Genomic DNA, 56,108 nt, shown 5'->3' with positions numbered 1-56,108 from the left:
CAACGCGATCCAGGCCGGCGCCACCAGCGTCACCCTGCGCACCCGTGTCGAGCACGGCCTGCGCATCGCCGAGCAGCCCTATGCGCTTGCCCTGCGGCTGGAAGTGGCCGATGACGGCCGTGGCGTGCCGGAAGAACTGGCCGAGCACCTGTTCCTGCCGCTGGTCAGTGGCCGCGCCGAAGGCACCGGGCTCGGACTGGCACTGGCCCAGCAGGTCGCACGCGAACACCGCGGCACCTTGAGCTACCGCTCGCGCCCCGGCCACACCGTGTTCACCGTACTGCTGCCATTGCCAGCCGCCGAGGAAGCGCCGGAGGTGGCAGATGCCTAAGTCCACGCAGGCCGCGACCGTCTGGGTCGTCGATGACGATCGCTCGGTGCGTTTCGTCCTGACCACCGCCTTGCGCGACGCCGGTTACACGGTGGAAGGTTTCGATAGCGCTGCCGCGGCGCTGAGTGCGATGGCGCGGCAGCCGGTGCCGGATCTGCTGTTCACCGATGTGCGCATGCCCGGTGACGATGGACTGGTATTGCTGGACAAGCTCAAGACCGCGCATCCGCAGTTGCCGGTAATCGTGATGTCGGCCTATACCGACGTGGCGAGCACCGCTGGCGCGTTCCGTGGTGGTGCGCATGAATTCCTGTCCAAGCCCTTCGACCTGGACGATGCGGTGGAGCTGGCGCGGCGCGCGCTGCCCGAAGCCGAAGAGCTGCCGCAGCCGGTGGCACTCCCGCCCGCGGCAGCGCAGAAGGAAGAAGGCCCACCGCAGCTGATCGGTGACACCCCCGCCATGCGCGCGCTGTTCCGCGCCATCGGACGACTCGCGCAGGCACCGCTGTCGGTGCTGATCAACGGCGAGACCGGGACCGGCAAGGAGTTGGTGGCCAACGCCCTGCATCGCGAGTCACCGCGCGCAAAAGGCCCGTTCGTAGCGTTGAACACCGCTGCGATCCCGGCCGAGCTGCTGGAAAGCGAGTTGTTCGGTCACGAAGCAGGCGCCTTCACCGGCGCGACCAAGCGCCACATCGGCCGCTTCGAGCAGGCCGACGGCGGCACCCTGTTCCTCGATGAAATCGGCGACATGCCGCTGGCGCTGCAGACGCGATTGCTGCGCGTGCTGGCCGAAGGCGAGTTCTTCCGCGTTGGTGGCCGCGAGCTGATCCGCGTCGACGTACGCGTGGTTGCAGCCACCCACCAGGACCTGGAAACACTGGTCGAACAAGGGCGCTTCCGTGCCGACCTGCTGCACCGGCTGGACATGGTGCGGTTGCTGCTGCCGCCACTCCGTGAGCGTCTGGGCGATGTGCCGCAGCTGGCCGAGAACTTCCTGGCCAATGCCGCGCGGCGACTCGACATGCCGCCCAAGCGTCTGTCGGTTGCTGCGGTGAAAGCGCTGCGCGAGCACCACTGGCCGGGCAACGTCCGCGAGCTGGAGAACGTCTGCTGGCGCCTGGCGGCATTGGCTGTCGCCGATACGGTATCGGCCGATGATGTACAGGCCGCCTTGAATCGCGGCGGGCGTGCCAACGGCAGCACTGCCGCGGTGGCGCCGCAGCACTGGGACAAGGCCTTGGCGGCATGGGCCAGGCAGCGTTTGGCCGAAGGCGCCAGTGGCCTGCATGCCGAGGCGCGTGAGCGCCTGGACAACGTGCTGCTGGAAGTGGCACTGGATTTCACCGATGGCCACCGTGCCGATGCCGCGACCCGGCTCGGACTTGGCCGTAACACCGTTACCCGCAAACTTGGGCCTGGCCGCCGTCGCGGCAGTTGAACATGGCACCGGCCCGCCTGATCTGTTGCAAGGAGATATCGATGCGCATCCTGCTACCCATTACCGCCGCCGTCGCTGCAGCGCTGCTGCTCAGCGCCTGCGGATCGACGCCCGCACCCAAGCCGGAGGCGCCGCCGCCGGTGGCAACGGTCAGCACGGCCAGGATGGCCGAAGCGAATCTCGCACCGGCCTCGGCCAGTCTGGTCAGTGGCCGTCTCGCACTGGTGCCGGAAGCGGGCGGCGTGCATATCACAGGTGTGATCGGTGGCTTGCCGCGCGGCCAGCAGGCCGCCTTCCATGTGCATGAGAAAGGCGATTGCAGCGCGGTGGATGCCAGCAGCGCCGGCGGCCACTTCAACCCGGGCATGCAGCAGCACGGCCGCGCCGCTGGCGGCGCGCATCATGCCGGCGACATGGACAACCTGCAGGCCGATGCCAAAGGCGTGGCGAACGTGGACGTTCATCTTCGCGGCGTTACCCTCGGCGGTGGTGCTGCAAACGATGTCGCTGGGCGCGCACTGGTGGTACATGCGTCAGCCGATGATTACCGCAGCCAACCGGCCGGCAATGCAGGTGCGCGTGTCGCCTGTGCGGTGATTCGTGTGGTGCGCTGAGCGCGCCACCTGCAAGTCCAATCCGGATTCGATCCAGACCAGCAAGGGAGTCAACCAATGCGACTGATCCACACCAGCCTGTTCCTCGCCAGCGCCCTGGCCCTCACCGCCTGCAACAAGGGCGCAGAGCCCGATGCCGCACCGGCTGAGACCGTCGCCGCTGAAGCGGCCACGACGCCAGTTGCCGACCCGGCCGCACCGCCGGAAATGGCCAAGCCGATCGCCACCGCACAGTTGCAGCCGACCAAGGACAGCACGGTCGCCGGCACCATCAACTTCAGCCTGGTCGACGGCCAGCTGCGCGCCAGCGGCGACATCACCGGCTTGAAGCCGGACAGCGAGCACGGCTTCCACATCCACGAGAAGGGTGATTGCAGCGCACCGGATGGCACCAGCGCAGGCGGCCACTTCAACCCGGGCAGCAGCGAGCACGGCAGCATCAGCACCGCCATGCATCACGGTGGCGACATGCCCAACATCAAGGCCGACGCGCAGGGCAACGCGCATATCGATGGCCCGGTGGCGAGCAACGTCAACGTCGGTGTTGGCGATGGCTTCGACATCGTCGGCCGCGGCCTGATCGTCCACGCCGACCCGGATGACTACAAGACCCAGCCGACCGGCAATGCAGGTGCACGCCTGGCGTGCGCGGTGATCGCCAAGGTGCAGTGACGGTCTTCCTGACCTAGCCGACGCCAAGGCTTGTCTCCCTCCCTTTCGCGCAGCGAAGGGGAGGGCTGGGGAGGGGCGCTTTGGCTTTGGCTTTGGCTCTAGCTTCGGCTGTGGCTGTGGCTTTGGCCTTCGCCTTCCCACCTGCTCTCCACTCAGAGCTATCAAATTGACCAGCCGCTGAGCTTTCCGGTCGGAAGACCGAGGCAAGACAAAAGGCGACAGCAACTGCACCCCTCCCCAACCCTCCCCTTGCCTTCGGCAAAGGGAGGGGGCAGTGCATGCAGTACTGCGGGAACAGAAAAGGCCGCTTACGCGGCCTTTCTGCATTCACCAGCGCGCACTCAATGCGCCAGCAGGGCCTTCGCATCCTGCCCGGCATTCACGTGCACATACAGCACGTCGATGCCATGCGCTTCCAACACGGCGGCCATCTGCCGCTGGCGCATCATGTACTGCTCGTACACGCGCTGCAGGCGATCGCAGTCGTTCTTGTCCTGCGCGTAATGCGCGCACCAACCGGCCGGATCGAACAAGGCCATCCGCACTTCGCCGCCGACGTAACGCAGCAACGGTTCGGGTGAGGCCTCCAGCCACTGTTCTTCGTTCGGCGCGAACATCGCTGTCTCCAGTATTGGCCACAGATCGGCGAGGCCCTGGTTGTCATATTGCATGGCCATCATCGCGGCCAGGTCGTTGACGGTGAAATAGCGCGCGTGTTCGATCTGTGCGGCAAAGCTGTTCTGTGCCAGCAGCGCGGTGTCCGGCTGTGCCATGCCATTGGCCAGCAGCACGTCTTCCAGCGCATCGCGCACTTCATGGCGCACGGCTGCTTCACCGCCAGCCAGCACGAACGGCAGCAGCCGCAGCGCACCGCCGGTCAGCGCGGGATCGGCCTGCAGCGGCAGCGGGATCTCGCCATTGGCATCGGCACCAAACGCCAACAAGCGCGCGCCGTGGTTGCGGCCGGGGGCGCGCATCTGCAGCTCTTCCAGGCGCCGATGAATGGGCAGGCCGGGACGCAGGACTTCGGCCGGGTCGAAATGCGCGGCGGCGAAAACCAGGTCCAGTTCGCTGACCTGCGGTACCAGCTTGGTCAGGTCACGGCCGATCAGCGCAGCCAGCTCACCAGCCTGCTCGGAGCCCAGGGCTGCCTTGCCGGGCTGCTCGCCGCCAGCCAGTTCCAATGCCACTACGCCAAGGGCGTTCACGTCGGGGTTTGAATTGCTCATGATTCGCGGTTGGCCCATCACGGCCTCGAAGCTACACTCAACACCATTATGCCTGCTATCGCGTGCAGGCCACTTTGAACACTCTTTCCCATGTCAGGTACCCGCATGCCCAGCGCTCGACCCGTCGCCATCCTCGGTGGTGTCCGCATCCCGTTCTGCCGTCAGAACACCGCTTATTCGGACGTTGGCAACCTTGGCATGTCGGTCCGTACGCTTGGGGCGCTTGTTGAACGGTTCGGCCTGCACGGCCAGCAGTTGGGCGAAGTGGCGATGGGCGCGGTGATCAAGCATCCCAGCGACTGGAACCTCGGCCGCGAGGCCGCGCTGTCGTCCGGCCTGTCACCGCTGACCCCGGGCATCACCCTGCAACGTGCTTGTGGTACTTCGCTGGACAGCATCATCACCGTCGCCAACAAGATCGCCCTGGGGCAGATCGAATCCGGCATCGGCGGTGGTTCGGACACCACCTCCGACGTGCCGATCGTCTACGGCAAGAAGCTGCGCGCGCGCCTGCTGGCGGCCAACCGTGCCAAGAGCACCGGCGACAAGATCCGCACCCTGCTCAAGGGTTTCAAATTTTCCGAGCTCAAGCCCGAGTTCCCGGGTGTCGCCGAGCCGCGCACCGGCAAGAGCATGGGCGACCACTGCGAGGACATGGCCAAGGAATGGAACATCTCCCGTGAAGCGCAGGACGAATGGGCGGTGTCTTCGCACAAGAAGCTGGCTGCCGCTTACGAGCGCGGTTTCTTCAGCGACCTGATCGCACCGTTCCGCGGCGTCGAGCGCGACAACGTGCTGCGCCCGGATACCTCGCTGGACAAGCTGGCCACCTTGAAGCCGGCCTTCGACAAGGTCTCTGGCCGCGGCACCCTGACCGCCGCCAACTCCACTCCGCTGACCGACGGTGCCGCCGCGGTGCTGCTGGCCAGCGAGGAATGGGCGCGCGCGCACGGCCACGAGCCGCTGGCCTATCTGCGCGATTCGCAGGTCTCGGCAGTGGATTTCGTGCATGGCGAAGGCCTGCTGATGGCGCCGACCACCGCCGTGCCGGAAATGCTCAAGCGCAATGGCCTGACCCTGCAGGATTTCGATATCTATGAAATCCACGAAGCCTTCGCCGCGCAGGTGCTGTGCACGCTGAGCGCGTGGGAAAGCGAGGATTACTGCCGCAACCGCCTGGGCCTGGATGCAGCGCTCGGTCGTATCGACCCGGCCAAGATCAACCCGCTGGGTTCGTCGCTGGCCACCGGCCACCCGTTCGCCGCGACCGGTGCCCGCATCATCGGCACCGTGGCCAAGGAGCTGGCTGCCCGCGGCGGCGGTCGTGCACTGGTGTCGATCTGCACCGCCGGCGGCATGGGCGTGGTCGCCATCGTCGAGCGCTGATGCGCCGTTTGTAGTGCCGAGCCATGCTCGGCAGAGGCCTTACCGGTAATGCCCCCTGCCGACCATGGGTCGGCACTACAGCAGTGGCGTTGCCGGTAATGCTCCTTGCCGACCATGGGTCGGCACTACAATGTCTGCCTACCAAAGGATGGGGCAGGGCATGAAGCGTATTGCGATCGGTTTGGCTGTGCTGTTGGCAGGATGGGCGGCGCCTGCCGCCGCGATGACCTTCATGCAGGTGGAGCATGTCTGCCCGATCGGCGGCGAGCGCTTCAGTGCGCAGGAAATGGGGTCTGGCACGGCGTTTGGCCACTTCCTCGATGGACGCCTGCATGGCGCCATCCAATCGCCGTGGCCACTGGTGTCCTGTCCGGGCAACGGCTTCGTCATCTACAAGGACGATTACAGCGCCGACGAGATCAAGCGCCTGACGGCAGTGGTCGAAAGCGACGACTACCAGCGCATGCGTGGTACTGAAACCAGCTACTGGTTGCTGGCGCGCCTGTTCGAAGCCGTCGATGCGCCGTTGAAGGATCGTGCCGGGGTGTTGCAGAGCGCAACCTGGCAGGCATCGCCGGAACAATACCCGCGCTACGTGCAAGCCGCATCGGCGGCGGTCGCGCAACAATGTCCGGATGCGCGCGCCGCCGCTGATCAGGACGAACCCTGGCTGTACTGCCAGATGCTGCTGGGCGAATGGGAGCGCAGGTTGTCGCGCTTCGATGCCGCGCGCGCCCGCTTCGAGCGCCTGCAGCCACTGCCGGAGCGTCTGGTGCCTGGGCAGGAGCGCGAACGCGCGCGTCGCCAATACGTCGCCGAGATCGCACAGCAGCTGCAGCTGATCGCCGAAAACAGCGCGATGAACACCATGGCGGTGGACGCGAATGCGCCGCCGGCCAAAGAGGCGGCAGAGGGGGCAACTGCGCGCATTGCCGGCACCCCGGATATGTCGCCAGAGGCAGCGCAGGCGGCAGCAGATACCGCTGCGACGGCGGCCGATGCGTCAGTCGAAGCTGCAGCCTATGCGGCAGAAGCTGCTGCAGATGCCGCCTACACGGGTGGAACGACCATGGATGTCGCTGCTGCCGCAGCGGCCGCTGCGGAAGCAGATGCAGCCGCTGCCGCTGCCGCTGCCGCTGCAGCTGGGGCCGAGTCGACATCGACCAAACGCTGAGTGGCGTTGTTCCGCAGGCAGCTCAGCGGCGGGCCTTCCCCGTCGCGTGGAAAGTGCCAGCGACCGCATGTGATGCCAAGGACGCAGGTTCGGGTCGCCCAGGAGGCGGCCTGTTCGATTCTCACAGGGGACGTAAGGAATGGATGAGTTCAACCCGTATGCCGCGCCGGAGGCCTTGCCGCCACCGCTTGCCAACACCAGCCCGGACAACGGTACCTGCTGGCGTGATGGCGATCAGCTGCTGGCCTTGCCGCATGGCGATCTGCCGCGCTACTGCGTCAAGTGTGGAAAGCCGGCGCTGGAGTACCGCCAGCGCAAGTTCTATTGGCACTCGCCGTGGATGTACCTGCTGATCCTGCTGCACATCCTGGTCTACCTGATTGCCGCACTGGCGGTGCGCAAGACGGCAGTGCACAACGTCGGCCTGTGTTCGGCACATCGCAAGCGGCGGCTGAACTTCATCCTGATGGCGTGGGCATCGCTGGTGCCGCTGTTTGGCTGTTTCCTGTTCGACAGCGGGGTGGTGATCGGCCTGGGGATACTGACCTTCCTGGTGATGGTGCTGTGGGGCCTGATCGGCATGCAGATACTCAAGCCCAGGAAGATCGATGCGAGCTTGGCCGTGTATCGCGGGGTATCGTCGGCGTTTCTTGCGCGCCTGCCGCGCTACCCGTATCGCCGCGACTAGTTCGACAGTGGCCAACGAAGTCCGGGCGAGCGCAATGCGCCCGGACGATGCAGCGCCAGCTCAGCCCTCGTTGGCCGCCTGTGCGTGATCCAGCAGGAACTGGCTGATGGCCTGGTGCAGTGGCAGGTCGTCCGTGCGCTGTGCCAATGCATCTGCGCGCAGCGCGTGTTCGTGGGCCGCGGCAACATCGCCCAGGTTGGAATGACGTTCGGCCAGTGCCAGGCAGATCGAGGCTTCGTAGTTGATGGCCTGCGCTGCGTTGGCAAGCATCAATGCGTGGGTGTAGTGCTTGATGGCGAGGTGATCATCGCCGGTGAAGTCTGCCAGCGTTTCCCACAGGAATGGATGATCACGGCCGGCAGCCGCGATTGAGTCGCAGTAAGCATGCAGCTGTGCATACAGCGATGCACTGGCGTCTTCTTCGCCATCTTCGCAGGCGTTGAGGATGGCGTCGGTCAGTGCGACCACGCGCGCATGGATATCCGGAGGTATGTTCATTGCGGCTCGTTACGGAAAGCGTCGAGGGTGCACCTGCAGAGGCTCAGCCCGGCAAACGCGGAAAACCATGGGCATCGCGCTCTTCGGCCACGGCCTGGTCCTGGATCTGCTGGTGCAGGGTGCGGCGTTGGATCGGCTGCGGTGTTTCGCCGCGGCGCTGGCGCACTGCATTGAGCAGGCACTGGCTGGCCAGCGCCTGCTCGTCCTGTGCGGCAAACACCTCGCCCAAGGCTTCCCAGGCGTCGGCGCCGGCATCCCGGGCGATGGCCCGGTGCAGGAACTCCTCGGCCTGCGACCATTGGCCCTGGCCAACGGCAAGACGGGCCAGGCCCAGCAGCAGTGCGGGGCTGTTGGGATGCGATTGCAGCCAACGCTGGGCGCTGGCCCGGCGCGAATCGAATTTCTCCACCGGCAGCTGCGTGTACAGGCTGACCAGGGCTTCGTCCCAGTGGCTGTCCAGGGTCTGTTCGATGCTGCGCAGGGCGACATCGGTCCAGTTCAGTGCTACCGCGCGCTGTGCATAGCGCGCCACCGCCTGTGGGCTGACCCGCACGGACTTGGGCAGCACTTCCCAGCGAGCAGCCAGCGTATTGACGTCGCTGGCTTCGTCCAGCATCTGCAGGGCAAGCGTGGTTTCCAGGCCGGCAACCGCGCTGGGTGGCAGCACCTGCTGCTGGCGCAGCGCGCCAAGCTGGCCATAGGCCTCTTCGGCGCGGCCAGCGCGTTGCAAGGCCTCGGTGCGCAGCCACAGGCCGCGTGGCGGCAGTGGTTGCAGGGCCGGCAGGTCCAGCGCGTTGATCGCTTCCAGCGGCTTGTCCAGCTGCAGCCAGCGCTCGGCGCTGTGCAGGGCATGCAGGTGCGGGTCGGCTTCGGCCAATTGCTGCAGATGCTGGCCGGCGCTGCTGTTGTCCTCGCGTGCTTCGGCCGCGCGCATGGCGGCCACCAGGGCGATAGGGCGTACGGCTTTCTCGGTTGCCGCGCTCTGCAGCAGTTTTTCGGCGCGTTGCCATTGGCCGTTGTCCAATGCCTGCAGGCCGTCGATCAGGCGCGCGCGGCCCTGCTTGCGGCGATGCCGTGCCCAGGCCCGGAACGGGGTGCTGATCAGCGACCACAGCAGCCATACCAGTAAAGCGGCGATCAGTACCGCCAACGCGGCCTGCGGCAAGGTGGCGATGTAGTCGTGGTCGCCGGCACGGACGATCACTTCGCCCAAGGCACGTACGGAGTCCTGGCCCAGCCATTGCGCACCAAAGATGCCGGCAGCGGCGACCAGCAACACCAGCAACAGGGAACGGAAGGCCTTCATGGTGCGTCCTTGGCGGCGCGCGTGCTGCGCAGTTGCTGCAGGGTGCTGCCCAGTTCCGGCAGGTTGGGGCGCAGTTCCACGCCGCGCATCTCGCGCAGTTCACTGCGGCGCAGCTGGCGCTGCGGTGAATCCGGCCACAGCCGCTGCAGCCAGCCGTCCACGCGGTCCAGTGCCTGCTGCCAGGCCTTGCCGTCGCCGCGCTCAAGGGCGGCGCGGGCAAGGCTCAGCTCGATCTGCAGCGAGTCATTGGCGGCGATGCGTTCGGAGCGGGCAACCAGGACCTTGCCGTCGGCCGGACGGATCTGCACCAGCGGCGACAGCATCTGCTGCCACCACGGTTGCTGGGTGTCGGCGGCTAGCTGCAGGTGTTCGGGCAGGCGTTCCAGTTCAGTGGACCATTGCTCGAGCTGGGCAGCGGTGCGGGCGCGCACGCCCGGGCCCAGTGCGTCCAGCGCATTGCGCTCCTGGATCAACGCCTGGCGCAGGTTGAGGTAGTCGGGGCTGTCGATGCCTTCCAGCGCGCTGGCGGCCAGCGCATACAGGCGACGCGCACCGTCCAGGTCGCCGGCAAAAGTCAGTCGCTGCTGGGCCTGGTTGAGCAGCAGCTCGGCCTCTTCGCGGCGCACGGCCTGCGCACCCTGGCGCGAGCTGTCGGCCAACTGGGCAAGGTTTTCTTCCAGCAGCGCGTTGCGCTGGCTCAGCCCCAGCACTTCATCGCGCAGCACGCGATTGGTGGCGGCGGCGTCCTGGATGCTGCGGGCATTGGCGCGCTGGTCGCGGCGCAGGGCGTCCAGCCCCTGCTGCATGGCGTTCAATTGCTGGGTCGCGCTGTCGCGGGCCAGATCGGCCTGCTGTTGGCGGCTCTGCCAGCTGTGCCAGCCAAACCAGCCTGCAGCGACCAGCACGGCGATGGCGATCAGCGGCAGGAGCCAGCGCAGGGGCCGGCGCGGTTGAACGGGTGCGACGTCTTCATTCATCGGGGGGCAACATCCTTGGCGGGCATGGCCACGACACAAGGGTGACCACGCTGTTGGTGCAGGCAAAGCATCGCCCGCGCGCTGCATGCCTGCAAGTCGCCCTTGCGGGTGCGCTCAGCCTGCGGCCGGGAAAAGCGCGGCGTGGGCGGCGCTGGCCAGCTGTGCAGGCAGTGGGCCTGTGGCGATGCTGACGTTGCGGAAGCCAAGCTCGGTGGCAAGTTCGGCCAGCCGTGCGCTGGCGGTGACCGCTGCGGCCTGCTGCCAGCGCTGCAGCAGGTCTGGCGGCAGATACGGCAGCACCGTCTGCAAGGCTTCGCCGCTGCTGATCGCCACCACATAAGGCGTTGGCAGTGCCTGCAGGCGCGCAATGGTGGCCTTGCTGACCGGCAATGGCACGCGCTCGTAGACATCGATGCGTTGCAGCTTGGCGCCACGTTCCCGCACCTGCGCGGCAATCACGCCGCGACCGCCGGGAGCGGTGACCAGGGCCACGCGCAGGCCGTGCAGGTGTTGCATGGCAGGCAAGGCCAGCAGGCCTTCGCTGTCCATCCGGGCCGGCGCCTGCACGCTGGTCGCACCGCGGCGACGCAAGGCGCGCGCGGTGCCTTCGCCAACGGCAATCAGGCTGCCTGCGCGAAGCTCGGCCAATGGCAGCAAGCGCGCGGCGGCTTCGGCGGCGGCGGGGCTGGTGAACACCAGTCGATCGTAGTCACGTGCTGCGTTCAGCTGCTCGCGTGTTTCCTCGTCGGCACGCATCTGCAGTCGCCAGGGCGACAACGCCAGCGTACGTGCACCCAAACGCGCCGCTGCGCTGCGCACGGTGTCGTGTTGCCCTTGCGGACGCATCGAGATGAGATGCCAGACCGTGTCGGCTGGCACATAGGCGGGGCGATTCATTCCATGCATTATGCGGGCGCTTTCCGTTTTGCGTGCGCGTACATGTCCGAACATTTTGCTGACCCCGTGCTGCTGGAGAACCTCCAGCGCACTCTTACCGCAATGCCGCCGGTTGCGGCGATGGGCATTCGTATTGCGGGCTATGACAACGGCGTGCTGCGCATGCAGGCGCCGTTGGACGTCAACATCAACGACAAGGGCAATGCCTTCGGCGGTAGCCTGGCGTCGGTGATGACCCTGTCGGGCTGGGCGCTGGTCAGCATGCGCCTGGGCTTGGCCGGCCAGCAGGCCGAGGTGTACGTGGCCGACAGCAACATCCGCTACCGTGCGCCAGTGTATGGCGACCTGCTGGCAACCGCGCGGCTGGCGCCGGACCAGGACTGGGATGAATTCCTGACCACGTTCAGTAAGCGCGGCCGTGCGCGGGTGACGGTACGGGCGGCAATCGAAGGTGGGGCGGCCGAGTTCGAGGGTCGCTTCGTTGCCCTCGGCAAAGGCTAAGATCGGCCATTACCGAGGGGGCCTGCATGTTCCGAAACCTGTTCCAGTCCGTTGCCGTCGCCTTGTTGCTGGTCGCTGGTTCAGCCCAGGCAGAGGGCCCGAGCCGCTCACAGCGCAACAAGCTGGTGCCTACCCAGGAGGCCTATGTTGCGGCCGTGCGCTGGGGCGATTTCGACAAGGCGGAAGAATTCATCGACCCGCTCTACCTGCAGCAGCACCCGATCACCGACCTGCAGCGCGAGCGCTACCGGCAGGTGCAGGTGTCCAGCTACCGCGAGCGTTCGGCAGCTGCCGGCGCCGACGGCAGCATCGAGCGACGCATCGAAATGGGCGTCATCAACCGGAATACCCAGGCAGAGCGGACGGTCATCGTGAACGAGCGCTGGCGCTGGGATCCGGAAGCCAAGCGTTGGTGGCAGGCAGCCGGTTTGCCGGACTTCTGGCAGGGCCAATGAGGCATTGGCTGCATTTTCACCGGCTGTGCGACAATCCATGCCCTCTTATCGACCCGTGACCTGAGTGAATTACGAAGAGTTGCTGGCCTTCGCCGGCCGAAATCCGATGCTGTCGCTGGCCCTGGTCGGCCTGACGGTGGCCATCATTGCCACCGAGATCGCCCGCCTGTTCCGTGGCTACAAGTCGCTCAAGCCGTCTGAATTGACCCATATGATCAATGCTGGCGGCGCGACCGTGATCGATCTGTCGGCTGCCGCCGACTTCGAGAAGGGCCATATTGCCGGTAGCCGCAATGTGCAGCCGGCCCAGTTGACCCCCGCGCACAAGCTGCTGGCCAATGCCAAGCAGAGCCCGGTGGTGTTGCTGTGCCGTACCGGCAATGCCTCGGCAACAGCAGCCAAAGCACTGAAAAAAGCCGGTTACGAGCAGGTTTATGTGCTCGACGGTGGTTTGCCGGCCTGGCAGGCAGCAGATCTGCTGCTGGTCAAGGGCCGTAACTGAGTCAGCAAATTTTCAGTCAGGGCTTGTGTAGGTGGGCAACCGCCCCCATCGCTGGTCTTGTACTAATCCCATTCAATGAACAATCTGTTCTGGAGTCTTGAGCAATGTCCGAAGAGAACACCAACGGCGTAGTCCCGGCCGACGAATCCGCCAACGGCCCGGCTTTCACCATCGAGAAGATCTACGTCAAGGACGTTTCGTTCGAGTCGCCGAATTCCCCGGTCATCTTCAACGAGAACGTGCAGCCGGACCTGCAGCTGAACCTGAACCAGAAGGTACAGCGCCTGTCCGAGACCGCTTTCGAAGTGGTGCTGGGCGTGACCCTGACCTGCAAGGCCGGTGACAAGACCGCCTATGTGGCCGAAGTCGAGCAGGCTGGCGTGTTCGGCCTGATCGGTCTGGAGCCGCAGGCGATCGACGTGCTGCTGGGCACCCAGTGCCCGAACATCCTGTTCCCGTACGTGCGTTCGATTGTCTCGGACCTGATCCAGGCTGGCGGCTTCCCGCCGTTCTACCTGCAGCCGATCAACTTCGAAGGCCTGTACGCTGAAACCCTGCGTCAGCGCCAGCAGCAGGGTGAGCCGTCGCTGGCCGACTCCGAGCCGGCTGGCAACGCCTGATCGGCGTCTGCGTTTCTGTATGAGTACGAACGACGCAGAAAAGATCGCCGTTGTCGGCGCGGGCTCCTGGGGCACCGCGCTGGCCACACTGTTGGCCCGGCACGGTCATACGACCGTGCTGTGGGGACGTGATGCAGCGGTAATCGAGGCGATTGATCAGCGTCATGAGAATCCCCGGTACCTGCCGGGGATTCCCTTGCCAGAATCCTTGCGCGCCAGCACCGACCTGGCTGCCACCGTTACCGGGGCAGACTGGATCCTGGTGGTGGTGCCTTCGCATGCCTTTGCCGAAACCGTGCGCGCGCTGGCGCCGCTGCGGCCGGCGGGGGCAGGCGTGGCCTGGGCGACCAAGGGCTTCGAGCCCGGCTCGGGCCGTTTCCTGCATGAAGTAGCGCGTGAAGTGCTGGGCCCGGACGTGCCGTTGGCCGTCGTCACTGGCCCGTCCTTCGCCAAGGAAGTCACCCTCGGCCTGCCCACCGCCATCACCGTCCACGGTGATGACGATGCGTTCTCCCAGCAGGTGGCAGACGCCATGCATGGCCCGGCGTTCCGCGCCTATACCGGCGACGACATGGTCGGTGCCGAGCTGGGTGGGGCGATGAAGAACGTGCTGGCAGTGGCAACCGGCGTGGCCGATGGCATGCAGCTGGGCCTGAACGCCCGTGCCGGCCTGATCACCCGTGGACTCAACGAAATGCTGCGACTGGCCGCTGCCATCGGTGGCAAGCCGGAAACCCTGATGGGTCTGGCCGGCCTCGGCGATCTGGTGCTGACCAGCACCGGCGACCTGTCGCGCAACCGCCGCCTGGGTTTGGCGCTTGGTCGCGGCCAGAGCCTGCCCGATGCGGTGAAGGAAATCGGCCAGGTGGTGGAATCGGTGCAGACCGCCGATGAAGTCATGCGTCAGGCCGATCGCCACGGCATCGACCTGCCGATCTCCAAGGCAGTGCAGTCGGTACTGCACGGCGAACTCAGCCCATCCGAAGGCCTGCAGCAGCTGCTGGCCCGTGAGCAGAAGCCGGAGTACCCGGATACGCTGTTCAAGTAAGGATGAGCGACGATTAAAAAAAAGCCCGGCATTGCTGGGCTTTTTTGTTTTTTGTAGTGCCGAGCCACGCTCGGCAGTGGCTCTACCGGTGAAGCTTCAGCCGAGCATGGCTCGGCACTACAGAAAGCCAGGCTTGCCGAGCATGGCTCGGCACTACCGCCGGATGCCGCGCAAAAAAGAAGCCCGGTCGGGGGAGGACCGGGCTTCCAGCGGCGCGTGGGAGAGAGGTCACGCGCCATACAACACCACTACTTGTCGCTTGTTGCTGTGTCGCTTACCAGGTGAAGCGCGGGCCGACGAACCATTCCTTGTCGCCAGCCTTGGCCAGCTTCACTTCGCCGGTCAGGCCCCAGTTCGCGTTGAACTTGCCGGTGGCGCCGACGCGGCCGTAGAACTCGCCGTCCGGGTTGTAGCCGTTCTTCTTGCTGTAGTCCTCGTAGCCAGCCAGGGCATAGCCTTCGAGGTTCGGGGTGAAGGCGGTACGCACGCCGACTTCAGCGCTGTAACCGTTGAACTTCGGGCCGTACTCCAGATCCAGCTTCTGGTAGGCCGCACGGGCCAGCAGGTCGGTATTCGGGGCAACGGTGTAGTTGTAACCAACACCCAGGCGCCACTGGTCGACATCAGCCTTGAACTTGTCGGTTTCCTGCGCGTTGTACTCACCGAACACATGGAAGTTCGGATGTACCGCAACCGAGCCCTTCACCGCCCAACCATCGGCGTCGCCGCCCTTGGCGTCAGTATTCACATAGCCGCCTTCCACATAGTTGTAGGACAGGCCATCGGCAGCCGAAGCGGCGAACGGCAGGGCGGCCAGCAGGCCCAGAGCGATCAAAGAAGTCTTCATTTCGGCATTACCTCGTTATTGGTCTTGATCGTTACGGCCTGAATCTGTGGCCGTTCGATAGTTGTGAATTATCCGTTAGCCGACGGAATCCACCCTGAATATCAAACTGACCAGTACATAAATTAATGTGAAGAACCGGGAACTTCTCCCGCACATGGGCAACAGGCACGGCCGGGCCTGCTGCAAGCCATTGCTGTGGCAGCGCCATTCAATTGCGAGACTTTGATCGACGGGCGGCTCGATCAGCGGGTGCATCGGGCAGGGGAAGCTGCGGCGGTATCGAAGCGGAGGACAGCCCTCGACGTACGGTTTCCCGAAACAGACAGAGACGTTCGGGGGACAGGTGCTTCCCACAGCCGGCTGCTGCTCAAACGGATGATTGCGTGGCCGCCGCCAGCGGCTTCTGTCCCTGCGCCAACTGGCACTGGGACCTTGCTTGGAGCCGGCATTACCCGGTTGTGGCAGTGCGATGGGTCAGATCGATGAGATCTCTTTGTCCGCGCTTGGACTGCTCATGCATGGCTTGCAGCAGCTGCTCGAGCTGCGCGGCGAATTTGTGTGACTGGTAGAGGACCGAGGTGTTCAGCTGCTCGCCAAGCTTGCGGCGGATTGCTTCCCGCTTCGATGGGTTCCTGGCCAAGTCGATGGCGAGCGACATGTAGTCAGATCGACACGTGGTGGAGAGTTCCCGCATGCCCAGCGTGTGCAGCAGGCTGCCCGCCATGCGGCTGACGAAGGTTTCGCCCATGCAGGTAACCAGTGGAACACCTGCACGCAATGCATCGCTTGCCGTTGCGCCTGAGTTGTAGGGATAGGTGTCCAGGGCAATATCGGCAAGGGCAATACGGGCGCGGTGATCTGCCAGCGATTGGCGGTTGGCGAAAACAATACTTGTGGGCGCCACGCCACGCTTCTCGGCTTCCTTCAACAAGTTGCTCCGAATGACTTCAGAGGATCCAGGAGCGATCCACAGTACGCTTCGGGGCACGTTGCGCAGGATTTCACACCAGTCATCCCAGAGCTGTGGGGTGAACTTGAAGACCTGGTTGAAGCTGCAGAACACCACGGCATCGGTCGGCAGGTTCTCCGCCTCGCGCGCAGGCGGTTCCGCCAGCGGCGCCAAAGGACAGTTTGGCTGGAAGCATTCCGGCATCAGCGCCAACGCTTCACTGAACTGGCCAGCGTGCGCAGGCGGCGTGGCTACCGCATCGCTGATGATGTAGTCGGCGAGCCGCGCTTCGCCCAAGGTGCCGACATAGCCAATCCACGACGCGATGACAGGTGCTGGGCGCAGCGCGCAGATTCCAAGGCGTGCATGGGTGGTGTAACCGGTGAGGTCAATCAGGATATCGATCTGGTCATCGCGGATCAGCTGCGCAGCCTCCAGATCATCCATTCGGCTGATGACGGTGAAGTGATCGGCAGCTTCAACCAGCCTGCGTCGTTCTTCATCGTCGGCTTCCGGACCATAGGCATACAAGTGTGCCTGGAAGTGCTTGCGGTCGTGCGCGGCGATGACCTCGGTGATCAGGTGGGCGACCGGATGGTTACGAAAATCGGCGGACAGATAACCGATACGCAGGCGTCCGTCGTGCGCCTTGGCAATTGAGGGCACCAGCGGATCTGCCGCCAAGGCGGCTGTCCAACGTTTGCGGCCAAACTGGCCAGCGAGTCTGTATTGCATCGTGGCATCGAACTCTGGCCAGGCGAGCAGGTCGAGTGGTGAGAAGTCGTTGGCGTCGCCTTGCATCAGCAAGGAGAGAAAGTCGTCCATCGATGGCTGCCGGGCTTCCCAGTCAGCCAGTTTGCGGCGCAGGCTCAGAATGCGCCCGACTATTCCGATATTGCCCGGATGGAGCTCCAGCGCCTGTTGCAGGCAGGCAAGGGCTTCAACGTCCTTTCCGGTTTTTTCCAGGATGCCTGCGAGGTTCAAGCGTGGCTGGAGGTAGCCCGGCTTGCAGGCAATGGCCGAACGAAAGCTTGCCTCCGCGGCGGCTTTGTCGCCATCGATTGTGTCCTGTGCGTGGCCGAGGTTGTTGTGGGCGTTGGCATACGTCGGATCAGCCTTGATCGCCCGCCGATAGCACTCCATGGCTTCTGCTTGCCGGTCGGGCGTGAAGCTGTTCTTGAGGATGTTGCCCAGGTTGTTCCAGGCGTTGGCCTGGTTTGGATTCAACGCCAGGGAGCGACGGTAGGCCTCTTCTGCTTCAGGCACGCGGTGCATGGCGTTGAGCGTCAGTGCCAGATTGATATATGCGTCGGCATTGTCTTCTGTGGCCGCTGCCACGTTGAGATACCGCTCGGCGGCCTGGAAGTCCTTGTTGAGATAACAGATCACGCCTGCGCAGACCAATCCACCGGGATGCGCTGGCGATAGCTTCAACAGCTTCCTGCGGCAAAGCTCCAGCGCCTGGTTCAATTGGCCCTGGTGGTACAAGCCCAGTACATTTGCGTAAATTGCGTCAACGCTGTTCGCCGGGCGGTTGTTCGATCGTTGAGGACGTTTTCTGTCTGGCCGACTCATTCAGCTCTCCGCGGTGATGGGCTTTGGTCTTGCCCCAGCCACAGACATGCGAGCCCTGGAAAGCTGAACCCTCCGGACCCCCGGATCTGCCCAGCGCACGGGCTAGGTCAGGTAGCTATCCAGTCCACTATGGCGAGGAATTGGCGGAAGAGTGCTTCAATTTGTGGAATGTATCTGTAGGACAATGCCTATTCTGAAATCCTGGCTTGGCCTGTTTTTGCTCCAACAACGGGCTGATCCAGACTGCGCCCGCCAAATCAATACAGGATGCTGCCCAATACAGCACGAACTTCTATCAAACCGCCTGCGGCTTGGAGGAATCTCCTGAACTGCCGGTGGGACAAGCACGGATACCCAGCACGGATGTCACAACCGGGGAACGGCCCGCACTGGCGCCGCTCGATTACCACCGGCAATTGGTGGCACGCTTGAAGCAGCACGAACCCGATGTGTGGCGCTGGGCGGTATCGCAGAGAATGCAGCGCTGCGCGGCATAGAACCAGAACCGGTCGATGCATTTGATCTGATGGTCGCACAGCCACAGCCACAGCCACAGCCACAGCCGCGTAGAGCGTGCAGGTCAGCGTGGACGACGTGCCTCCTCTGTTGGTAGAGGCTTGTGTTACCCGCAGCCTGGTGTTCGATCAGGGCTGTTCGAACAAGTTCTGGCGCGTGTCAGTCAGTGGCAGCGAGTTGGCGGTGAACTATGGCTGCAACGGCAGCATTGGCCAGCGCTACGTGAAAGTCTTCGATAGTACCGAGCGTGCACGCTTTGAGCTGGAAAAGCTGGTGGCCGAGAAGCTGGGCAACGGTTGTCGCGATGCTTGAATCCCTGATGTGCGAGCGATGGCAGGATCACGCATTGGCGTGATGGTGGGGTTCGTGATGCAGTGGCCACGCTAGCGACGTTCACGTGATCATGGATGCCGTCGCTATGAGCCGTTCGCTCTCTGTAGCTGCGGTATCGCCGATGACATGCGGGCGATGCCATCGTCCCATTACCTGATGGAGCACGATGATCTCGCTTGGCAGGTGCCGTCGCTGCGACGGCCAAACCTGCGCTTTCGATGCGGACTGGAGAGTTTCACCAGGGAAACCGTCGGGGGACATGTTTCCGCTTTTTCATGCGGCAAAGTACCTTTGGCGCTGAACGCGCCAGCCCTGGGTTCAGGGTTCGGAGTTTGAGTGGTTTCCCATGTATCTATTTCGGCGGCACGCGGATAATCCCCTCGCTGGCACTGCCCCGGTCGCTTGCAACAGCGTTACCCGGTATGACTGCCGAAAGCCCTGACACAACACACGCATAGCCGAAGGACTGCCCGTTCCCGCGAGCAGTTTCTTTTGCATGGACTGGTGTTGCTTGGATGGGACTTTCACAGTGAAGAAGCAGCTCCAGCAGGAAGCAGGCGATGCGCGAGCCCGCTGTGTCCAATTCGATGATTGGAAGAGACGATGAGCCGCTGGAAGCAGGTCCGGCACGGGCATCTGTGCCCAGCTGTTTCGTGGTCTGGCACATGTTGGTTCGCTACGGCGTTCATCGATTGTAGGCAAGGGCGCGAAGTCGTGCGTATCGATGCAGGCCCGGGTGCAGGGAAGGTTCTGGAAGTCAGGTGTGCAGTCGCTGCGAGGCGACTGTGCGATCAATTCAATGGAGGCAACAGGTGAGCGTAGTGGGCAACGATCGGATCGCGCAGATGATTGCGATCAAGGACAATCATTCTTATGCGGCGGACAGTGCGCCGGCCATCGATACCATCGTCGATGACCACGGCGACAGGACCGGCACTATCAGCAACGGCGGCTATACCGATGATGGCCGTCCTGAGATCAAGGGCCAGGGCCGACCAGGTGACCTGGTGCACGTGTATGACGGCAACGATCTGCTTGGCCACGCCCAGGTTGGACTCGATGGAACGTGGACATTCACTCCGATCTATCCGTTGGCCGATGGCAAACACAGTCTCAGCATCATCCTAGAATCGGCAAGCGGCGAGATCAGCGACGAATCCGCCCCTTATGTCATCTTCGTGGACAAAGTGGCGCCCGAAAAGCCCTCGATCATCGAGGTGGTTGACGACGTTGGCCCGCAGACCGGCCCGGTAGGCAATGGCAGCGGTACCGATGACACCACCCCTACGCTGTCGGGCAAGGGCGAGGCAGGCAACATCGTCACCATCATCGACAATGGCCAGGTGATTGGTGAGGTGCAGGTTGCCGATGACGGCAACTGGACCTTCACGCCGGATACCGAGCTTGTGGACGGCCAGCACGAATTCGAAGTGGTGATGACTGATCAGGCCGGCAACGTCTCCGAGCATTCGGAAAAGCACCTCATCGTGGTCCAGGCCAAGCTGCCTGCACAGATTGCCACTGTCACCTCGATGAGTAAGGACTGGGGTGTCAGCAGCAGTGACTGGCTTACCAATGACGGTGGCGCCGGTCGTCTGATGCAGGGTGTGCTCAGTGCACAGCTTGGTGCCGACGAACGTCTGCTGGTTTCCACCGATGGCGGCCTGAGCTGGAGCCAGGCGATGGTGGATGGTCTGAGCTGGGCGGCGCAGGATCGCAACAGCCACAGCGGCGACTGGTCAATCCAGACCAAGGTAGTGAACGATGCTGGTCGCAGTGGTGCAGTGGAATCGCGCGACGTGTTTCTCGATACCCTGGCACCAGACGCGCCTACCAAGTTGACGGCTGACGGCTCCTATCTGACAGTGGCATTCAACAAGGCTGGTGTCTCTGCCGGCGATACCGTCAGTGTTGTGCTGAACGGCCAGCGCTTTGACTACTCGTTGACCGCCAAGGATGTGGATGCGGGCAGCGTGCGAATTGCTCCTGGCTTCTCGGTTGCCAGCGGTGACGTCATGGCCGCGATCATCGACAAGGCCGGTAACAGCTCAAAGTACCGCGATATGGGTGAGCAGAAGTACATCGATTTCACCGGCGCAGGCTACGTCGATCTCAATACCGGGCAGAGCACCAGTCACAAGGGGCTGCGTATCACCTCCGAGTATGATTACAACCTGTCCAAGATCTACGGGCTGATGACCGGCCTGACCAACTACGATCCGGCGATCAACACCGGCATGAAGCTCGGCGTCACCGGTCGTACCCGCATCGACTTCACCGAAGGCCCGGTGTCCGAGGTCAAGTTCCTGGTGACCAACCTGCAGGCCGGCTATTTCGCACCGACAACGGTGAGGTTCTATTCGGCCAATGGCGCACAGGTTGGTCAGCAATCGCTGTCGGCATACTGGCCGAACACCGTGAATGCATACTTCAAGGCGCCAGCAGGCCAGGAGTTCTCGTACATGGTGGTGACTACCGGAGCCAGGATCCCGGGCAAGTGCGTCATTGGTGATTGGGATTGGATCGGCCTGGACAATTTCGAGTTCCGTGGCGGCGCAAGCGAGCTCAACGTACTCGCCAACCAGACCATCGAGAACAAGGCCGGCACCTACTACGGTGGCAACGAGGACAACGTGTTCACGCTGGCCAACGTCGCCCATATCAACGCGGCGACCAGCGGTGGCGTTGCCGGCGGCGGCGGTGCGGATACGCTCAAGCTGACCGGCGCCAAGCAGGTGCTGGACCTGGCGCTGTTGAAGGACAAGATAGATTCCATCGAGATCTTCGACATCACCGGCAGCGGCAATAACACGCTGAAGATGTCGATTGCCGATGTACTTGGCACTGGTGCACGTGATCAGTTCGTTGCCGATGGCAACGTGCAGGTGCTGGTCAAGGGCAATGCCGGCGACAACGTGGTGCTCGGTGCAATGATGAACGGCGCGGTCCAGGGCGAATGGCAGTTGCAGAGCCAGGTAGTCGTCGCTGGCGTCACCTATGACGTTTACAAACACTCGGTGTTCGCAGCGGAAGTACTGGTGCAGTCGGGTGTCGGCGTGCAGCTGGACATGTCCATCGTGATGATGGGCAAGGACAGCCACACCGCCGGCGATTACAGCACCGCCGATGGCAGCTCGGGCCGCCTTGTGCAGGGCGAGTTGGCTTCGGTCCTGCCTACCGGCGCCCGGATAGAAGTGTCCACCGATGGCGGCAAGCAGTGGGGCACCGCGCTGGTCAAGGATGGCAAGTGGTACTTCACCGATACGCAGGCGCATGCGCAGAGCTGGAACATCCAGGCCCGTGTGGTCAGTGCATCCGGCACCATCGGCCAGACCATCGAGCGCAATGTCGAGTTGACCGCCCAGCTTGGAGCGCCGTCGATTATAAGAATTGCCGAGGCCGAAGGCGTGCTGACTGCCGCCGAAGCAAGCAATGGCGTGGACATGATTGTTTCCCTGGACGGCTCGACCGCCAACGCCGGCGACATCGTGCACGTGCAGTGGGGTATCGCCACCTACGCACATGTGCTGACCGCCGCGCAGGTGACTGCCGGGCAGGTCACGGTGAAAGTGCCGGCGGCGGTGACCAGCAATGCCGTTACCACCGCGCAGGGTGTTGCCTATGACTTCGAGGTGGCGGTTAGCATCGTCGCCAATGGCGTGCAGGGCCCGAAGTCGGACGCCTACAGCGTTATTGGTGGTGGCTTTGCCGCCAAGGCGCTGAGTGACACGCTGAATGTTGCCAGCACTCTGGTGGTCGACGATGCGTATGCGGGCAAGGGCGTGACCGTGAGCGCGGTGAACGGAACCCTCAGCAAGGGTGCGGCGACCACCGCCACCCTGGCGGGCCTGACCCTCACCGGTAGCGAGGATGCCGTGCTGCATTTTGCCTTGGAGAAATCTGCCAGCAAGTTCCAGCTGACCTTGTCCGGCTTGGACAATACGGCAGGCGGTGCGGTGATCGTCATCTATGACGTGGCCGGCAACGTGCTCAAGCGCGAAACCATCACCGGTACGCTGACTTCCAAGCGTTACGTCAAGGCCTATGCCTTCACCGCGCCGGAAGGCGTGGATGTGGGTAGCTTCGACATCATTCCCGCAGGCGGGAAGATCACCGTTGGTGCTTTCAGCCAGACGCAGGTCACGCATGTGTCGGACGTTCGCGACGTGAACACCGTTGATGAGCTTGTCGACACGTATTACGGCAGTGCGGGTGATGACGTGATCACCTTGAAGTATGCCGCTGCCACCTATCTTGCCAATGCCGGTAACAAGGGCATCCATGGCGGTGATGGTATCGACGTCCTGAAGATCGCAGGTGCAGGCCAGGCCTTGAACCTCAACCTGACCACCTCCGCGGGCAAGCTCTCCGGCGTTGAAGTCATCGACCTGACCGGCACTGGCAACAACACCTTGACCCTGTCACTGAAGGACGTGCTCGCCAATGGCCAGGTGGACCTGTTCCATCAGGGCGACAAGCAGACCGTGCAGATGATGGTGAAGGGCAATGCCGGCGATGTCGTCAATATCGATGACCTGCTGGGTACGGGCGGGCCTGATCTGGGTGATTGGGCGTCGATGGGCAAGCAGTCCATCGAAGGCGTCTCGTATGTTGTGTACCAGCACTCGGGCTTGGATGCCGAGCTGCTTGTGCAGGACACGATGAAGGTCGGCTTGATCTAAGCATGCTCACGCAGCCGACTGGATTGCCGGCTGTCGGCGACTGAAACGAGAAAGCGGCACCGTGAGGTGTCGCTTTCTCTGTATCCGATTGATGTTTATCCAGGGACTATGGCTTTATCAGTGGATCAACATCAGTGGATCAACGCGCGGGTGCGACCGTCAGTGCCGAGCTGTTCACGCTCTTCACGCCCTTGATTGCACGTGCGGCGGCAATGGCGCGGTCGGCTTCCGCCTTGGTGGCGACGGCGCCGGTCAGTGTCACCACGCCGTTGACCGTTTCCACCTTTATCTCGGTGCCGGATACATCCTTGGTGGTAAGTAGATCGGCCTTCACCTTGGTGGTGATCCAGGTATCGGTGCCTGGCTGCTCGGAGGCCTGATCGTGCGTGGAGTGGGCGGCCTGGCCTGCGGCCTGCACGGTGAGGGCAGTGCCTGCGCAGCCAACAGCGATCACGCCTGCGAACAGCAGTTGCTTCATCTTGCGGGTATCCATGACGCGTCTCCGATCAGAGCAACGATGCTCCAGCTGCAGGATGCAGCAACCACGATTAAGTGGATGCCTGCATCCGGTGACGGGCAGGTGCATGAAAAGGAAAGTTCGCGTAATGCCAATCATGTGATGCAGCACGTGCTGCGCTCATGCAGATGAATGCCGGTTGGCTGCATTGCACATGATCAGGCGATCATCAGATCCCATGGCAGGTTGGAGTCACGGAACTTGAAGCGGTAGCCATCGAAGTCGATCTGCTTGGCGATGTTGCCTTGCTCATCGATCATCGTATGGAAGCAGACGTCGCTCAGCCCCATGGTCGCGACGCGGCGACCATCGCTGCTGCCCTTGGCGACGTTCCTGGATTCAGTAGCCAGCAAGGTCACCAATCGACGCTGACGGCCGGGCCCTTCAAGGAAAAATTTGATCTTGTCCAATGAACTTCTCCAGTAGGTGATCCCCTGATCTGGCTGTACAGCTATAGCCGGGATCGTGAACAGGCAGCAATACGTGAATACGCATAAACGGATAACGCTGCGCATTACGCGAACTGCGTTGTGGCGTTGCTGTGTGCTGCGTCGCGTTGTGCCACGCGGCGTTAACAATCACCAAGGCACGACCGACAGCGCGATGACTGCGGCGAGGACGGCGATGCCGATCAGTATGATGCTGCGCTGGCTGAGCCTCCTGCGCTTCATACATGCTCCATTGCATTGCAGGCAGTGATGCCGACTATTGCTATAGCACGGCCATCAGCAACGGCAGCGAAACATGGTGGTGCGGATGTTTTGTAGGAGCGGCGTAAGCCGCGAAGCTCACGCCGCTTCCGCCACCGCGTTGTTCGCTACTCCATCAAGCACACCAATGATCAAGCCGCATGCAGTTTCCCCATGCTGTTGAGCGCTGGTTCCGTCATTGCAGACGCATCACTCAACAACCGGAAGCGTGATGTAGCTCGGATGCTCGCTGCTGTTCCAGATGCGCTGCGTGGCCTTTCGGTAGTCGCCGGGTTGGGCGAAGAAGATGTTGTCCACATAGCTTTGCGGATTGCGGTCGTAGAGCGGGAACAGGCTGGACTGCACCTGTACCATCAAACGGTGCCCCGGTTGCAGGGTCTGGTTCACGTTGGGCAGATCGAAGCTGTAGGTCTGCGGTGCATCCGCCGTGATTGCTTTCGGCTGGCTGAAACTCTCACGGTAACGGCCGCGGAAGATGGTCACCGCAAGCGGCAGCTGGTAGCCGGCCATCTTCGGGTTGTCGGGATACTGATCTGGATAGACATCGATCAGCTTGATCACCCAGTCGCTGTCGCTGCCGGACGTGGATGCGCTGAGCTGTACCTGCGGAATGCCGGCCAGTTTCATCGGCTTGTCCAGCACCGGGCCGGTATAGGTCAGTACGTCGGTGCGGCCATCGACGAAACGTTGATCGCGCACCAGCCATGTCGTCCAGACATCACGATCACCCATGTTGACCGGGCGCGGCACGAAGGGAACAGGCTTGGCCGGATCGGAAATGTACTCTGCGTACTGCGCACCGTTGGTGGCGCTGTTGAAGCCCAGCTGCGTGTCGGTGTTGAGATAGAGTCTGCGCGTGTTGGCGGTGCAGCCTTGCCTGCAGCTCTGTGGCCAGTTGCTGTAGGTGTCCCAACGGTTGCTGCCGGCGTCGTACACCCACACCGGGGGGGTGTTGGCGACCGGCGCGCTGTCCTTGAGGTATTGATCGAAGAACGGCTTGAGCACATCGCGTCGCCACTGCAGGGCGGTGTCGCCATTGAAGTCCAATGCGCCCAGCGAGCTGCCGTTGTAGTTGGCACCGCTGTGCCGCCACGGCCCGATCACCAGGAAGTTGCGCGTGTTGTCGTGGTCCTTGGGCTCCAGTGCGGCCCAGGCGGTATGCGCACCATAGATGTCTTCCTGATCCCACAGGCCTTGTTCCCACATGGTGGGAACGCTGATCTCCGGCAGCTTGGCCAAGAGCTTGTCCAGTGCCTGTTGCTGCCAGAAGGCGTCGTAGGCCGGGTGCTCGCTGACCTTGTGCCAGGCTGGTATCTGTTCCAGCCCCAGTGTCTTGGCGAAGGCGCCCACCGAGCCTGCCTGCAGGAAGCTGCTGTAGTCGTCGCCGCTTGGCATGGCGACTCTCGCGCCGGCGCCGCGTGCGGTCATCTGCCCGCTGAAGTAGCCCAGGTTAACCTGCCGATAGGCGCCGTGCTGGAACCAGTCATCGCCCATCCAGCCGTCGATCATCGGGCTTTCCGGCGCGGCGACTTTCAGTGCGGGGTGTGGATCAAGCAAGGCCATCACCACCGTGAAGCCTTCGTAGGAAGAACCGAGCATGCCCACCTTGCCGTTGGACTCGGGCAGATGCTTCACCAACCAGTCGATGCTGTCCCAGGCATCGGTGCTGTGATCGATCTTGCCTGGGTTGAGTGGACCACGTGGTGGCCGGGTCATCACGTAGTCGCCCTCCGAGCCGTATTTGCCGCGCACATCCTGGAACACGCGGATGTAGCCGTCCTCGGCGAACACCGTGTCGCCCTGGGCGAGGGCATCGACCAAGCGTGTTGCGCCCGGTGTGCGATCAACCCGGCCGGCTGCGTTGTACGGCGTGCGCGTGAACAGGATCGGTGCGTTGTGTGCGCCCTTGGGGATCATGATCACGGTATAGAGCTTGACCCCGTCGCGCATCGGGATCATCACCTCGCGCTTGTTGAAGTCGCGAGCTGGCAGCGGGGCGACGAATTTCTTGCCGGTGATGTCCGGCGTCATTGGCGCTAGCTGCGCGCTGGCCGGCAGCGTCATGCCCAGGCAGGTGATGGTAGCGATGGCTGCTGCCAGCGTCAGGGTCCGCATTGCGCCTACCTCAATTGCCTGGGTGAACGCTGACGCTATGCCTGTGTAGTGCGGGTTACACATGGCAAAGGTCATGGAGTCGTTGAAGTGATAGACGAAGCGAGGCAAAAGCGACCCCCTCCCCAACCCTCCCCTGCGCTACGCGCAAGGGAGGGGGCAGAAGCGGCGCTGCGTTGGTCTGACAGGACGCGGCAAACAGCCCCCTCCCTTGCGCGTAGCGCAGGGGAGGGGGTAGAAGCGGCGCCTGCGTTGGTCTGACAGGGCGCGGCAAACAGCTGCCTCCCTTGCGCGTAGCGCAGGGGAGGGAGCAGAAGCGGCGCTGCGTTGGTCTGACAGGGCGCGGCAAACAGCTGCCTCCCTTGCGCGTAGCGCAGGGAAGGGGGTACAAGCGGCGCTGCGTTGGTCTGACAGGGCGCGGCAAACAGCTCCCTCCCTTGCGCTTAGCGCGGGGGAGGGTTGGGGAGGGGTGCTTTTGAGCTTTTTACTTTTGATCTTGCCAGCAGCCAGAAACAGCCCAGGGCCCATCACCCAGCAAGCAACTCCACATGTTCCCCGGCGGGCCCACGCAGGCTGCGTCGCTCACCAACGTCCTGAACCATCCAACCGGCCTCCGCCAGCACAGCGGCATCCACGGTCGGCAAGCGCAGCCCCAGGCTGTGCTGGCCAGCATGCCTGGTGTTTGCAGCCACCGGCAGATCCACCTGGTCAATTTCCACCATGCACTGCCCGGGCATCGGCACCACCGCCACCGGGTAGCGTCCGTCCAAGGTCTTGCCATAGGCACGATTGAGCACGGTGATTTTTGTATCGAAGGCCCAGCCCTTGGCGCCCAGCAATGCAGACCAGGCGCGTTGCGAGGCATCACGATCCGGCGTGGTCATCACCCCGATGAAGGTGCTTGCAACCGTCGCGTCGGTCATCGGCAGGTCGAACGGCGGCACAGCTGCCTTGATCTGGGTGAGGTAAAGAAGCTCGCCGCACGGTCCAAGCACCTGAGCTGCGCGGATGGCATTGCTCAGCTCCAGGTTGGCGGCTGGACCCAGAACCTTGAATGGTGGCCGCAAGCCGGCCGCCAGCGAGTCGATATCGCCAACCAGCACTTCCAGCGACAACCAACCGTGGCGGAACATGGGTTCGGCAACGACCGCACGCGGGTCTTCTATCACCCGCAGCACCGGCTCGCCTGCGCTGTTGGCCAGCCATGCCAACGGCGCGCCGATCAGATCTTCCAGATCGAGGGCGGCGGCATCATCGGCTTGGAGTGTGCCGCGTTGCTGTAGCTGCAATGCCAACTGTGCGACATAAGCGACGCAGACCTGCTGCAGGTCCGGCGCAATCAGGGTCGCATGGATGATGCCCTGTTTTAAATGCGGCGCGTTCATGTGCGCCGCTCCGCAGCCAGCTTGCGTTCCAGCCACGGCATCAACCCGCCGCCGGCGACGATGGCCATCAGCTCGGTGGGAATCTTCTCGCAGTCGAACTCACGACCTGTGCTGTGATTGATGATGCGTCCCTCCACCGGCCGTACTTCCAGTTCGTCGCCGCGTGATGCTTCAAGCGTCGCACAAACCAGCGCGGGAACGCCGAGATTCAGTGCGTTGCGATAGAAAATGCGTGCGAACGATTTGGCGATGATCGCGCCTACACCAAGTTCGGCCAGCGCCTGCACCGCCTGCTCGCGCGAGGAACCGATGCCGAAGGAGTCGCCGCCGACCACGATGTCGCCACGGCGCACCTCGCTGGCGAACGCCGGATCCACCGCTTCCAGGCAGTGGCTGGCGAGCACGCTCATCGGTTCGCGCATATAGGGGCCGGGCGCCAGCACATCGGTATCGATGCGGTCGCCAAACACGAAGGCCTTGCCACGGACGTTCAAACGTTCTCTCCCAGCAGCTCTCGCGGATCGCAGATTTCGCCCTTCACCGCAGCGGCAGCGACGCTGTATGGCGAGCCCAGGTAGACCTGTGCCTCGGCCGAGCCCATGCGGCCCTTGAAGTTGCGCGCGGTGGTGGACATGCAGATTTCACCGCTGCTGAGCATGCCGGCACCCATGCCGGCACAGGCGCCGCAGCCGGAGGGCAGCAGGATCGCACCGGCTTCGGTCAGCGTTGCCAGCGTGCCTTCGGCCGCGGCCTGTGCGGTCATCGCCACCGAGGCCGGCGCGATCAGCAGGCGCGTGCCTGCGGCGATCCTGCGGCCTTTCAATACCTCGGCTGCCATGCGCAGGTCGGTGAGCTTGGCGCCGGTGCAGGCGCCGATATAGGCCTGGTCGATGCGCACCTTGCCGTGCTCGCCGACCGGGCGACTGTTGGCCGGACTGTGCGGTGCGGCCACATGTGGCGCGATCTGCGCGGCGTCGTAACGGTGTTGGTGCAGGTAGTTGGCGCCAACGTCGCTACGCCACTGCGCCAGCTCACCATGGAAGGGCTTGCCGGCCTGATCGAGTGCGGCAAGCGTGGTCGCGTCGGGTTCGACGATGCCGGTTTCCGCTCCGAGTTCGGCGGCCATGTTGCACAGGGTCAGGCGCTCGTGCATCGGCATCGCCTGCACGGCGCTGCCACCGTACTCGAATACCTGGCCTTCGTTGCCCATGCCGTGTTGGCCACACAGCATCAGCATCACGTCCTTGGCGCTGACGCCGGCGCCGAGCAGGCCGTCGAGCTGCACGCGCGTGGTCTGCGGCACGCGCAGCCATACTTCGCCCGTCACCAGGGCGCCGATGATGTCGGTGGCGCCCATGCCGACCATGAAGGCACCGAACGCGCCGCCGCTGGGCGAGTGCGAATCACCGCCGACGCAGAACATGCCCGGCTGCACGTGGCCGTGTTCCTGCAGCACCACATGGCAGATGCCGAGCATGTCGTAATGGGTGACGCCCTGCGCCTGCGCCCACTTGCGGGTGAGTGCGAGGATGTCGGCGCTTTCCATATCCACCGCCGGTACGAAGTGATCGGAGACCACCATCACTTTGTTCGGGTCCCACACTTTGGCCCCGAGCTTTTCCAACCGTGAGGCGACCCGCCGCGGCCCGCCGGAGTCATGCATCATCAGCAGGTCGAGTCTGGCGGTGAGGATCTCACCAGCACGCACCGCCTCGCGTCCGCATGCGCGGGCGAGGATCTTTTCTGCAAGGGTTGCAGCCGGGCCTGCACTCACGGTGGTACTCAAGCGGTCGCCTCCGGGTGATCGGTTTCGTAGTCCATGCGCATCTGGTAGCGCAGCTGGTCCGGGCGGTATTGGATTTCCAGCAGATCCTGCAGCTGCTGGTCGGCATTGAAGGAACGCCTGTCCAGCGTCATCACCGCCTGCCCGGTCGACATCTGCAGGTGCATCGCCGCCAATGCGTCGACGCGGGTGGCGGAAACGGTCTGCTGCACTTTCATCACCTCGATGCCACAGCGGCGGAACAGCTCGATGCGCGAGCCATAGGCAAGGTTCTCGGCGTTGAACTCAGGGTGTGCGGTGCGGGTCCAGCTGGCGTAGTAGCCGAACGGATGGCCGTGGCGGCTGCGCACGCGCACGCAGCGCACCAACGTCTGCGCGGGTCCAGTGCCGAACAGGTCGCGGACCGGCTGCGGTGGCAGCAGGCGTTCCCAGCCGAGCAGGCGGACCTGGGTATTGCCGGCCAGCGTATCCAGGCTGTGCAGCAGTTCGCCCAAGGGTGTCTTCAATGGCATCGGGATGGTCGAGCTGCGCGCGCCGCCGCCAACCACGCGGGTACCACGGCCACGCTGGCGCACCAGTAGTCCGTCGCTGGCCAGCAACTGCAGCGCCTGGCGCACGGTGACGCGCGAGATGCGCAGGCGCCGGGCCAGTTCCTCTTCGCGAGGCAGTTGCTCGCCGTCGCCAATCTCGCCGCGCTCGATCAAACCGCGCAGGAAGCCCTGCAACTGGTGGTAGAGCGGCGCATGCACGTCGCGGCGGAGGATGCCTTCCAGGGATTGTGTGGTGAACGGGTCCATGGCGTGGGTACGGCTGGCTCGCGATAATCTTAATGATATATCTATATAACTATATTTGAGGCCGACTGCAATCGGCTCCCGGGGCTATATCCAACGCCCGGTCTGTGCCATTCTTTGTCCGGACATTAGTCCAGTGCCGTGCGTTCCCCGTTCACCCTTTCGCAGCAGGTGTACCGATGAAACGTTTCTACCCGTGGCTGATCTGCATCGTGGCCATGCTGATGTTGGCGATCTCCAATGGCATGACCATGACCGGCATCACCGCCTTCGATCCATCGCTGCTGGACGAATTCGGCTGGAGCCGTGGCCAGCTCAAGTTCCGCGACATGTTCAACCTGTTGCTGGCAGCGCTGATGTCACCCTTTGTTGGCGCCTTGATCGACCGCGTCGGTGTACGCAGCCTGGCCTTGTTTGGCAGCCTGCTGCTGGCAGTGCTGTACGCCGCCTACTCACAGGTGCACTCCATCACCCACGTGTACCTGATCCATGTCGGCTTTGCCGCGGTAGTGGTCAGCAGTGGCCTGTGCGTGGCAGTGATCATGGTGTCGCAGTGGTTCCAGACGCGGCGCGGCACGGCGTTGGGGATTGCGCTGGTGGGGAGCAGCCTGGGCGGAATGCTGGTGCCCAAGATCATCATCGGCTTGCTGCCGGAGCATGGTTGGCGGGGCAGCTTCCTGCTGATGGCGGTGATACCCGTGGCTCTGTTCGTGCTCTGCCTGGCGTTGGTCCGCTCGCCCGTTAGCAACGGCCTGCGCCCCTGGGGAGATGGCCAGGCAAGCGACAACAGTACGCCGGGCCGTGCCTGCAGCTTGCCGGACCTGGGGTACCGGCAGGCGCTGCGCACCCGCACGTTCTGGGCGTTGGCCGTGGTGGCGGTGACCACGTTCTGGGGAATCATGTCGCTGTCCTCGCACCTGATCCTCAACATGAAGGACCTGGGCTTTAGCGGCGAGCAGGCAGGAGATGGCATGTTCCTGCTGTTCGGCCTGGGCATGGTCGGCGAGTTCCTGTTTGGCTTCCTCGCCGACATGACGACCTCGAAGAAAGTATTCGTCTGCAACGTTGCGCTGATGGCGCTGGGCTCGATGATCATCGCCCTGCAGCAGCGCGAGCTGCTGTGGAGTGGTCTGATCGTGATGGGCCTGGGCTGGGGTGGCCTGTACGCGATCCTGCAGCTGCAGATCGTCGAGGCATTCGGGCTCAGCGCCGCCGGCAAGATCCTCGGCACGATCTCGTTGATGGATGCTACGTCTGCCGGGCTGGGCATCTGGCTGACCGCGGTGATGTTCGATCACTTCGGCAACTACCACGTTGCGTTCACGCTGATCGCGGTGATGGTGGCGATTGGTCTGCTGGCCTCGTTCTTCGTGCGCGATGAGCGGCGGCTGGCGTTTGCAGGAGCAGCGGGCGAGGGTGCAAATGCGGATTCTCCCTTGGCGCGTGGAGTAGCTTGAGGGCTGAGCCATAACCGAAGGTGCTGGTATCTGTTGTGGGAGCGGCGTAAGCCGCGAAGCAAGCACATGTTTAGACGGCAGGTATGCAGAGTGCTCCAGCAACATCAGCTTCGCGGCTTACGCCGCTCCCACAAAAGCAAGGCTGTGCGACGTCGTCAAAGCAAAGGCCCGCGCAAGCGGGCCTTTGTTGTTCACAGCATGCATTGCAACTCAGAACGGCTTGAGCTTGCCCAGCACCATGATCACCAGAATGATCAACCAGATGCACAACACCGGGATCTTCACCCGCGCCACCAGCTGCTTGAGTGACTGCTGCTCGGCATCGCTTGCGGTACCGGTCACCACCTTGCCAAACAACGGGCCAAACGGGCGCAGCTGGATGCGCACCAGCAGGCCCATGCTGATGATGCCGGCGAACAGGATGAGCTTTGCCCCCAAAAAGCGGCTCTGCGCGATATAGCCACCGTCGCTGAGCGCATCGATGCCGGCCGCAACACAGCCGACCAGCACCAGCAGGCGCAGGTAGAAATCCACGCGCGCGATGCGCAGGCCGCTGGCCGAATGCTCTTTGATGAAGGCCGCCCAGGCCAGGCCCAGCCATGCCAGCGTGCCCAACCACACCAACCACAACCAGCCATCCAGGGGCAGTAGCCCGGCCTTGGTGGCAATGGTCAGGCCGGTGCCCAGGGCCATGATCAGGCAGGTACGCGGGATCATGTCCAGCAGCATCATCGCCTTTGCCGAGAACAGCCGCACCGGCAGTGGCTGTGCAGGGTCGGCGATCTTGCCAGCGATGTAGAACACACCCAGGTCGCCGCCCAGCCAATAGCCGCCGATCAGAAGGTGCAGCAGCAACAGCAGTTGATAGTCCATCGTGGTCTCCAGAAGACATCACTCCCGGTTGGGAGCATCGTTATCCGCAAAAAACATCGCTCCCGGTCGGGAGCGATGGGTGCAGCAGGCAGTGAAGGCTTACCAGAAGCGGTATTTGAACTCGACGCCGTAGGTGCGCGGCACGTTCGGATAGATCACGCCGATGCCAAGCCCGGCGATATCAAAGCCACCGGTGGAATAGAACTTGTCGCCCAGGTTCTTGCCCCATGCCGCCACCGACCAGTTGGCATCACGTGGCTCATAGGAGATGCGTGCGTTGTACTCGGTGTTGGCGCGGGTCATGATCAGCCGCGAGGTGTCCTGGTTCTGGTAGTACTCATCGGTGTGCCGCGCCTGCGCGCTGAACACCAGGTCGGCATTGCCAACCGGCTGCACGTAGGTGCCTGCCAGGGTCCACTGCATGTCCGGCGAGCTCTTCATCGATCGGCCTCTGAAGTAGGCGGCATTGACCGCCGCATAGTCCTTGTACTCGCCGTCGATGGTGCCGATGCTGGCGTCCACGCGCAGCTTGCTGGTCAGCTGCGCCTGCGCTTCGACTTCGATGCCCTGGATCAGCGCGCCGGTGGCGTTGGTCATCACGAAGACGCCGTCCGAGTTGACCGCGGTCAGCTGGATGCCGTCGTAATCCAGCCGGTAGTAATCGGCATTCAAACGCAGGCGGTTGTCCCACAGCGTGGATTTCACGCCAACTTCGTAAGCACGCAGCGTCTCCGCGTCGACGGGTGTCACCGTGGCATAGGTGGTGCCGCGGCCGTTGAAGCCGCCACTCTTGAAGCCGGTGGTGACGCTGGCATAGCCCATCACGTTGTCGCTGAAGTCATAGGACAGCAGCACTTTCCAGTCGGGCCGGTTCCAGCTCTTCTCCAGCGCCTTGCTGTAGTTGGGGTCGCCGTTGGCCTTCACCGAGCGCACCGAGAAGTCCTTGTTCTCGTAGCTGTAGCGGCCGCCAAGGGTCAAGGTCAGCTTGTCGTTGAACTTGTAGTCACCCTGCGCATACAGCGCATAGGCCGAGGTGTCCTGTTCGACGAAGTTGGTACCGCCACGGGTGAAGATGTCGTTGCGGGTCGGCTGGTTGTTGTGCTCCCAGAAAGCGAACACACCGGCCACCCAGCTGAAGGGGCCGTCCAGCTGCGAGGTGAACTGGGCTTCATAGCCCTTCTGGTTCTGCTTCTGGTCCTGTTCCAGGTGGTAACGCATCTGGCTGGTGCCATCGACGTCCATGTAGAAATGGTGCTCGAGGGTGCGGTAGTGGGCGATGCTGCGCCAGGAGAATGCGCCGAAGTCGGTTTCGTTGGTCAGCGCGATGCCAAACTGATCCAGATCGTTCAGGCCGCGCGTGTCAGTTTCGGTCTTGTAGTAACTGCCCAGCTTCGGCGCGACCGTGTCGGTCGTGGTGTCCAGCGCAACCGGCGTGCCCCAGGCCGGGGTGGAACGCTCGCGAAGACGATCAATGCTCAGCGTCGCATAGGACGACTCGCCCCAGGTGCTGGCGAAGGCCAGGCGCCCGGCCAGCACGTCCTGGTCATTGACCCAGCGGTTGTTGGTGATGTCATGCATGATGCCGTCGCGATTGCGGCTCAATACCGCCGCCGAGACGTCGAGCGTCTCGCCGATGCGGGTGGTGAACATCGCGCGGCCATCGAACCGGCCAAAGTTGCCGATGCTGCCATCGAAGCTCAGCTTCTCCTCACCGGTCGGCTTCTTCGAGATGTAGCGGATGGCGCCGCCGGTGGCGTTGCGGCCGTACAGCGTGCCCTGCGGGCCGCGCAGCACTTCGATGCGGTCCACGTCGTAGAGGTCGAACATCGCGCCGTTCTGGCGGGCGATGTAGACGTCGTCTATGTACAGTGCCACCGCCGGATCGTTGGTGAACATCGACTCATCGGCGCCGACACCGCGCATGATGATCTTGGCGCCGGAGCTGGTGCCGGTGTTCTGTTCGATGATGATGTTGGGCGTGGTGAACTTGATGTCGTCCACGCGCTTGATCTGCATGCGATCCAGCGCCGGGCCACTGATCACGCTCATGCTGAGCGGGGTCTTCTGGATCTGTTCTTCGCGACGCTGGGCGGTCACGCTTACCTGGTCAAGCTGCACAGCATCCTTGTCGGACGACTGGGCGTAGGCATCGCCGCTGCCGATGGCCGTCATGATCGCAACTGTTAACGCACTCCGGTACAGAACATCTTTCATGACTCGCCTCGTAGCGTGATGAAGGAAAAGCTCGGTCGGGTGGGGGAAAGCAAGGACATATAGATATATCAATGCTTCCTAAGGAGTATTCCGCCATTTGTCCGGACAATCAACAGGACTATTGCAGGTTTTTTACGCCCGCTGCCGAACGCTGGAAATGACGACATCCTGCTGAAATAAATGACTTTTATGGAAATGAATGGGAAGGGCTATTTGTCCTATAGGTGTGGTCGATAGGTCATTTTCAGTGTGTGCTGCAAATGCAGCACACACTGCAAACCGGCGCTTTGGCAGGCCGCTCAGTACGCAGGCTTGATTGATTTATTGATATAACAATAGTCATATCGACCACCGTGATTACGCCCATGCAGACCGCAACGTCCGTCCGTCGCCAGTTCATCCGCATCGGTGATCGCACCGTGCATTACCGATATGCAGGGCAGGGGCCGGTGCTGCTGTTGCTGCATCAGTCGCCACAGAACTCGCGCATGTGGTTGCAGATGATCGGGCGCTTCTCCGATCGCTATACGGTGATCGCACCGGATACTCCGGGCTTTGGCTATTCCGATGCATTGGCGGATGCTTCACCGGGCATCGATCGTTTTGCCGAAGCCACCCTGGAGTTTGCCGATGCGCTGGGTATCGAGCGCTTTGCTCTGTTCGGGATGCACACCGGCGGTTTGATCGGCATGCATCTGGCGTGGATGGCGCCACAGCGCCTGCATTGCCTGATCATCGATGGCTACGCGTTGTTCAACGATGCCGAGCGCGCACGCTATAGCGACAAGTACCTCCCGGTATTCCTGCCGACATGGGATGGCGCGCACCTGCGCTGGCTGTGGTCGCGCATGCGTGAGCAGCTGTACTTCTTCCCATGGTGCGATCCATCCGCCGAATGCGCGATTGCACTGCAGCCGTATAGCGCGCAGGGCACGCACGAGGCGGCGATGGACATCCTCGATGTCGGCGACAACTACCGCAGCGGCTATGGCGCCGCGTTCCGCTACAGCGAGCGCCAACGCGTTGGCGAGCTGCGTTGCCCGGCCTGGCTGGTCTATCGGCACGATGATGTGCTGCTGAGCCATCGGCAGCGCCTGCCCGCATTGCCGGACAACGTGATCAGCGTGGAAGAGCCCGCCGGTGTGGAGGGCCTGCATGGGCGCATGGACACGATCCTGCAGCAATACGCCGTGCCGCCCGCCGTGCCCGTGGAACTGGCCGCACGTGAGCTGCAGGGCTGGACACGGCGTGTCATCGACACCGCGCTTGGCGAGGTGGCGGTGCGGCTGCGACGCGGTACTGCAGATGCCGTGCTGCATATCCATGCGCCGGGACAGGCACCGTTGCCGGTGTCAGCGTTGCCGGAGGATGCACGTACCCAGATCGCCATCGAGCTGCCTGGCCACGCGGGCTCAGCCGAGATCAGCGCACCGTTGAGCGCGGAGACCATGCAGACGGCGTTGCGTGCGGTAATTGCCGATCTGGCGCCGGATCAGGCCGTTGCATTGCATGCACAGGAAGGCGCGGCAGCGTATGTGCCCGCGCTGGCCGAATGGTTGGGCACGCGCCTGAGTGAGGTGGTGCTGCACAAGCCGTGGCTGCTGCGGGCTGGCGAGTGCGAGCGCCTGCTCGCACAGTTGCCGGATCCTGCCGTTCACACCGCCGGCGGTCATATGGCCGAAGTCTGGCAGTGGGAGCGTGAGCGCCACCTGCTGTGGCCGTGGCTGGCGCCCAGCGCCGCCGCGCGCAGGTTGGTAGCGGGCCCGGAGACCGCACAGGTGCACGCCAATGTGGTCGAGCTGTTGCGGCTTGGTTCGCAGTTGCCGGTGCTGTTTGCCGGCGTTGCGGTGGCGGACATCGAGCGCGAACTACTGGCCTTGCAGGTGGCGATGACGCTGCATGCCGATCCCCAGGACGACTATCAGGGGCGCACCGCCGCGCTGACGGCACAGCTGGCAGCACGTTGAGCCGATACAGCGCAGCCGCTTCAGGGCGGCTGCGCTGTGCACGCATCAGGCCGGTTGCAGCAGCTCCAGCTGTTCACCATCCGGGCCGAGCAAAGTGGCGATGGCGCAATGCCCGAAGCCGGGCACATCGAGGACGTCACGTGCGATCAACTGCGCGCCCAGTTGCTGCAGCCGCTCCACATCGGCGTCCAGCGCATCACTGAGCAGTGTGGCCGAGAGGATGCCGATATTCGGCGGCACCGCGACATCGCGCAGCGGTGCATCGGGCAGGTGCTGCATGTCGAGATAGGCGAACATCTCCACACGGCCGGGCACGATGTGACCGTCCTTGATCAGGTTGACGTTGTGGATGCGCACCGGCCGGTCCGTGCCCAGCAGTGTCTGCAGCTCGGGGAAGTCGAGCACGCGGTCGAACAACACCTCAAAACCAAGCGCCTTGTAGAAGGCCACCGAACGCGCTACATCGCGGGTGGCCAGAGCAATGGTCTGCACCACGCTGACATCGGTATCCAGTGGACCACGCAGCTCGCCGCCGCGTTCGTAGGAGAACACGTCCAGGCGGATGCCATCGGGGTCATCATTGATTGAATCGCGTACCGCGACCTGCTCGCTGACTTCCCAATAGCTGGGCTCATGCGCGCTGCTGCCGCCGGCAGCCGTGATTGCCTGCATCGTTGCCAGCGCATCCGCGCAGCGGAAGTTGAGTGCGTAGTAGCCGCTGCCGTTGTAGAGGTTGTCGGCGTTCCACAGCCGCTGCCCGGGTGCGTCGAAGGCGACCAGTCGGATCCTCCCCAATCCCGAGTCGTCGGGCGCGATGACGGCGTACTCGCCGCGCAGCGTGGCATCGAAACGCCATAGCGGCGCCAGTCCGGCGTGCAGCGCCCCGCGTGCCTGTACACGGTAACCAAGTGCGTTCTCATAGAAGGCGCAGGCTCGCTGCAGGTCGCTTACGCCAAGGGTGACTGCCTTCACTTCGGACAACATGCCGGACTCCTGGATCAGGAACGTGGAAAGGTCATACCTGTTCCGATCCTGCTATATGTCCGGACAAATTGTCCAGTGAAGCTGGTCTGGTTGGGGCCAGGTGTAGTGCCGAGCCATGCTCGGCAGGGGGCGTTACCGGTAAAGCTTCACATGTAGTGCCGAGCCATGCTCGGCAGGGGCATTCCCCGGTAAGGCTTCAGATGTAGTGCCGAGCCATGCCCGGCACTACAGGGCATCACCGGGAAAGCCTCAGCCGGGCATGGCCCGGCCGCCTTCAATCATGCCCGCCGGCATCCACATCCAGGGTCATCTGGTAGGTGAACTGGTCCGGCCGGTACAGCACGCTGAGCAGGTCCACCATGTTGCCGTCACCGTCATAGGAGCGGCGCTCCAAGGCCAACAGCGCGGTACCCGGCTCGACCTTCAGGTGCAGGGCGGCAATCGCATCGGCGTTGACGGCCGACAGCACCTGCTCCACCTGCTTGATCTGGATGCCAGCCGACTGGAACAGCTTCAGCCGTGAGCTGTTGGACAGCTTGGCTTCGCTGAAATCGGGGTGATCGGTATTGGTCCAGCTGTTGTAGTAGCCAAACGGGGTATCGCCACGCAGGCGCAGACGGATCGCATGTGCCAGCAGGTCGCGCGGGCCGGTATCGAACAATGCGCGGATCGGCTCCGGTGGCACCGCACGGCGGAACTGCAGCAGTTGCACCTTGGTGTGCTCGGCCAGCACTTCCAGGCTTTCCAGCAGCCCGGTCAGCGGACTGTGCATCGGCTTGGGCCGCGAGCGGTGGATGACGTGGGTGCCCTTGCCGCGGCGGCGCTCTACCAGGCCCTCGGCGGCCAGCTCGTCCAGCGCCCGCTTGGCGGTGATGCGTGACACGCCAAAGCCGTCGGCCAGGTCGAACTCGGTGGGGATGCGGGCGCCGCGCGGGATCTCGCCATTGAGGATGCGGTCGCGCAGCAGGCTGAACATCTGGTGGTAAAGCGGCGTCGGCAAGTCGTTGCGCAACAGCTTGTGCGCGTTGGCACTCAATAGTGTGGCCAGTGTGTCTTGGGACATCTCGCTTCACCCTCCTTTGGCTTAATGCTATAACGATAGAACAAATAGGATAGGCCATGGTCACTGAAGAAACCGTGATTTGCTGGAGCCGTGACGGCGCGCTCGCCCGCATCGGCATCCACCGACCCGACAAGCGCAACGCCCTGGCCACCCGCCACTGGGCGGCGATCGAGGCCGCACTGGACGAAATTGCCGCCAGTGATGCCCAGATCGTGGTGGTGTCCGGCGTCCCGGGGGCGTTCAGTGCCGGCGCCGATATCGACGAACTCGGCCAGCTGCTCACCGCTCCGGAGGCCTTTGCCGCCAACAACGCCCAGGTCCAACGCACCCAGCTCAAACTGCAACGCCTGCCGCAGACCACGCTGGCCGTCATCGACGGCGCCTGCGTGGGCGGCGGCCTTGGCCTGGCCCTGGCCTGTGACCTGCGCCTGGCCAGTACCCGCAGCCGGTTCGCTATCACCCCAGCCAAGCTCGGTTTAGTTTACAGCGCCGATGACAGTCGCCGGTTGCTCAACACGGTCGGCATGGCCCGTACCCGGGAAATGCTGTTGACCGGACGTCCGCTCGACGCAGCCACCGCACTGGATTGGGGCTTGATCAACCAGTTGGCGGGCGAGGATGGCATCGAGGCGCTGGAGCAGGCGCAGGTGCAGCAGTTGCTGGCCACCTCCGGCCAGGCGCGGCGCGCAATCAAGATCGTGCTCGGGCATCTGGGTGGCGATGCCAGCGTGGGTGTGGCACAGGCCGATGCGGCGTTCAACGACGCCTTCAGCAGCAGCGATTTCGTTGAAGGCGCCGCTGCCTTCCTCGAAAAGCGCGCGCCGCGCTTCAACTGAGGCCTGCATAGATGCCCGCCTACCTGATCATCGAAGCCCACGTTACCGATCCCCAAGGCTTTGCCGCCTACGTCCGTGCGACACCAGCGGTGGTGGCGCGCTACGGCGGCCGCTATCTGGTGATGGGCGGCGAACAAACCAGCTTGGAAGGCGTACACGCGCCGAGCCGCACGGTGATTTCCTGCTGGCCTGACCGCGACGCTGCCTTGGCGTTCTGGCACAGCCCGGAATACGCCGCGATCAAGCCGCTGCGCGCCGGCACCGGCAGCTTCCGCGTGCTGCTGGCCGATGGCGTGCAGACGCAAGCCCTCAACGACACCGCAACCGAAGGGAAAGCCCCATGATCGACGCGTATCGCGCGCTGGCCCTGCAGACCACCTGCCGTGCCATCAATGCCTGTGCAACACCGGCCGCTGCCGCCGCGGCGGTCGCTGACAACATCGAGCGGGTAGGCCGGCAGATCCGCGCGTCCAAGGCCTTCATCGGTGCCGACCTGAAGCTGGTGGTGCTGCCCGAATACTTCGCCACCAGCTATCCGCTGGGCGACACCATTCCCGGCTGGGCGGCCAAGGGCTGCTTCGCCATGGATGGTGCCGAATACGAACAACTGGGTCGCATCGCCCAGGACAATGGCGTCTATCTGTGCTCCAACGCCTATGAGCGCGACCCGAATTTCCCGGAGCTGTACTTCCAGTCGTCGGTGATCCTGGACGACAGTGGCAACCAGATCCTGCGCTATCGCCGGCTGATCTCGCTGTATGCACCCAGCCCGCATGATGTCTGGGACAAGTACCTGGACGTGTACGGCATCGACGGCGTGTTTCCGGTTGCGCGCACGCCGCTCGGCCGCCTGTCCTGCATCGCATCGGAAGAAATCCTGTATCCGGAAATCGCGCGGGCGATGGGCCTGCGTGGTGCCGAGGTGTTCCTGCATTCCACCAGCGAAGTCGGCAGCCCGGAGCTGACCCCCAAGGACATTGCCAAGCGTGCCCGCGCGCTGGAAAACATGGCCTATGTGGTCTCGGCCAATACCGCCGGCATCAGTGGTGTGGATATTCCGCTGGGCAGTGCCGATGGCATGAGCAAGATCGTTGATGACCAGGGCAGGGTGCTGTCCGCCGCCGGTACCGGCGAGTCGATGGCCGCCTACGCTGATCTGGATATCGCCGGCCTGCGCCGCCGCCGCCTGCGTCCAGGCATGGGCAATTTCCTGTCGCGGCTGCCGCAGGCTGCGATCAATGCCGGCCTTGGCAGCACCGCCTTGAAGCCGAATGCACTGCTGGACGGCGACAGCTTGAAGATTCCGCAGCGGGCCGACTTCGCTGCGCGCCAGAAAGCCACCCTTGATGCACTGCTGAGCGCGGGAGTACTGGGCAATGACTGAGGCAAGCACGCTGCCGCTACGCAATCCGCGCAGCGGCCTGTTCGATGGCGAACTGCCGATCACCTCCGCTGTTGAGGTTGCTGCATTGGGTGCCGGCCTGCGCCAGGCGCAGCTGGATTGGGCCGAACACAGCATCGAAGAACGCTGCGCGCGCTTGAACGCCTTGGCCGATGCGTTGGTCGCGCGCCGTGACGGTTTCCTCGACGCCTTGCTGGCCGATACCGGCCGCTGGCACGAATCGCAGATTGAAGTGGACGGCACGGTCGGCGCGATTCGCCGCTGGGCGCAGCAGGCGGCAGGGTGTCTGGCGGAAAAGCCCGCCCAGCAGGAGGCCATTCCCTTCATCCAGAGCCAGCAGACCTGGGTGCCGTATGCGGTGGTGGGGGTGATCAGCCCGTGGAATTTCCCGCTGATGCTGACCTTGATCGATGCGGTGCCAGCGCTTGCCGCGGGCTGCAGCATCCTCGCCAAACCCAGTGAAGTCACTTCGCGCTTCGTGCCGCTGCTGCGCGAAGCATTGGAGGAAGCGGGCCTGGGCGCGGTGTTCAAGCTGGTCACCGGCGCCGGCACCACCGGGCAGGCGGTGATCGATGCCAGCGACCAGATCTGTTTCACCGGCTCGGTCGCCACCGGTCGCAAGGTCGGCGAAGCCTGCGCTCGCCGTTTCATTCCGGCTTCGCTGGAACTCGGTGGCAAGGACCCGGCACTGGTCTTGTCCGATGCCAATATCGAACATGCCGCCCGCGCCTTGGCCTGGGGCAGCTTCGTCAATGGTGGCCAAAGCTGCATGTCGATCGAGCGGGTCTACGTGGAAGCGCCGGTGGCCGATGCCTTCATCGCCGCGCTGGTGAAAGAAGCGTCCGCATTGGAGCTGGCCTGGCCGGATCCGAAGCAGGGCCAGATCGGCCCGGTGATCGCCGCTTCGCAGGTGGAGCTGGTACGCGCGCAGCTTGCCGATGCCAAGGCCAAGGGCGCGCGTACGCTGACCGGCGGCGAGCTGATCGACCATGGCGGTATCTGGTGCCCGCCGACGGTGCTGGTTGATGTCACTGACGAGATGGCGGTGGTCGCCGACGAAAGCTTCGCCAGCGTCCTCCCGGTGATGGTGGTGGCCGATGAAGCCGAAGCCATCGCGCGTGCCAATGCCACCGAGTTCGGCCTGTCGGCGGCGGTGTTCACGCAAAGCCCCGAGCGCGCGCAGCGGGTGGCGCGCCAGCTGCAGGCCGGCGGCATTTCGATCAATGACGCCTGCTTGACCGGCATGGTGCAGACCGCAGAGAAGCAGAGCTTCAAACTCTCCGGCATGGGCGGCTCACGCATGGGCACGGCATCGATCCGTCGATTCGTGCGCGCACGCGCGCTGCTGATCAACACAGGTACGGCATCACCTTGGTGGTTCGCGCAGGCCTGAGGATCTGCCTCAGCACACCAGTACGAACTGGCCCAGGAAAATACCGAAACCCAGCATCCACATCGCCAGCATCGCTGGAACCCCGGCGATGCGCAGCAGCCAGCGTGGCTTCGGCCGCGCATTGCGTGTTGCGCGGAAGATCAACAGCAGCAACACAATGCCGCCGCCAACGAACAGCGCGAAGATCGACCAGCCCAGCAGCCAGAACGCAGTGGATTTGCTCGATTCCTGCGGGCACTGGGCCATTGCCAGCGCGGCCGGTGACACCATGGAAAGGGCGACGATGGATAGCAACCGGGCCAGTCCCGGCGAAGCAACAGACATGTGGAGGATTCCCCCCTGATGGATGCGTCAACGGTGATCCTGCCACATCTTACGGTCAGAGCCCCAATACGCCGGGGTTCATGCGCCGCTGCGGATCCAGCAACCGCTTGATGTCGCGCAGCAGGGCGGCAGGCGGATCCTCCAGTTCCGAAAGGAACGGATAGGTACGCCCAATCTGATTGGAAGCGCCCCCCATCCGTGCGAACAGGGCGCAGGTCAGCTGCCGCAATTGCTCGACCAGCGCCCGCGCATCGGGATTGTCCGGCCCTTGCGCAAAGGTCTGCAGCAGCGCTGGCTGCACCGTGGCTGCGTGCAGCGGCTGCCAGTTGTCCTGCCAATGAAACACAGCCTCGAAGCTGAAGCTGTAGTTGCATAGCGCCGAGCACAGATACGTAACGCGCACGCCACAGTGTTCGATCTCGGCAGCGTGCGCGGCGATCAGCTGTTGATGGGCGCGGATCAGTGCTGGCGCGCGTGAGTGCGCCACCTTGACGTTCAATGCCGCCCAACGGCTGCCGTTGGCGCCCAGCACCGCGTTGAGCCCGGGGAAGGGATCGGCGCGGGCAATACGTGGCACGGTTGCGGCGATCCCGCTGCCGCCGTGTTGCTGGGCCAGCGCCCGTGCCGTTGACAGATCATGTTCAACCGCCGCCGGACTATTGCCCGCGGCAACCAGATGCAGGCTGAAGGCATCGGCGGGAACGACCCGGCGCCCGGCCCTGGCCATGCCGAGCAAGGCACTGCACTTGCTGGCAACGCCCGGGGTGCTCTCGAGCACCTGCCGCAGCGCCCGCAGCGCGCCAGCCACGCTGCGGGCGCGCTCGACATTCGCCGCCACCGCACCGGCATCCAGCACATAGGCTTCCTCGGCCAGGCCCGCGCGGGCAACGGCTGACAATGCACGCGCGGCGGATTCGAAATCGGTGAACGCGAAGGAGGCGTAACCGTTGTGTGCAGGCAGCGGAATCAAGCGGAACGCAGCACGGGTCTTGATGCCGAAAGCGCCGCCGTCATGCATGAACAGGCCGGTGGTGTCCGGGCCGAAGTTGCGGAACACCGGTTCGGGCGCAGCCTTCAGCGCCCACTGCCCGGTGCGCAACACGTCGCCATCGGCGGTGATGACTTCAACGCCGAGTACATTGTCGGCGGCCGATCCATAGCGCGCGCTGCCGAAGAACAAGGCACCGTGGCTGAGCCCGCCACCAATGCTGGCGCCTGCACCGGAGAACGTACCGAAGTACGGCACGCGCAGGCCCAGTGGTGTGAGCGCGTCATGGAGTTGTTTCCAGGTCACCCCTGCCTGCGCCACCACGTACATGTCCTCGGCGCTGATATGTTCGATCTGGTTCAGCGCGGACAGATCCACCAGCACACTGCCACTGCTTTCACACAGGTAACCGCCGGTATAGCTCAGGCCGCCGCCACGCGGGATGACCGATAGCCCCGCAGCGGTGATGCGTGCAACCGCCTGTGCCAGGCAAGCACTGTCGCGCGTGCGGATGACCGCCAGCGGCGGCGGCCCACTGCTGTACAGGTCGCCGGCCATCAACTGCAAGGTGTCGCCATCGCACAGGACCGCGTCCTCACCCAGCAACCCGCGCAGATCTGCCAGCAACACGTTGTGATCGTTCATTGTCATGTTGGCTTGAACACGCTGACGAACACGATTGCGGCAATGAACAGCCACAGCACGCCAAGCACCGAGGTCGCTTTGACATAGGTACGGCGGATGATGGCATTGCTGGCATCGCTCGGGCCTTCCTGCGCCATCACCTTCCAGGTGTGGAAGTGCGCGATAAGCGCCAGCCGTATGCCGACGCCGGACGCCATCACCCCGGCGTACAACGCCAGCTTCCAGCGCAGCCATGCGGGCATGTCCCAGCCGCCGCCGAGCAGGCCGGTAGCCAGGCACAGCAGCAGCGCCATGAACAGGTAACGGGAGCCGCGGTCGATCGCCGCCAGGTGTGCACCCAGGCGGGTATGCCGTAGCTGGTGCACGGCTTCGACGAAGATCAACCACAACACGCACAGCACAGCGGCGATGGCGGCGGTGGTGTAAGCACCGGGTATCAAGCCATACAGCGCGGCCAGCGAGAATCCCAACCCGGCCTGCAACACCAGTGCGTAGCGCACGTGCTGGTCCACGTGCATCACATGCTCCATCAACCGGCTGCGCTCAACGAAGGGAATGTTGCTGCCATTGCAGACGTAGCGGTAGGTGCTGTTGATCACCAGTTCCGAGCCCAGCCAGTAGCCAAGCACGGCGATGTGCGCGACCAGCAGGATCTGCAGCAGCACGTCAGTGCTCCTGCACGTGATAGCTGCTCAGCTCGTAGGCGGTCTGCATATAGCCCGTGACGCTGGCGCGCAGCAGGATGTAGTGCTCATCGGCGCTTACCCACAGATCGTAATCAGGGTGCTCTTCCGGCATGCCGACATCGAGGATGCGGAAGTGCCGTGCCTTGAAGCGGCCGGCGATGACATCGATCTCTTCCTCACCGATGTATTCGATGGCCAGTTGTACCGGGTAGATCATTGGGCCGGTAGCGCCACGATGATCCGGCGAGGACAGCAACATGAAGAAACGCTGCTTGCCCGGCCCCTGCGCCAGATCGTAGAGCGACATCGCATAGGCATCGTTGATGATGGCGTGGTTGCCGAAGGCCCGTAGCGGCGACTGCAGCGGGAAGCGCTGGCAGATGCGCCCCTCCACCGTAGTCGAGGATTCGCACTGGGCCTCGCTGGCGTTGAAGGTGAACCAACCCGAGCCGCGGAACTGGCCGCCAACGGCGATGCGCACGAAGCATTCCTGCGGCATGTTGCTGGAATCCACGCGCAGGTTGACGTCGCGCACAACAGCGGGCGCATCGTCGATCTCGCAATGCGCGGCCAGCACGCGCGAGCCGTCGCGGTGCACGTCCAGGCGGAAGCTTTCGCGGCCGCGTTCGGCGCCCTGCCGGTGGCCCTGGTTGCTGGTGTACTGGATGCTGCCGGTGATGGAACGGGCGATGCCGGTCATGCCGTGGTCTCCTTGGGAAGCGGTTCAATCTGCAGGATGCTTACCTGCACGTGGTCCGGGTCGTAGACGATCATTTCGCGGTACAGGCCGGCCGGCGAACGGGCGCTGGCGGTGTGCTTGGGATAGGCGAGTGGCGGCGTCAGGAAGCGGTACCCGGCTGCCCCCAGCGCGCAATGCAGCGCATCGAAACAACCGGTGGACAGCACCAGCGCTGCCTGCCCGTGGGCAGGTTTGCCCAGCGGCGGTGCAAGCGTGTTCAGCGCGGTCTGGCTGATCTCGAACAGGCCGACGATGACCGCTGCTTCCGCTTCGGCCGCGAGCATTGCGATACGGATGCGGCAGGCGGGCAACTGCAGCAGTCCGCCTGCCATCGGCCCTTCCAGGGTCTTTTCCTCGACCACCACCAAGCCCAACGTGTCGCGGTAGAACCGCAGCGAGGCATCCAGGTCGCGGCAGAACAGGGTGAAGCGCTCGAACTGAAGGTGCATGTCACTCCTCGTTGCTGCGCGGGGTGCCATCGGCGGTGGTTCTGTGGCCGTGCTGGCAGGAACAACGTCAGGGGGCCGACAGATACTCGATCAGCGCCTGCCGGCGCGCCGCATCCGGTACGGCGATGACCATGCGTGTACCAGGCACCCGCTTCGTCGGTGCTGCCAGATAGGCATCCAGTTGTGCGGCGTCCCAGGTGATGTCGCTGGCGCGCAGGGCGGGTGAGTAATCGAAGCCGGGATTGCTGCCGGCCTTGCGCCCGAGCAGGTCGTGCAGGTTCGGCCCCATCCTTTGTGGTGCGCCGGCATCGCGGCTGTGGCAGGTCGCGCACATCGCGAATGCCTGTTCGCCGCTGATTGCGGTGGTGGTCGCGGCGGGCGCTGCCTGGGCTTCGGCCGCGGCCGGAGATGCAGCAGGCGCACTGGCGGCGGTCGGCTCGCGTTGTTTGCTGCAGCCAATGACGAGCAATGAGGCGACGATGATCAACATGGAGCGCATGGCGGGACCTTGCAGGAAACCAGAAGGGCGGGAGTACAGCGGACAGCTGGAAGGAGGCGGCGTCGGTTGGGCAGTTGCGGCCCGCTTGCCGCCCATGCGACAGGCTTGGTATTTGTCCGGACAAGTAAATATCAGAATGCCGGCGCGAAGAAAAGCTGCAAGGTTGCATGGCCTGCGCCTGCCCGGTTTCGCGCTTGCCGAATCTCCTCCGAATGCGGTCTTCTAGCCGAAGAGGAAATGACATAGGCTCCCATTCAGGAATAAGACCGTTGGGGAACGCGTCATGGGAAAAGCAGGGAAAGCGATGTTCCGATCCATGTTGCTGTTGGCGTGCCTGGCATGGCCGGCAGCCGCGCAACAGGTGCCGGTGGAGGTGTTTGCCAAGGCCAGCCCGTTTTCGATGCCGACGCTGTCGCCGAGTGGCGAATACCTGGCAATGGGCACCGACTTCGGTGGAGGCAACCACGCGGTGCAGATACTGCGCCTGAGCGACATGCAACGCACCGCGGTGCTGCGCCTGCCGCGCTTTGAAAGCCCGTACCAGATCATCTGGGTAAGCGACAAACGGCTGGTAGTCGCCAAGGGGAGAAAATACGGTTCGCTGGAAAAGCCGCTACCGATGGGCGAGATCGTCGCCAGCGATTTCGATGGACAGAACCAGCGCTATATCTACGGCTACGAGCAGCAGAATGCCGCCGCGGGCCTGGACCGTGGCTTCGGTTTCATCGAGGGCGTGGCCCAGGGCAATGATGACCGCTTCTACATGCGTCAGCTCAAGCGCAACCCCACCAACTCGATGTTGTACCTGGTGGATGCGGGACCACGTCCCAACTTCAAGTTGATTGCCAGCATCAATGTGCCGAGCCTGGAGTTCGTGATCGACCGCAATGGCGTAGCGCGCTACGCATGGGGGCGCGACGATGACGACAACTACCTGCTGTACGCCTCCGGGGACGGGCAGCGCTGGCAGCCGGTCCTACAGGAAAACGTCGGTGGCGTCTGGACGCCCTATGTGTTCTCGGCCGACAACCAGCGTGTGTATGGGAGCTTCAGTCGCAACGACGGGCCGGTATCACTGGTATCCAGCGCTGCAGACGGCAGTGACCGGGACACCCTGCTCGCGGATGGCTTCAGCAACGTCGGTTTGTCGCAATGGACGCGCGATCCGGCGGTACCGTTTGCTGCCTCGCCGGTGACGGGGCGTCCACAGTTGCAGTACTTCGACCCGGGCAAGCCGGAGGCGGAGCTGCACAAGGCCTTGGCGGACCTGCTGCCGGCACAGCACGTGACCTTCGACGACGTGAGCCGTGACGGGCAGACGATCCTTGTGCACCTGGCCAGCGACCGTGATCCCGGCGGTTGGTACGTATTCCGGCGTGCGACCAACAAGCTGGAGAAGGTGTTGGCGCCCCGCGAGGGTATCGACCCAACGCTGATGGCCGAGCGCCGCCCGGTGCGTTTCAAGGCTGGTGATGGAACGGAACTGGAGGCGATACTGACCATTCCGCGCAACAGCGAGGGACGAAGGCTGCCAACCGTATTGTTGCCGCACGGTGGTCCGCACGGTGTAAGTGACGATTGGTTCTACGACAACGACGCACAGTTCCTCGCGAATCGCGGCTATCTGGTGGTGCAGGTCAATTACCGCGGCAGTGGTGGCCGCGGCCACGCATTCGAAGAGCTCGGTTACCTGCAGTGGGGAACGCGCATCCAGCAGGACGTGCTGGATGGCTTGAACCATGCGGCTTCCCTGGGCCTTGCCGATACCTCGCGTGTATGCAGTTATGGCGCGAGCTTCGGCGCGTACTCGGCGATGATGCTGGCCGCGCGGCAGCCGGAGTTGATCCGCTGTGCGGTGGGTCTGGCCGGTGTCTATGATTTGAAGATGATGTACAAGAAGGGCGATATCAAGGACCACGCCTTTGGCCGCAACTACCTGACGCGCGTCATCGGACGCAACGACGAGGAGTTGGCGGCCAATTCGCCGACCTCGCTTGCGTCCAGCATCAAGGCGCCGGTGTTCCTCGCCCACGGTGAGCGTGACGAGCGCACGCCGATTGCACAGGCCAATGCGATGCGTGCGGCCCTGGTTTCCGCCGGCAAGCCGCCGGAGTGGATGGCGGTTGCGGGCGAAGGCCATGGCTTCTACAACGACGACAACAGCGCGGCGTTCTATCGTGCGCTGGAAGCGTTCCTGGCGAAGAATATCGGCCAGTAAGCCTGCACCGGCGCCGGTCGCGCTTGCCGAAAGTTGCCATCACCCCGCCGCTGGTGGTGGGGTGTATGGTGTCCGGGTCGATGAATCGCCCGGACAGGAGCACGTAACCATGATCCCGCAAGCGCATTTCGATCTCGCTGGCAAAGTGGCCATCGTCACCGGCGGTGGCAACGGTATTGGTCGCGCCAGTTCCCTGATGTTGGCGGCGTATGGCGCGGCCGTCGCCATTGCCGACCTGAAGCTTGCTGCTGCAGAAAAGGTGGCAGCGGAGATTGTCGCGGCCGGCGGCAAGGCCTTGGCCCTGGAGTGCAACGTGCTCAAGGACGAGGACCTGGTTCGCGTGGTCGAGCGCACGGCGGCTGAACTTGGCGGCATCCACATTCTGGTCAACAACGCCGGTGGCGGTGGTGCCGGGCGCGAGAGTCCATTCGAGATCAGCGTGGAGCAGTTCGAGCGGCCCTTCCAGATCAATGTATTCAGTGCGTGGCGGCTGTCGCAGCTGTGTGCGCCGCACATGAAGCAAGCGGGCTATGGCTCGATCATCAACATGTCGTCGATGAGCTCGATCAACAAAAGCCCGGCGATCAGTGCCTATGCTGCGTCAAAAGCGGCGATCAATCATATGACCGCGAACCTCGCGCATGACTATGGCCCGGCCGGGATCCGGGTCAATGCGGTGGGGCCGGGTGCGGTGCGCACGGATGCCTTGGCGACGGTGCTGACGCCGGAGATCGAGGGGCGGATGCTGTCGCATACGCCGATCAAACGCCTGGGTGAGGCCGACGACATTGCCGGTGCCGTGCTGTACTTCGCCGCGCCGATCTCCAACTGGGTCAGTGGCCAGACCTTGTTCGTCAATGGTGGCGGTGTGCAGACGCTGGATTGATGCCCTGCTTATTCCGGTAGCGTGGACAGGAACTCGATCACGGCCTGGCGGCGTGCCGGGTCGGAGGTGGCATTGACCATCTTGCTGCCGGGTACCAGTTTGGTCGGTGACTTGATGAAGGCATCCAGGGTCTGCGCATCCCAGATGATGCCGCTGGCCTTCATTGCGTCGGAGTAGTTGTAGCCCGGAGCGGTGCCGGCCTTGCGGCCAATCACGCCATGCAGATTGGGGCCAACGCGGTGGCCGAGGTTGGCGCGGGTGTCGTGGCAACCAGCACAGATGGCGAATGCGCGTTCGAGTTCGCGTTGATGTGGATCGGCATTGGCCGAGTGGTTGAAGGCATCGCGCTGGCCGCAGGCGCTGAGCGTCAGGCAGGCGAGGGCGATCAGTGGAAGGCGGGGCATTGCTTTCTCGGTGCAGGGGCGGCCGTGGTTGTTCGGCGTTGGCAATGATGGCTGGTGCTGGGAGGGGAAGCAAAGGCTCAAGCAAGAGCCCCCCTCATCCGCCCGTTGGGCACCTTCTCCCGCAAGCGGGAGAAGGGAGACTTCATGCATTTTTGGGTCTGTTGGAAAGCGCTCGAAGCAGAAGCTCGAAGCAGAAGCCCCCTCATCCGCCCGCTGGGCACCTTCTCCCGCACGCGGGAGAAGGGATGCTTCAGAGCATTGCTTGAGCTTTGGCTTTTCGGCTCCGGACAGAGTTGGCGGAGTGCGCCGAAGCTAGTGATGCCGGCCCATGCAGAATCGCGACGAAGCAGCCCCTCTCCCGTTTACGGGAGAGGGGTAGGGGTGAGGGCAGCTTTTGAGCTTTTGGCATTTCAAGCTTCTAAGCTTCCAGGCATTCCGGCTCATAGCTTCAAAGCCCCCCACCAAAAAATCATCACTTCTTCCCAGCAAACGTCCTATCCAGACTCTGCTCAAAGGTGTGATACCCGATCCGCTCATACAGTTCCTCGCGGGTCTGCATGGTGTCCACCACATTGCGCTGGTGGCCATCGCGACGGATCGCGGTGTACACGTTCTCCGCGGCCTTGTTCATCGCGCGGAACGCCGACAGCGGGTAGATGCACATCGCAACACCCACCGAACCCAGCTCTTCGGTCGAGAACAGCGGCGTCTGCCCGAACTCGGTCAGGTTGGCCAATACCGGCACCTTCACCGCATCGACAAAGCGCTTGTAGGTCTCCAGGTCATACGAGGCTTCGGCAAAGATGCCATCGGCACCGGCCTCGACGCAGGCCAGCGAACGCTCGATCGCCGCGTCCACGCCTTCCATCTGGATCGCATCGGTACGCGCGATCAGGAAGAAATCCGGATCGGTCTTGGCATCGGCGGCGGCCTTGACCCGGTCCACCATCTCGCCCAGCGACACGATTTCCTTGTTGGGGCGGTGGCCGCAGCGCTTGGCACCGACCTGGTCTTCGATATGGCAGGCCGCCGCACCGGCCTTGATCAGTGACTTCACCGTGCGCGCGATGTTGAACGCGCTCGGGCCAAAGCCGGTGTCGATGTCCGACAGCAGCGGCAGGTCACAGACGTCGGTGATGCGGCGGATGTCGGTGAGCACGTCGTCCATGGTGTTGATGCCCAGGTCCGGCAGGCCCAGCGAGCCGGCGGCGACGCCGCCACCGGACAGGTAGACCGCACGGAAGCCCGCCCGCTTGGCCAGCAACGCGTGGTTGGCGTTGATCGCACCGGGGATCTGCAGCGGGCTTTCCTGTGTGAGCGCCGCGCGGAAGCGGGCGCCTGGACTGACAATGCTCATCAAAACTCCTGTGGGTTGATGGCGACGTTTACATCGCCGGATAGTTCGGTCCGCCACCACCCTGCGGGGTCACCCACACGATGTTCTGGGTCGGGTCCTTGATGTCGCAGGTCTTGCAGTGCACGCAGTTCTGCGCGTTGATCTGCAGGCGGGTGTCGCTGCCTTCGCCGACGAACTCGTAGACGCCAGCCGGGCAGTAACGTGCCTCAGGGCCGCCATAGGTGGCCAGGTTGACCTTCACCGGCACGCTGGCGTCCTTCAAGGTCAGGTGGCTGGGCTGGTCTTCCTCGTGGTTGGTCGAGGACAGGAACACCGAGCTCAGGCGATCAAACGTCAGCACGTTGTCCGGCTTGGGATAGTTGATCTTCGGCTGGCTGGCGGCCGGCTCCAGGCACTCGTGGTCGGCCTTGGTGCGGTGGATGGTCCACGGCGCATTGCGGATGCCCAGCTTGGGCAGCAGCCACTGTTCGATGCCGGTCATCAGCGTGGCCAGGGTGCGGCCCTTCTTGAACCACTGCTTGAAGTTCTTGGCCTGCATCAGCTCGGCCTTCAGCCAGCTGTTCTCGAAGGCTTCCGGATACGCCGTCAGCTCATCGCGCGAGCGACCGGCGACCAGCGCATCGAACGCGGCCTCGGCGGCCAGCATGCCGGTCTTGATCGCGGCGTGGCTGCCCTTGATGCGGCTGACGTTGAGGTAGCCGGCTTCGCAGCCGACCAGCGCGCCGCCCGGGAACACGGTCTTGGGCAGCGACAGGATGCCGCCGGCGGTGATCGCACGTGCGCCGTAGGCAACGCGCTTGCCGCCTTCCAGGTGCTTGCGGATCGCCGGATGGGTCTTGAAGCGCTGGAATTCCTCGAACGGACTCAGCCACGGGTTCTTGTAGTCCAGGCCGACCACATAGCCGATCGAGACCTTGCCGCCTTCGGCGTGGTACAGGAAGGCACCGCCGTAGGTGTCGTTGTCCAGCGGCCAGCCGGCGGCGTGCACCACCAGGCCCGGCTCGTGCTTGGCCGGATCGATCTGCCACAGCTCCTTGATGCCCAGGCCATAGGCCTGCGGGTCCTTGCCGGCGTCGAGCTTGAACCTGCTGATCAGCTGGCGGCCGAGGTGGCCGCGCGAGCCTTCGGCGAAGATCGTGTACTTGGCATGTAGTTCCATGCCGCGCTCGTAGTTCGGGCCCGGCGTGCCGTCCTTGTGGATGCCCATGTCGCCGGTGGCCACGCCCATTACCGCGCCGTTCTCGTCGTACAGCACTTCGGCGGCGGCAAAGCCCGGGAAGATCGACACTTCCAGCGCCTCGGCCTGCTGCGCCAGCCAGCGGCTGACTTCGCCCAGGCTGATGATGTAGCTGCCATCGTTGTGGAAGCATTCCGGCAGCAGGGCATGCGGCGTGCTCTTGGCGCCGGTTTCATTCAAGAACAGGAATTCGTCGCGGGTGACGGCCTGCCGCAGCGGCGCACCGCGTTCCTTCCAATCCGGGAACAGCTCGTTGAGCGCGCGCGGGTCCATCACCGCGCCGGACAGGATGTGCGCGCCGGGCTCGGAGCCTTTCTCCAATACGCACACCGACAATTCCTGGCCCTTCTCGACCGCCAGCTGGCGCAGGCGGATGGCGGTGGCCAGACCGGCAGGGCCGGCGCCGACGATGACGACGTCAAATTCCATCGCTTCGCGCGGCGGCAGGGCGGTGTTGGCTTCAGTGTTCATGCAAGGGCTCTTGGGTAAAGGCCGGCGCGGTTTGGGCGACGACGGTTGCCTGGAACCGCCGCCTCAACGTGAGGCGGCGATGATCTGCGAAGGCGCAGCGTTCCAGATCAGCCCTGCGTTGTCTGCCAGATGGGCGAACACGCGTTCCAGGTGCTTGATGCGGTGCGGCTGGCCCATCACCCACGGATGGATGTTGAGCGCGAGCAGGCGACCCTGTCCGCTGCGCTGCGCTTCCTCCAGCAGGAAATCGCAGGCATCGACCATCTGGTCCGCATACTCGGCCTCGGCATGCAGATTTTCGCCGACGATGAAGCGATCTTCCAATTCCAGTGACAACGGCAGTGCGGTGAGCGGGCCGTTGGCGGTCTGGAAGGGGTAGGGCAGCTCGTCGTTGATCCAGTCACCAAACCACTGCAAACCGGCCTGTTGCAGCAGTTCCGGGGTGTTCTCGGACTGCGATCTGGCCGGCGACAACCAGCCCTGGATGGGACCGTCCGAATACGGGGCCAGCGCGGCCAAACTGCGCTGGATGTATTCAGCTTCGCGCGCCGGGTCCAGCCCGCCGTAGTGCACGCTGTCCATGTTCCAGCCGTGCGCGACCAGCTCGGCGCTGCGCGCCTTCAACCTGCGCAGCAGGGCCGGATAGCGCTCGGCCAGCTCGCCGTTGACCGCAGTGCTGGCGCGCAGACCGTACTTTTCCAGCGCATCCAGTACGCGGAACACGCCGACCCGGTTTCCGTAGTCGCGCAAGGTGTAGTGGCGCAGGTCCGGGTAGGGCATGACCATCGCGCCGTGCGGCTTGAAGCCCTCGCCTTTGGGGTTGAGTGGGAAGTGCTCCAGGCTCAGGTTGATCCACAGCGCCAACGGCTTGTCGTCGGGCCAGCGCACGGCCGGGCGCTCGGCCAGCATCGACCAGCTGTAGCGCGCATGGTCCATGCCATGGCGCAGCTGCGGGTACTCCAGGAAGCTGCGATCCAGGCTCATGCCGCGTCCTCCGCATTGATCGCCGCCATCGAGGCCAGCGCATCGTCGTAGTGCTTGTCCAGATAATGCTGGGCGATCTCGCGGCCGGTGGCCTTCCACACCTTGTCGTGGCTGCAGATGTAGTCCATCGCGTCGTGGAAAGCGGCCAGACGATGCGGATGACTGACCTGGTAGGCATGCAGCGGCACGCACATCACCGTGCCGGAGTGCTCGCCTTCGGCGTACAGGCGGTCGAAGGCGTCCTTGATCATCTGCCCGTAACGACGCGGCTCGATCTTGTTGGTGACGTAGACGATGGTGTCGTTGAGCTCCAGCGAGTACGGCACCGACACGAAGCGCTTGCCCGAGCGGGTTTTCACTGGCGTTGGCTGGTCGTCGTGGAACAGGTCGCAGGTATACAGGCCACCGGCCTCGGCGAACAGGTCGATGGTGGCGTCCGAATGCGACAGCGCTGGTGCCAGGTAGCCGTCGCAGTGCTGGCCGGTGTGTTCGGCGATCAGCGCCATCGAGTGCGCGATCATCTCCCGCTCCTGCGCCTCGTCCATGCCGTAGGTGTAGCGGGTGTTGTAGATGCCGTGGCTGAAGAATTCCCAGTTGCGCTCGGCTGCCATCTGGATCACTTCCGGATGGTGCTTGAGCATGGCCGTGGACAGCGATACCGAGCCGCGCAGGCCGTACTGGTCCATCACCCGCATCATCCGCTGGTGGCCGACGCGGTTGCCGTAGTCACGCGTGCCATAGCCCTGGATGTCCGGCAGCGGCCGTGGCCACGGCTTGCGCTGCGGGTTGGCCGGCGGCGCGTACTCGTAGAACTCGATGTTGGGCGCGATCCACAGCGCCACGCGGGCACCGCCCGGCCATTCGATCTTCGGCCGGCTGTCGTAGGGCCAGTAGTCGAACAGGCCCGGGTCGGACTTGGTCGTGGCGTTCATGCGCGCAGCGCCTGCAGCTGTGCGGCCACATGCTCGACCGGCTCCACGTCGCCGTACTTGAGCATGATGTCGCTGAGGTTGGCGAAGTGCGGGATCTCGTGCTTGTCGGCCACGCATTCCTCCGGAACGATGCTGCGGTAGCCGCGCGACAGGCTGTCGATCACGCAGGCGCGGATGCAGCCCGAGGTCGAGCCGCCGGTGATGATCAGCGTGTCGATCTTGTGGAAGGTCAGCAGCGACCACAGGTTGGTTTCGAAGAACGGGCTGGCCATGCGCTTGTGCATGACGATATCGCCGGGCTGCACGTCGGCGCGTGGATCGAACTGCGCGCGCTCGGAGCCGTGCTTGATGTTCTGCAGCGAGTCCGGCGTGTTGGTGCGTGTGCCCCAGGTGCCGGCGTCTTCGCCCGACTCCAGGTACGCCACATAGGTCCACACCACCGGCAGGCCGAGCGCGCGCACCTGCGCCGACAGCGCATTGATGTGCTCGATCTGGCGCGGGTCGGTCTCATACGCGGTCTTGAACGCGGCCAGGTCGGTATAGGCGCGTTGCACATCG

52 protein-coding genes (1 of these 52 running past the window's edge) are annotated in these 56,108 nt (G+C 63.7%); 22 read left to right on the top strand and 30 right to left on the bottom strand.

Features of this window, described 5'->3' with window-relative positions:
• The 4 genes in view from ACVOLI_RS05995 to ACVOLI_RS05980 are tightly spaced (at most 57 nt apart) and all read left to right on the top strand, a layout consistent with a single transcriptional unit that may run on beyond the window.
• Nucleotides 1-331: the final stretch of a two-component system sensor histidine kinase NtrB gene (locus tag ACVOLI_RS05995; RefSeq protein WP_296248484.1), read on the top strand. 725 nt of this gene lie to the left of the window's left edge; the window shows 331 of its 1,056 coding nt (coding positions 726-1,056); the start codon falls outside the window, past its left edge; it ends in the stop codon at nt 329-331.
• A complete protein-coding gene (gene ntrC, locus ACVOLI_RS05990) occupies nt 324-1,772 on the top strand; it encodes a nitrogen regulation protein NR(I) (RefSeq protein WP_481533921.1) in 1,449 nt (482 codons plus the stop codon). Before ACVOLI_RS05995 ends, ntrC begins: the two co-directional genes overlap by 8 nt.
• A gap of 41 nt (nt 1,773-1,813) precedes the next feature.
• Nucleotides 1,814-2,386 carry a superoxide dismutase family protein gene (locus tag ACVOLI_RS05985; RefSeq protein WP_481533920.1) on the top strand — a complete coding sequence of 191 codons (573 nt, stop codon included), beginning with the start codon at nt 1,814-1,816 and terminating at the stop codon, nt 2,384-2,386.
• Between the two features lie 57 nt (nt 2,387-2,443).
• The gene (locus tag ACVOLI_RS05980; protein ID WP_481533919.1) at nt 2,444-3,058 is read left to right on the top strand and encodes a superoxide dismutase family protein; all 615 of its coding nucleotides are present in this window, start codon (nt 2,444-2,446) and stop codon (nt 3,056-3,058) included.
• Nucleotides 3,059-3,399: 341 nt separating this feature from the next.
• Here ACVOLI_RS05980 and ACVOLI_RS05975 read toward each other — a convergent pair whose 3' ends face one another.
• Nucleotides 3,400-4,287 (bottom strand): hypothetical protein, encoded by an 888-nt coding sequence (locus ACVOLI_RS05975; protein ID WP_296248492.1) that lies wholly within the window; start codon nt 4,285-4,287, stop codon nt 3,400-3,402.
• 90 nt (nt 4,288-4,377) lie between these two features.
• Between ACVOLI_RS05975 and ACVOLI_RS05970 the strand changes: the two genes are divergently transcribed.
• The 3 genes from ACVOLI_RS05970 (at nt 4,378) to ACVOLI_RS05960 (ending at nt 7,535) form a co-directional block, all read left to right on the top strand.
• Nucleotides 4,378-5,673: an acetyl-CoA C-acetyltransferase gene (locus ACVOLI_RS05970; RefSeq protein ID WP_481533918.1), complete on the top strand. Its 1,296-nt coding sequence runs from the start codon at nt 4,378-4,380 to the stop codon at nt 5,671-5,673.
• Nucleotides 5,674-5,833: 160 nt separating this feature from the next.
• A complete protein-coding gene (locus ACVOLI_RS05965; RefSeq protein ID WP_481533917.1) occupies nt 5,834-6,847 on the top strand; it encodes a hypothetical protein in 1,014 nt (337 codons plus the stop codon).
• 139 nt (nt 6,848-6,986) lie between these two features.
• The gene (locus tag ACVOLI_RS05960) at nt 6,987-7,535 is read left to right on the top strand and encodes a hypothetical protein (protein WP_481533916.1); all 549 of its coding nucleotides are present in this window, start codon (nt 6,987-6,989) and stop codon (nt 7,533-7,535) included.
• 60 nt (nt 7,536-7,595) lie between these two features.
• On the opposite strand, the gene ACVOLI_RS05955 is transcribed toward ACVOLI_RS05960, so the two are convergent.
• The 4 genes from ACVOLI_RS05955 to ACVOLI_RS05940 all read right to left on the bottom strand — a co-directional run bounded on the left by ACVOLI_RS05955 (nt 7,596) and on the right by ACVOLI_RS05940 (nt 11,213).
• Nucleotides 7,596-8,033, bottom strand: a complete 438-nt coding sequence (locus tag ACVOLI_RS05955; protein ID WP_481533915.1) for a hypothetical protein — start codon at nt 8,031-8,033, stop codon at nt 7,596-7,598.
• Nucleotides 8,034-8,076: 43 nt separating this feature from the next.
• Complete coding sequence (locus ACVOLI_RS05950) at nt 8,077-9,339, bottom strand: heme biosynthesis HemY N-terminal domain-containing protein (RefSeq protein WP_481533914.1); 1,263 nt, start codon at nt 9,337-9,339, stop codon at nt 8,077-8,079.
• Nucleotides 9,336-10,316, bottom strand: coding sequence for a uroporphyrinogen-III C-methyltransferase (locus ACVOLI_RS05945; protein ID WP_481533913.1), 981 nt, complete (start codon nt 10,314-10,316; stop codon nt 9,336-9,338). The genes ACVOLI_RS05950 and ACVOLI_RS05945 overlap by 4 nt, the downstream gene beginning before the upstream one ends.
• Before the next feature lie 114 nt (nt 10,317-10,430).
• Nucleotides 10,431-11,213, bottom strand: a complete 783-nt coding sequence (locus ACVOLI_RS05940; RefSeq protein ID WP_481533912.1) for a uroporphyrinogen-III synthase — start codon at nt 11,211-11,213, stop codon at nt 10,431-10,433.
• Nucleotides 11,214-11,255: 42 nt separating this feature from the next.
• Here ACVOLI_RS05940 and ACVOLI_RS05935 point away from each other — a divergent pair, with 42 nt between their 5' ends.
• From ACVOLI_RS05935 to ACVOLI_RS05915, 5 genes are all read left to right on the top strand, one after another.
• Nucleotides 11,256-11,714 (top strand): YiiD C-terminal domain-containing protein, encoded by a 459-nt coding sequence (locus ACVOLI_RS05935; RefSeq protein WP_481533911.1) that lies wholly within the window; start codon nt 11,256-11,258, stop codon nt 11,712-11,714.
• A 26-nt stretch (nt 11,715-11,740) separates the two neighbouring features.
• A complete protein-coding gene (locus ACVOLI_RS05930; RefSeq protein WP_481533910.1) occupies nt 11,741-12,169 on the top strand; it encodes a hypothetical protein in 429 nt (142 codons plus the stop codon).
• A 64-nt stretch (nt 12,170-12,233) separates the two neighbouring features.
• Nucleotides 12,234-12,671, top strand: coding sequence for a rhodanese-like domain-containing protein (locus ACVOLI_RS05925; protein WP_057629188.1), 438 nt, complete (start codon nt 12,234-12,236; stop codon nt 12,669-12,671).
• A 104-nt stretch (nt 12,672-12,775) separates the two neighbouring features.
• Nucleotides 12,776-13,291, top strand: a complete 516-nt coding sequence (secB, locus tag ACVOLI_RS05920; RefSeq protein WP_282269650.1) for a protein-export chaperone SecB — start codon at nt 12,776-12,778, stop codon at nt 13,289-13,291.
• A 19-nt stretch (nt 13,292-13,310) separates the two neighbouring features.
• A complete protein-coding gene (locus tag ACVOLI_RS05915) occupies nt 13,311-14,339 on the top strand; it encodes an NAD(P)H-dependent glycerol-3-phosphate dehydrogenase (protein WP_282269648.1) in 1,029 nt (342 codons plus the stop codon).
• A 274-nt stretch (nt 14,340-14,613) separates the two neighbouring features.
• Here ACVOLI_RS05915 and ACVOLI_RS05910 read toward each other — a convergent pair whose 3' ends face one another.
• Both ACVOLI_RS05910 and ACVOLI_RS05905 read right to left on the bottom strand, forming a co-directional pair.
• Complete coding sequence (locus ACVOLI_RS05910) at nt 14,614-15,186, bottom strand: OmpO family porin (protein ID WP_481533909.1); 573 nt, start codon at nt 15,184-15,186, stop codon at nt 14,614-14,616.
• A 448-nt stretch (nt 15,187-15,634) separates the two neighbouring features.
• Nucleotides 15,635-17,710 (bottom strand): O-linked N-acetylglucosamine transferase, SPINDLY family protein, encoded by a 2,076-nt coding sequence (locus ACVOLI_RS05905; protein ID WP_481533908.1) that lies wholly within the window; start codon nt 17,708-17,710, stop codon nt 15,635-15,637.
• 585 nt (nt 17,711-18,295) lie between these two features.
• Between ACVOLI_RS05905 and ACVOLI_RS05900 the strand changes: the two genes are divergently transcribed.
• Both ACVOLI_RS05900 and ACVOLI_RS05895 read left to right on the top strand, forming a co-directional pair.
• Entirely contained in the window at nt 18,296-18,538 is a 243-nt protein-coding gene (locus tag ACVOLI_RS05900; protein WP_481533907.1) for a WGR domain-containing protein, read from the top strand.
• An 833-nt stretch (nt 18,539-19,371) separates the two neighbouring features.
• Nucleotides 19,372-23,241: an Ig-like domain-containing protein gene (locus ACVOLI_RS05895; protein WP_481533906.1), complete on the top strand. Its 3,870-nt coding sequence runs from the start codon at nt 19,372-19,374 to the stop codon at nt 23,239-23,241.
• Nucleotides 23,242-23,380: 139 nt separating this feature from the next.
• On the opposite strand, the gene ACVOLI_RS05890 is transcribed toward ACVOLI_RS05895, so the two are convergent.
• The 7 genes from ACVOLI_RS05890 to ACVOLI_RS05860 all read right to left on the bottom strand — a co-directional run bounded on the left by ACVOLI_RS05890 (nt 23,381) and on the right by ACVOLI_RS05860 (nt 30,545).
• Nucleotides 23,381-23,734, bottom strand: a complete 354-nt coding sequence (locus ACVOLI_RS05890; RefSeq protein ID WP_481533905.1) for a BON domain-containing protein — start codon at nt 23,732-23,734, stop codon at nt 23,381-23,383.
• A gap of 182 nt (nt 23,735-23,916) precedes the next feature.
• Nucleotides 23,917-24,168 carry a hypothetical protein gene (locus ACVOLI_RS05885; protein ID WP_303747999.1) on the bottom strand — a complete coding sequence of 84 codons (252 nt, stop codon included), beginning with the start codon at nt 24,166-24,168 and terminating at the stop codon, nt 23,917-23,919.
• A 489-nt stretch (nt 24,169-24,657) separates the two neighbouring features.
• Complete coding sequence (locus ACVOLI_RS05880; protein WP_481533904.1) at nt 24,658-26,583, bottom strand: CocE/NonD family hydrolase; 1,926 nt, start codon at nt 26,581-26,583, stop codon at nt 24,658-24,660.
• A gap of 524 nt (nt 26,584-27,107) precedes the next feature.
• Nucleotides 27,108-27,965 (bottom strand): hypothetical protein, encoded by an 858-nt coding sequence (locus ACVOLI_RS05875; RefSeq protein WP_481533903.1) that lies wholly within the window; start codon nt 27,963-27,965, stop codon nt 27,108-27,110.
• On the bottom strand, nt 27,962-28,459 hold the full coding sequence (locus ACVOLI_RS05870; protein ID WP_481533902.1) for a LeuD/DmdB family oxidoreductase small subunit: 498 nt from the start codon (nt 28,457-28,459) through the stop codon (nt 27,962-27,964). The genes ACVOLI_RS05875 and ACVOLI_RS05870 overlap by 4 nt, the downstream gene beginning before the upstream one ends.
• A complete protein-coding gene (locus ACVOLI_RS05865; RefSeq protein WP_481533901.1) occupies nt 28,456-29,751 on the bottom strand; it encodes a 3-isopropylmalate dehydratase large subunit in 1,296 nt (431 codons plus the stop codon). The genes ACVOLI_RS05870 and ACVOLI_RS05865 overlap by 4 nt, the downstream gene beginning before the upstream one ends.
• Nucleotides 29,748-30,545 (bottom strand): GntR family transcriptional regulator, encoded by a 798-nt coding sequence (locus ACVOLI_RS05860; protein ID WP_481533900.1) that lies wholly within the window; start codon nt 30,543-30,545, stop codon nt 29,748-29,750. The genes ACVOLI_RS05865 and ACVOLI_RS05860 overlap by 4 nt, the downstream gene beginning before the upstream one ends.
• A 176-nt stretch (nt 30,546-30,721) precedes the next feature.
• Here ACVOLI_RS05860 and ACVOLI_RS05855 point away from each other — a divergent pair, with 176 nt between their 5' ends.
• Nucleotides 30,722-31,999 carry an MFS transporter gene (locus tag ACVOLI_RS05855; protein WP_481533899.1) on the top strand — a complete coding sequence of 426 codons (1,278 nt, stop codon included), beginning with the start codon at nt 30,722-30,724 and terminating at the stop codon, nt 31,997-31,999.
• 210 nt (nt 32,000-32,209) lie between these two features.
• On the opposite strand, the gene ACVOLI_RS05850 is transcribed toward ACVOLI_RS05855, so the two are convergent.
• Together ACVOLI_RS05850 and ACVOLI_RS05845 are read right to left on the bottom strand one after the other, a co-directional pair.
• Nucleotides 32,210-32,872, bottom strand: coding sequence for a hypothetical protein (locus ACVOLI_RS05850; RefSeq protein ID WP_481533898.1), 663 nt, complete (start codon nt 32,870-32,872; stop codon nt 32,210-32,212).
• Nucleotides 32,873-32,971: 99 nt separating this feature from the next.
• Nucleotides 32,972-35,086: a TonB-dependent receptor gene (locus ACVOLI_RS05845; protein WP_481533897.1), complete on the bottom strand. Its 2,115-nt coding sequence runs from the start codon at nt 35,084-35,086 to the stop codon at nt 32,972-32,974.
• A 365-nt stretch (nt 35,087-35,451) separates the two neighbouring features.
• Here ACVOLI_RS05845 and ACVOLI_RS05840 point away from each other — a divergent pair, with 365 nt between their 5' ends.
• The gene (locus tag ACVOLI_RS05840) at nt 35,452-37,053 is read left to right on the top strand and encodes an alpha/beta fold hydrolase (RefSeq protein WP_481533896.1); all 1,602 of its coding nucleotides are present in this window, start codon (nt 35,452-35,454) and stop codon (nt 37,051-37,053) included.
• A gap of 45 nt (nt 37,054-37,098) precedes the next feature.
• Here ACVOLI_RS05840 and ACVOLI_RS05835 read toward each other — a convergent pair whose 3' ends face one another.
• Together ACVOLI_RS05835 and ACVOLI_RS05830 are read right to left on the bottom strand one after the other, a co-directional pair.
• The gene (locus ACVOLI_RS05835; RefSeq protein ID WP_481533895.1) at nt 37,099-38,037 is read right to left on the bottom strand and encodes a VOC family protein; all 939 of its coding nucleotides are present in this window, start codon (nt 38,035-38,037) and stop codon (nt 37,099-37,101) included.
• A 274-nt stretch (nt 38,038-38,311) separates the two neighbouring features.
• Nucleotides 38,312-39,100, bottom strand: a complete 789-nt coding sequence (locus tag ACVOLI_RS05830) for a GntR family transcriptional regulator (protein ID WP_282268348.1) — start codon at nt 39,098-39,100, stop codon at nt 38,312-38,314.
• A gap of 56 nt (nt 39,101-39,156) precedes the next feature.
• On the opposite strand from ACVOLI_RS05830, the gene ACVOLI_RS05825 reads away from it, so the two are divergent.
• The 4 genes from ACVOLI_RS05825 to ACVOLI_RS05810 are packed head-to-tail and all read left to right on the top strand — an operon-like array spanning nt 39,157 to nt 42,731.
• Nucleotides 39,157-39,936 (top strand): enoyl-CoA hydratase/isomerase family protein, encoded by a 780-nt coding sequence (locus tag ACVOLI_RS05825; RefSeq protein WP_481533894.1) that lies wholly within the window; start codon nt 39,157-39,159, stop codon nt 39,934-39,936.
• 11 nt (nt 39,937-39,947) lie between these two features.
• The gene (locus tag ACVOLI_RS05820; protein ID WP_481533893.1) at nt 39,948-40,280 is read left to right on the top strand and encodes a DUF1330 domain-containing protein; all 333 of its coding nucleotides are present in this window, start codon (nt 39,948-39,950) and stop codon (nt 40,278-40,280) included.
• Complete coding sequence (locus ACVOLI_RS05815; RefSeq protein ID WP_481509455.1) at nt 40,277-41,320, top strand: nitrilase-related carbon-nitrogen hydrolase; 1,044 nt, start codon at nt 40,277-40,279, stop codon at nt 41,318-41,320. The genes ACVOLI_RS05820 and ACVOLI_RS05815 overlap by 4 nt, the downstream gene beginning before the upstream one ends.
• Complete coding sequence (locus tag ACVOLI_RS05810) at nt 41,313-42,731, top strand: aldehyde dehydrogenase family protein (protein WP_481533892.1); 1,419 nt, start codon at nt 41,313-41,315, stop codon at nt 42,729-42,731. Before ACVOLI_RS05815 ends, ACVOLI_RS05810 begins: the two co-directional genes overlap by 8 nt.
• Before the next feature lie 9 nt (nt 42,732-42,740).
• Here the strand turns inward: ACVOLI_RS05810 and ACVOLI_RS05805 are convergent, their stop codons facing one another.
• The 6 genes from ACVOLI_RS05805 to ACVOLI_RS05780 all read right to left on the bottom strand — a co-directional run bounded on the left by ACVOLI_RS05805 (nt 42,741) and on the right by ACVOLI_RS05780 (nt 47,061).
• Nucleotides 42,741-43,055 (bottom strand): hypothetical protein, encoded by a 315-nt coding sequence (locus tag ACVOLI_RS05805; protein WP_481533891.1) that lies wholly within the window; start codon nt 43,053-43,055, stop codon nt 42,741-42,743.
• Between the two features lie 55 nt (nt 43,056-43,110).
• A complete protein-coding gene (locus ACVOLI_RS05800; protein WP_481533890.1) occupies nt 43,111-44,694 on the bottom strand; it encodes an FAD-binding oxidoreductase in 1,584 nt (527 codons plus the stop codon).
• Nucleotides 44,691-45,353: a hypothetical protein gene (locus ACVOLI_RS05795; protein WP_481533889.1), complete on the bottom strand. Its 663-nt coding sequence runs from the start codon at nt 45,351-45,353 to the stop codon at nt 44,691-44,693. Before ACVOLI_RS05795 ends, ACVOLI_RS05800 begins: the two co-directional genes overlap by 4 nt.
• 1 nt (nt 45,354) lies before the next feature.
• Nucleotides 45,355-46,074: a hypothetical protein gene (locus ACVOLI_RS05790; RefSeq protein ID WP_481533888.1), complete on the bottom strand. Its 720-nt coding sequence runs from the start codon at nt 46,072-46,074 to the stop codon at nt 45,355-45,357.
• Complete coding sequence (locus tag ACVOLI_RS05785) at nt 46,071-46,562, bottom strand: VOC family protein (protein ID WP_481533887.1); 492 nt, start codon at nt 46,560-46,562, stop codon at nt 46,071-46,073. Before ACVOLI_RS05785 ends, ACVOLI_RS05790 begins: the two co-directional genes overlap by 4 nt.
• A gap of 67 nt (nt 46,563-46,629) precedes the next feature.
• A complete protein-coding gene (locus ACVOLI_RS05780) occupies nt 46,630-47,061 on the bottom strand; it encodes a c-type cytochrome (RefSeq protein WP_481533886.1) in 432 nt (143 codons plus the stop codon).
• Nucleotides 47,062-47,365: 304 nt separating this feature from the next.
• On the opposite strand from ACVOLI_RS05780, the gene ACVOLI_RS05775 reads away from it, so the two are divergent.
• Both ACVOLI_RS05775 and ACVOLI_RS05770 read left to right on the top strand, forming a co-directional pair.
• Nucleotides 47,366-49,279, top strand: a complete 1,914-nt coding sequence (locus ACVOLI_RS05775) for an alpha/beta hydrolase family protein (RefSeq protein ID WP_481533885.1) — start codon at nt 47,366-47,368, stop codon at nt 49,277-49,279.
• A gap of 109 nt (nt 49,280-49,388) precedes the next feature.
• On the top strand, nt 49,389-50,165 hold the full coding sequence (locus ACVOLI_RS05770; RefSeq protein WP_481533884.1) for a glucose 1-dehydrogenase: 777 nt from the start codon (nt 49,389-49,391) through the stop codon (nt 50,163-50,165).
• Nucleotides 50,166-50,173: 8 nt separating this feature from the next.
• Here ACVOLI_RS05770 and ACVOLI_RS05765 read toward each other — a convergent pair whose 3' ends face one another.
• The 6 genes from ACVOLI_RS05765 to ACVOLI_RS05740 form a co-directional block, all read right to left on the bottom strand.
• Nucleotides 50,174-50,569, bottom strand: a complete 396-nt coding sequence (locus ACVOLI_RS05765; protein WP_481533883.1) for a c-type cytochrome — start codon at nt 50,567-50,569, stop codon at nt 50,174-50,176.
• A gap of 472 nt (nt 50,570-51,041) precedes the next feature.
• Nucleotides 51,042-51,926: a methylisocitrate lyase gene (prpB, locus tag ACVOLI_RS05760; protein ID WP_481533882.1), complete on the bottom strand. Its 885-nt coding sequence runs from the start codon at nt 51,924-51,926 to the stop codon at nt 51,042-51,044.
• Between the two features lie 28 nt (nt 51,927-51,954).
• Nucleotides 51,955-53,634, bottom strand: a complete 1,680-nt coding sequence (locus ACVOLI_RS05755; protein ID WP_481533881.1) for an electron transfer flavoprotein-ubiquinone oxidoreductase — start codon at nt 53,632-53,634, stop codon at nt 51,955-51,957.
• A gap of 63 nt (nt 53,635-53,697) precedes the next feature.
• Nucleotides 53,698-54,618 carry a polysaccharide deacetylase family protein gene (locus tag ACVOLI_RS05750; protein ID WP_481533880.1) on the bottom strand — a complete coding sequence of 307 codons (921 nt, stop codon included), beginning with the start codon at nt 54,616-54,618 and terminating at the stop codon, nt 53,698-53,700.
• Complete coding sequence (locus ACVOLI_RS05745) at nt 54,615-55,550, bottom strand: polysaccharide deacetylase family protein (RefSeq protein ID WP_481533879.1); 936 nt, start codon at nt 55,548-55,550, stop codon at nt 54,615-54,617. Before ACVOLI_RS05745 ends, ACVOLI_RS05750 begins: the two co-directional genes overlap by 4 nt.
• Nucleotides 55,547-56,108 (bottom strand): isochorismatase family protein (locus ACVOLI_RS05740; protein ID WP_481533878.1); only part of this gene is annotated, 562 nt, incomplete at its 5' end. The genes ACVOLI_RS05745 and ACVOLI_RS05740, both read right to left, overlap by 4 nt.

This window comes from Stenotrophomonas sp. STEN029 (assembly GCF_056760015.1).
This window is presented reverse-complemented; position numbering and strand designations above follow the sequence as displayed.

What these genes read in the sequence shown, in the direction of transcription:
- ACVOLI_RS05910 (WP_481533909.1), bottom strand. Translation starts at nt 15,186, where the DNA reads ATGAAGACTTCTTTGATCGCTCTGGGCCTGCTGGCCGCCCTGCCGTTC.
- ACVOLI_RS05955 (WP_481533915.1), bottom strand. Translation starts at nt 8,033, where the DNA reads ATGAACATACCTCCGGATATCCATGCGCGCGTGGTCGCACTGACCGAC.
- ACVOLI_RS05930 (WP_481533910.1), top strand. Translation starts at nt 11,741, where the DNA reads ATGTTCCGAAACCTGTTCCAGTCCGTTGCCGTCGCCTTGTTGCTGGTC.
- ACVOLI_RS05800 (WP_481533890.1), bottom strand. Translation starts at nt 44,694, where the DNA reads ATGACAATGAACGATCACAACGTGTTGCTGGCAGATCTGCGCGGGTTG.
- ACVOLI_RS05860 (WP_481533900.1), bottom strand. Translation starts at nt 30,545, where the DNA reads ATGGACCCGTTCACCACACAATCCCTGGAAGGCATCCTCCGCCGCGAC.
- ACVOLI_RS05755 (WP_481533881.1), bottom strand. Translation starts at nt 53,634, where the DNA reads ATGAACACTGAAGCCAACACCGCCCTGCCGCCGCGCGAAGCGATGGAA.
- ACVOLI_RS05915 (WP_282269648.1), top strand. Translation starts at nt 13,311, where the DNA reads ATGAGTACGAACGACGCAGAAAAGATCGCCGTTGTCGGCGCGGGCTCC.
- ACVOLI_RS05855 (WP_481533899.1), top strand. Translation starts at nt 30,722, where the DNA reads ATGAAACGTTTCTACCCGTGGCTGATCTGCATCGTGGCCATGCTGATG.
- ACVOLI_RS05880 (WP_481533904.1), bottom strand. Translation starts at nt 26,583, where the DNA reads ATGCGGACCCTGACGCTGGCAGCAGCCATCGCTACCATCACCTGCCTG.
- ACVOLI_RS05850 (WP_481533898.1), bottom strand. Translation starts at nt 32,872, where the DNA reads ATGGACTATCAACTGCTGTTGCTGCTGCACCTTCTGATCGGCGGCTAT.
- ACVOLI_RS05940 (WP_481533912.1), bottom strand. Translation starts at nt 11,213, where the DNA reads ATGAATCGCCCCGCCTATGTGCCAGCCGACACGGTCTGGCATCTCATC.
- ACVOLI_RS05985 (WP_481533920.1), top strand. Translation starts at nt 1,814, where the DNA reads ATGCGCATCCTGCTACCCATTACCGCCGCCGTCGCTGCAGCGCTGCTG.
- ACVOLI_RS05750 (WP_481533880.1), bottom strand. Translation starts at nt 54,618, where the DNA reads ATGAGCCTGGATCGCAGCTTCCTGGAGTACCCGCAGCTGCGCCATGGC.
- ACVOLI_RS05790 (WP_481533888.1), bottom strand. Translation starts at nt 46,074, where the DNA reads ATGACCGGCATCGCCCGTTCCATCACCGGCAGCATCCAGTACACCAGC.
- ACVOLI_RS05975 (WP_296248492.1), bottom strand. Translation starts at nt 4,287, where the DNA reads ATGAGCAATTCAAACCCCGACGTGAACGCCCTTGGCGTAGTGGCATTG.
- ntrC (WP_481533921.1), top strand. Translation starts at nt 324, where the DNA reads ATGCCTAAGTCCACGCAGGCCGCGACCGTCTGGGTCGTCGATGACGAT.
- ACVOLI_RS05835 (WP_481533895.1), bottom strand. Translation starts at nt 38,037, where the DNA reads ATGTTGTCCGAAGTGAAGGCAGTCACCCTTGGCGTAAGCGACCTGCAG.
- ACVOLI_RS05845 (WP_481533897.1), bottom strand. Translation starts at nt 35,086, where the DNA reads ATGAAAGATGTTCTGTACCGGAGTGCGTTAACAGTTGCGATCATGACG.
- ACVOLI_RS05785 (WP_481533887.1), bottom strand. Translation starts at nt 46,562, where the DNA reads ATGCACCTTCAGTTCGAGCGCTTCACCCTGTTCTGCCGCGACCTGGAT.
- ACVOLI_RS05945 (WP_481533913.1), bottom strand. Translation starts at nt 10,316, where the DNA reads ATGAATGAAGACGTCGCACCCGTTCAACCGCGCCGGCCCCTGCGCTGG.
- ACVOLI_RS05980 (WP_481533919.1), top strand. Translation starts at nt 2,444, where the DNA reads ATGCGACTGATCCACACCAGCCTGTTCCTCGCCAGCGCCCTGGCCCTC.
- secB (WP_282269650.1), top strand. Translation starts at nt 12,776, where the DNA reads ATGTCCGAAGAGAACACCAACGGCGTAGTCCCGGCCGACGAATCCGCC.
- ACVOLI_RS05765 (WP_481533883.1), bottom strand. Translation starts at nt 50,569, where the DNA reads ATGCCCCGCCTTCCACTGATCGCCCTCGCCTGCCTGACGCTCAGCGCC.
- ACVOLI_RS05775 (WP_481533885.1), top strand. Translation starts at nt 47,366, where the DNA reads ATGTTCCGATCCATGTTGCTGTTGGCGTGCCTGGCATGGCCGGCAGCC.
- ACVOLI_RS05970 (WP_481533918.1), top strand. Translation starts at nt 4,378, where the DNA reads ATGTCAGGTACCCGCATGCCCAGCGCTCGACCCGTCGCCATCCTCGGT.
- ACVOLI_RS05815 (WP_481509455.1), top strand. Translation starts at nt 40,277, where the DNA reads ATGATCGACGCGTATCGCGCGCTGGCCCTGCAGACCACCTGCCGTGCC.
- ACVOLI_RS05960 (WP_481533916.1), top strand. Translation starts at nt 6,987, where the DNA reads ATGGATGAGTTCAACCCGTATGCCGCGCCGGAGGCCTTGCCGCCACCG.
- ACVOLI_RS05770 (WP_481533884.1), top strand. Translation starts at nt 49,389, where the DNA reads ATGATCCCGCAAGCGCATTTCGATCTCGCTGGCAAAGTGGCCATCGTC.
- ACVOLI_RS05830 (WP_282268348.1), bottom strand. Translation starts at nt 39,100, where the DNA reads ATGTCCCAAGACACACTGGCCACACTATTGAGTGCCAACGCGCACAAG.
- ACVOLI_RS05810 (WP_481533892.1), top strand. Translation starts at nt 41,313, where the DNA reads ATGACTGAGGCAAGCACGCTGCCGCTACGCAATCCGCGCAGCGGCCTG.
- ACVOLI_RS05820 (WP_481533893.1), top strand. Translation starts at nt 39,948, where the DNA reads ATGCCCGCCTACCTGATCATCGAAGCCCACGTTACCGATCCCCAAGGC.
- ACVOLI_RS05935 (WP_481533911.1), top strand. Translation starts at nt 11,256, where the DNA reads ATGTCCGAACATTTTGCTGACCCCGTGCTGCTGGAGAACCTCCAGCGC.
- ACVOLI_RS05805 (WP_481533891.1), bottom strand. Translation starts at nt 43,055, where the DNA reads ATGTCTGTTGCTTCGCCGGGACTGGCCCGGTTGCTATCCATCGTCGCC.
- ACVOLI_RS05965 (WP_481533917.1), top strand. Translation starts at nt 5,834, where the DNA reads ATGAAGCGTATTGCGATCGGTTTGGCTGTGCTGTTGGCAGGATGGGCG.
- ACVOLI_RS05875 (WP_481533903.1), bottom strand. Translation starts at nt 27,965, where the DNA reads ATGAACGCGCCGCATTTAAAACAGGGCATCATCCATGCGACCCTGATT.
- ACVOLI_RS05745 (WP_481533879.1), bottom strand. Translation starts at nt 55,550, where the DNA reads ATGAACGCCACGACCAAGTCCGACCCGGGCCTGTTCGACTACTGGCCC.
- ACVOLI_RS05780 (WP_481533886.1), bottom strand. Translation starts at nt 47,061, where the DNA reads ATGCGCTCCATGTTGATCATCGTCGCCTCATTGCTCGTCATTGGCTGC.
- ACVOLI_RS05950 (WP_481533914.1), bottom strand. Translation starts at nt 9,339, where the DNA reads ATGAAGGCCTTCCGTTCCCTGTTGCTGGTGTTGCTGGTCGCCGCTGCC.
- ACVOLI_RS05905 (WP_481533908.1), bottom strand. Translation starts at nt 17,710, where the DNA reads ATGAGTCGGCCAGACAGAAAACGTCCTCAACGATCGAACAACCGCCCG.
- ACVOLI_RS05840 (WP_481533896.1), top strand. Translation starts at nt 35,452, where the DNA reads ATGCAGACCGCAACGTCCGTCCGTCGCCAGTTCATCCGCATCGGTGAT.
- ACVOLI_RS05890 (WP_481533905.1), bottom strand. Translation starts at nt 23,734, where the DNA reads ATGGATACCCGCAAGATGAAGCAACTGCTGTTCGCAGGCGTGATCGCT.
- ACVOLI_RS05825 (WP_481533894.1), top strand. Translation starts at nt 39,157, where the DNA reads ATGGTCACTGAAGAAACCGTGATTTGCTGGAGCCGTGACGGCGCGCTC.
- prpB (WP_481533882.1), bottom strand. Translation starts at nt 51,926, where the DNA reads ATGAGCATTGTCAGTCCAGGCGCCCGCTTCCGCGCGGCGCTCACACAG.